This is a genomic window from Streptomyces sp. NPDC050738 (genome assembly GCF_040654175.1).
Classification (GTDB): domain Bacteria; phylum Actinomycetota; class Actinomycetes; order Streptomycetales; family Streptomycetaceae; genus Streptomyces.
In genome coordinates this window covers 809323-866993 of sequence record NZ_JBFAHN010000001.1, presented here as the reverse complement: position 1 = coordinate 866993, position 57671 = coordinate 809323, and the positions used below count along the sequence as shown (strand labels likewise).

48 protein-coding genes, 6 tRNA genes and 1 riboswitch (2 of these 55 only partly in view) are annotated in these 57671 nt (G+C 69.8%); of the genes, 20 read left to right on the top strand and 34 right to left on the bottom strand.

Annotated elements, in window-relative coordinates; translation table 11 throughout:
- The 4 genes from AB0H78_RS04285 to AB0H78_RS04270 all read left to right on the top strand — a co-directional run.
- On the top strand, positions 1-362 hold the 3' portion of the coding sequence (locus tag AB0H78_RS04285; protein WP_363232670.1) for an MFS transporter. 1081 nt of this gene lie to the left of the window's left edge; 362 of the gene's 1443 nt are visible here — the last part of the coding sequence; its start codon lies off the left edge, out of view; the stop codon is at positions 360-362.
- A 76-nt stretch (positions 363-438) separates the two neighbouring features.
- Positions 439-1635, top strand: a complete 1197-nt coding sequence (lhgO, locus tag AB0H78_RS04280) for an L-2-hydroxyglutarate oxidase (RefSeq protein WP_363232669.1) — start codon at positions 439-441, stop codon at positions 1633-1635.
- 85 nt (positions 1636-1720) lie between these two features.
- The gene (gene trmB / locus AB0H78_RS04275) at positions 1721-2497 is read left to right on the top strand and encodes a tRNA (guanosine(46)-N7)-methyltransferase TrmB (RefSeq protein ID WP_363232668.1); all 777 of its coding nucleotides are present in this window, start codon (positions 1721-1723) and stop codon (positions 2495-2497) included.
- 68 nt (positions 2498-2565) lie between these two features.
- A complete protein-coding gene (locus AB0H78_RS04270; RefSeq protein WP_363232667.1) occupies positions 2566-3894 on the top strand; it encodes a PrsW family intramembrane metalloprotease in 1329 nt (442 codons plus the stop codon).
- A 40-nt stretch (positions 3895-3934) separates the two neighbouring features.
- Here AB0H78_RS04270 and AB0H78_RS04265 read toward each other — a convergent pair whose 3' ends face one another.
- The 9 genes from AB0H78_RS04265 to AB0H78_RS04225 form a co-directional block, all read right to left on the bottom strand.
- Positions 3935-4879 carry an aldo/keto reductase gene (locus AB0H78_RS04265; protein ID WP_363232666.1) on the bottom strand — a complete coding sequence of 315 codons (945 nt, stop codon included), beginning with the start codon at positions 4877-4879 and terminating at the stop codon, positions 3935-3937.
- Between the two features lie 146 nt (positions 4880-5025).
- Positions 5026-6069 carry a M23 family metallopeptidase gene (locus AB0H78_RS04260; protein ID WP_363232665.1) on the bottom strand — a complete coding sequence of 348 codons (1044 nt, stop codon included), beginning with the start codon at positions 6067-6069 and terminating at the stop codon, positions 5026-5028.
- 11 nt (positions 6070-6080) lie between these two features.
- Positions 6081-6214, bottom strand: a riboswitch (cyclic di-AMP (ydaO/yuaA leader).
- A gap of 215 nt (positions 6215-6429) precedes the next feature.
- Positions 6430-7566 (bottom strand): PP2C family protein-serine/threonine phosphatase, encoded by a 1137-nt coding sequence (locus tag AB0H78_RS04255; protein WP_363232664.1) that lies wholly within the window; start codon positions 7564-7566, stop codon positions 6430-6432.
- Between the two features lie 80 nt (positions 7567-7646).
- On the bottom strand, positions 7647-8852 hold the full coding sequence (locus AB0H78_RS04250) for an MFS transporter (protein ID WP_363232663.1): 1206 nt from the start codon (positions 8850-8852) through the stop codon (positions 7647-7649).
- On the bottom strand, positions 8849-9865 hold the full coding sequence (locus AB0H78_RS04245) for a PLP-dependent cysteine synthase family protein (RefSeq protein ID WP_363232662.1): 1017 nt from the start codon (positions 9863-9865) through the stop codon (positions 8849-8851). The genes AB0H78_RS04250 and AB0H78_RS04245 overlap by 4 nt, the downstream gene beginning before the upstream one ends.
- A 70-nt stretch (positions 9866-9935) precedes the next feature.
- Positions 9936-10289 (bottom strand): hypothetical protein, encoded by a 354-nt coding sequence (locus AB0H78_RS04240; protein ID WP_363232661.1) that lies wholly within the window; start codon positions 10287-10289, stop codon positions 9936-9938.
- A gap of 30 nt (positions 10290-10319) precedes the next feature.
- Positions 10320-11072 carry a MerR family transcriptional regulator gene (locus AB0H78_RS04235; RefSeq protein WP_363232660.1) on the bottom strand — a complete coding sequence of 251 codons (753 nt, stop codon included), beginning with the start codon at positions 11070-11072 and terminating at the stop codon, positions 10320-10322.
- Positions 11073-11106: 34 nt separating this feature from the next.
- Entirely contained in the window at positions 11107-11484 is a 378-nt protein-coding gene (locus AB0H78_RS04230) for a hypothetical protein (RefSeq protein WP_363232659.1), read from the bottom strand.
- Between the two features lie 60 nt (positions 11485-11544).
- Positions 11545-11618, bottom strand: a tRNA-Met gene (locus AB0H78_RS04225).
- A gap of 203 nt (positions 11619-11821) precedes the next feature.
- On the opposite strand from AB0H78_RS04225, the gene AB0H78_RS04220 reads away from it, so the two are divergent.
- Positions 11822-13336, top strand: coding sequence for a hypothetical protein (locus AB0H78_RS04220; protein ID WP_363232658.1), 1515 nt, complete (start codon positions 11822-11824; stop codon positions 13334-13336).
- Positions 13337-13346: 10 nt separating this feature from the next.
- Here the strand turns inward: AB0H78_RS04220 and AB0H78_RS04215 are convergent, their stop codons facing one another.
- The gene (locus AB0H78_RS04215; protein WP_363232657.1) at positions 13347-14192 is read right to left on the bottom strand and encodes a helix-turn-helix transcriptional regulator; all 846 of its coding nucleotides are present in this window, start codon (positions 14190-14192) and stop codon (positions 13347-13349) included.
- 166 nt (positions 14193-14358) lie between these two features.
- Between AB0H78_RS04215 and AB0H78_RS04210 the strand changes: the two genes are divergently transcribed.
- The 3 genes from AB0H78_RS04210 (at position 14359) to AB0H78_RS04200 (ending at position 16309) form a co-directional block, all read left to right on the top strand.
- A complete protein-coding gene (locus AB0H78_RS04210; protein ID WP_363232656.1) occupies positions 14359-15453 on the top strand; it encodes an aldo/keto reductase in 1095 nt (364 codons plus the stop codon).
- Between the two features lie 40 nt (positions 15454-15493).
- The gene (locus AB0H78_RS04205) at positions 15494-15808 is read left to right on the top strand and encodes a putative quinol monooxygenase (protein WP_363232655.1); all 315 of its coding nucleotides are present in this window, start codon (positions 15494-15496) and stop codon (positions 15806-15808) included.
- 96 nt (positions 15809-15904) lie between these two features.
- Positions 15905-16309, top strand: coding sequence for an SLC13 family permease (locus tag AB0H78_RS04200; RefSeq protein ID WP_363232713.1), 405 nt, complete (start codon positions 15905-15907; stop codon positions 16307-16309).
- On the opposite strand, the gene AB0H78_RS04195 is transcribed toward AB0H78_RS04200, so the two are convergent.
- The 3 genes from AB0H78_RS04195 to AB0H78_RS04185 all read right to left on the bottom strand — a co-directional run bounded on the left by AB0H78_RS04195 (position 16310) and on the right by AB0H78_RS04185 (position 24031).
- A complete protein-coding gene (locus AB0H78_RS04195; protein WP_363232654.1) occupies positions 16310-21172 on the bottom strand; it encodes a DNA repair ATPase in 4863 nt (1620 codons plus the stop codon). It lies immediately after the preceding gene.
- Positions 21173-21246: 74 nt separating this feature from the next.
- Positions 21247-23352, bottom strand: a complete 2106-nt coding sequence (locus AB0H78_RS04190; RefSeq protein ID WP_363232653.1) for a flotillin family protein — start codon at positions 23350-23352, stop codon at positions 21247-21249.
- A gap of 64 nt (positions 23353-23416) precedes the next feature.
- Positions 23417-24031 carry a hypothetical protein gene (locus tag AB0H78_RS04185; protein ID WP_363232652.1) on the bottom strand — a complete coding sequence of 205 codons (615 nt, stop codon included), beginning with the start codon at positions 24029-24031 and terminating at the stop codon, positions 23417-23419.
- Positions 24032-24229: 198 nt separating this feature from the next.
- On the opposite strand from AB0H78_RS04185, the gene AB0H78_RS04180 reads away from it, so the two are divergent.
- Positions 24230-25291, top strand: a complete 1062-nt coding sequence (locus tag AB0H78_RS04180) for a helix-turn-helix domain-containing protein (protein WP_363232651.1) — start codon at positions 24230-24232, stop codon at positions 25289-25291.
- 102 nt (positions 25292-25393) lie between these two features.
- Here the strand turns inward: AB0H78_RS04180 and AB0H78_RS04175 are convergent.
- From AB0H78_RS04175 to AB0H78_RS04145, 7 genes are all read right to left on the bottom strand, one after another.
- Positions 25394-25466, bottom strand: a tRNA-Lys gene (locus AB0H78_RS04175).
- Between the two features lie 53 nt (positions 25467-25519).
- Entirely contained in the window at positions 25520-27055 is a 1536-nt protein-coding gene (locus tag AB0H78_RS04170; RefSeq protein WP_363232650.1) for an amino acid permease, read from the bottom strand.
- A gap of 49 nt (positions 27056-27104) precedes the next feature.
- Positions 27105-30050, bottom strand: coding sequence for an FG-GAP-like repeat-containing protein (locus AB0H78_RS04165; protein WP_363232649.1), 2946 nt, complete (start codon positions 30048-30050; stop codon positions 27105-27107).
- Positions 30051-30298: 248 nt separating this feature from the next.
- A complete protein-coding gene (locus AB0H78_RS04160) occupies positions 30299-32614 on the bottom strand; it encodes a DEAD/DEAH box helicase (RefSeq protein WP_363232648.1) in 2316 nt (771 codons plus the stop codon).
- A 731-nt stretch (positions 32615-33345) separates the two neighbouring features.
- Positions 33346-33711 (bottom strand): CrcB family protein, encoded by a 366-nt coding sequence (locus tag AB0H78_RS04155; protein WP_363232647.1) that lies wholly within the window; start codon positions 33709-33711, stop codon positions 33346-33348.
- Complete coding sequence (gene crcB, locus AB0H78_RS04150; RefSeq protein WP_363232646.1) at positions 33708-34193, bottom strand: fluoride efflux transporter CrcB; 486 nt, start codon at positions 34191-34193, stop codon at positions 33708-33710. Before crcB ends, AB0H78_RS04155 begins: the two co-directional genes overlap by 4 nt.
- The gene (locus tag AB0H78_RS04145; RefSeq protein WP_363232645.1) at positions 34190-34540 is read right to left on the bottom strand and encodes a metallopeptidase family protein; all 351 of its coding nucleotides are present in this window, start codon (positions 34538-34540) and stop codon (positions 34190-34192) included. Before AB0H78_RS04145 ends, crcB begins: the two co-directional genes overlap by 4 nt.
- 59 nt (positions 34541-34599) lie before the next feature.
- Here AB0H78_RS04145 and AB0H78_RS04140 point away from each other — a divergent pair, with 59 nt between their 5' ends.
- The 4 genes from AB0H78_RS04140 (at position 34600) to AB0H78_RS04125 (ending at position 36537) form a co-directional block, all read left to right on the top strand.
- Complete coding sequence (locus AB0H78_RS04140; RefSeq protein ID WP_363232644.1) at positions 34600-36084, top strand: metallophosphoesterase; 1485 nt, start codon at positions 34600-34602, stop codon at positions 36082-36084.
- Between the two features lie 170 nt (positions 36085-36254).
- Positions 36255-36327, top strand: a tRNA-Glu gene (locus AB0H78_RS04135).
- A 39-nt stretch (positions 36328-36366) separates the two neighbouring features.
- Positions 36367-36441, top strand: a tRNA-Asp gene (locus AB0H78_RS04130).
- Positions 36442-36463: 22 nt separating this feature from the next.
- A tRNA-Phe gene (locus AB0H78_RS04125) sits at positions 36464-36537 on the top strand.
- A gap of 71 nt (positions 36538-36608) precedes the next feature.
- Here the strand turns inward: AB0H78_RS04125 and AB0H78_RS04120 are convergent.
- The gene (locus AB0H78_RS04120; protein WP_363232643.1) at positions 36609-37730 is read right to left on the bottom strand and encodes an ABC transporter permease; all 1122 of its coding nucleotides are present in this window, start codon (positions 37728-37730) and stop codon (positions 36609-36611) included.
- 99 nt (positions 37731-37829) lie between these two features.
- Between AB0H78_RS04120 and hrpA the strand changes: the two genes are divergently transcribed.
- The 3 genes from hrpA (at position 37830) to AB0H78_RS04105 (ending at position 42259) form a co-directional block, all read left to right on the top strand.
- Positions 37830-41762: an ATP-dependent RNA helicase HrpA gene (gene hrpA / locus AB0H78_RS04115; RefSeq protein ID WP_363232642.1), complete on the top strand. Its 3933-nt coding sequence runs from the start codon at positions 37830-37832 to the stop codon at positions 41760-41762.
- 84 nt (positions 41763-41846) lie between these two features.
- Positions 41847-41921 (top strand) — tRNA-Asp (locus AB0H78_RS04110).
- A gap of 149 nt (positions 41922-42070) precedes the next feature.
- Complete coding sequence (locus AB0H78_RS04105; RefSeq protein WP_363232641.1) at positions 42071-42259, top strand: DUF6274 family protein; 189 nt, start codon at positions 42071-42073, stop codon at positions 42257-42259.
- A 412-nt stretch (positions 42260-42671) separates the two neighbouring features.
- Here AB0H78_RS04105 and bldC read toward each other — a convergent pair whose 3' ends face one another.
- Both bldC and AB0H78_RS04095 read right to left on the bottom strand, forming a co-directional pair.
- Positions 42672-42878, bottom strand: a complete 207-nt coding sequence (gene bldC, locus AB0H78_RS04100; protein WP_003949541.1) for a developmental transcriptional regulator BldC — start codon at positions 42876-42878, stop codon at positions 42672-42674.
- 479 nt (positions 42879-43357) lie between these two features.
- Positions 43358-44200 (bottom strand): hypothetical protein, encoded by an 843-nt coding sequence (locus AB0H78_RS04095; RefSeq protein ID WP_363232640.1) that lies wholly within the window; start codon positions 44198-44200, stop codon positions 43358-43360.
- Between the two features lie 154 nt (positions 44201-44354).
- Between AB0H78_RS04095 and AB0H78_RS04090 the strand changes: the two genes are divergently transcribed.
- Both AB0H78_RS04090 and AB0H78_RS04085 read left to right on the top strand, forming a co-directional pair.
- Entirely contained in the window at positions 44355-45446 is a 1092-nt protein-coding gene (locus tag AB0H78_RS04090) for a Glu/Leu/Phe/Val dehydrogenase dimerization domain-containing protein (protein ID WP_363232639.1), read from the top strand.
- A gap of 289 nt (positions 45447-45735) precedes the next feature.
- Entirely contained in the window at positions 45736-46002 is a 267-nt protein-coding gene (locus tag AB0H78_RS04085) for a DUF3073 domain-containing protein (RefSeq protein WP_363232638.1), read from the top strand.
- A 77-nt stretch (positions 46003-46079) separates the two neighbouring features.
- Here the strand turns inward: AB0H78_RS04085 and purM are convergent, their stop codons facing one another.
- The 7 genes from purM to AB0H78_RS04050 all read right to left on the bottom strand — a co-directional run bounded on the left by purM (position 46080) and on the right by AB0H78_RS04050 (position 52092).
- Positions 46080-47147 carry a phosphoribosylformylglycinamidine cyclo-ligase gene (purM, locus tag AB0H78_RS04080; protein WP_363232637.1) on the bottom strand — a complete coding sequence of 356 codons (1068 nt, stop codon included), beginning with the start codon at positions 47145-47147 and terminating at the stop codon, positions 46080-46082.
- Between the two features lie 33 nt (positions 47148-47180).
- Positions 47181-48707 carry an amidophosphoribosyltransferase gene (purF, locus tag AB0H78_RS04075; protein ID WP_363232636.1) on the bottom strand — a complete coding sequence of 509 codons (1527 nt, stop codon included), beginning with the start codon at positions 48705-48707 and terminating at the stop codon, positions 47181-47183.
- A gap of 112 nt (positions 48708-48819) precedes the next feature.
- A complete protein-coding gene (locus AB0H78_RS04070; protein WP_363232635.1) occupies positions 48820-49311 on the bottom strand; it encodes a hypothetical protein in 492 nt (163 codons plus the stop codon).
- Entirely contained in the window at positions 49308-49598 is a 291-nt protein-coding gene (locus AB0H78_RS04065) for a hypothetical protein (RefSeq protein WP_363232634.1), read from the bottom strand. The genes AB0H78_RS04070 and AB0H78_RS04065 overlap by 4 nt, the downstream gene beginning before the upstream one ends.
- 100 nt (positions 49599-49698) lie before the next feature.
- Positions 49699-50514: an META domain-containing protein gene (locus AB0H78_RS04060; protein WP_363232633.1), complete on the bottom strand. Its 816-nt coding sequence runs from the start codon at positions 50512-50514 to the stop codon at positions 49699-49701.
- Positions 50515-50555: 41 nt separating this feature from the next.
- The gene (locus tag AB0H78_RS04055) at positions 50556-51350 is read right to left on the bottom strand and encodes a sterol carrier family protein (RefSeq protein ID WP_363232632.1); all 795 of its coding nucleotides are present in this window, start codon (positions 51348-51350) and stop codon (positions 50556-50558) included.
- 10 nt (positions 51351-51360) lie between these two features.
- A complete protein-coding gene (locus AB0H78_RS04050) occupies positions 51361-52092 on the bottom strand; it encodes a helix-turn-helix domain-containing protein (RefSeq protein WP_363232631.1) in 732 nt (243 codons plus the stop codon).
- Between the two features lie 118 nt (positions 52093-52210).
- Here AB0H78_RS04050 and AB0H78_RS04045 point away from each other — a divergent pair, with 118 nt between their 5' ends.
- Positions 52211-53716, top strand: coding sequence for an MFS transporter (locus AB0H78_RS04045; protein ID WP_363232630.1), 1506 nt, complete (start codon positions 52211-52213; stop codon positions 53714-53716).
- Between the two features lie 14 nt (positions 53717-53730).
- Here the strand turns inward: AB0H78_RS04045 and AB0H78_RS04040 are convergent, their stop codons facing one another.
- The 4 genes from AB0H78_RS04040 to purS all read right to left on the bottom strand — a co-directional run bounded on the left by AB0H78_RS04040 (position 53731) and on the right by purS (position 57253).
- Complete coding sequence (locus AB0H78_RS04040; protein ID WP_363232629.1) at positions 53731-53934, bottom strand: DUF4177 domain-containing protein; 204 nt, start codon at positions 53932-53934, stop codon at positions 53731-53733.
- A gap of 132 nt (positions 53935-54066) precedes the next feature.
- Entirely contained in the window at positions 54067-56316 is a 2250-nt protein-coding gene (purL, locus tag AB0H78_RS04035; RefSeq protein WP_363232628.1) for a phosphoribosylformylglycinamidine synthase subunit PurL, read from the bottom strand.
- The gene (gene purQ, locus AB0H78_RS04030; protein WP_363232627.1) at positions 56316-56996 is read right to left on the bottom strand and encodes a phosphoribosylformylglycinamidine synthase subunit PurQ; all 681 of its coding nucleotides are present in this window, start codon (positions 56994-56996) and stop codon (positions 56316-56318) included. Before purQ ends, purL begins: the two co-directional genes overlap by 1 nt.
- Positions 56993-57253, bottom strand: coding sequence for a phosphoribosylformylglycinamidine synthase subunit PurS (gene purS / locus AB0H78_RS04025; protein ID WP_363232626.1), 261 nt, complete (start codon positions 57251-57253; stop codon positions 56993-56995). Before purS ends, purQ begins: the two co-directional genes overlap by 4 nt.
- A 301-nt stretch (positions 57254-57554) precedes the next feature.
- Here purS and AB0H78_RS04020 point away from each other — a divergent pair, with 301 nt between their 5' ends.
- Positions 57555-57671: the 5' end (the start) of an Lsr2 family protein gene (locus AB0H78_RS04020; RefSeq protein WP_363232625.1), read on the top strand. The gene runs 201 nt beyond the window's last position; the window shows 117 of its 318 coding nt (coding positions 1-117); it begins with the start codon at positions 57555-57557; its stop codon lies beyond the right edge, outside the window.

Here is a 57671-nt window from a genome sequence, read left to right as displayed (position 1 = left end):
GGCTGGGCTTCTACTCGTACGACCGCTTCGCCGCGGACGCGGCCGAGTGCTACGCCGACCTGAAGGCGCCGCGCCAGGTGCGCCGCTTCACCGAGCAGGCGCTGTCGAAGCCGACCGAGGAGTTCGTGCGCTCGCACGGGCTGCGCCTGGTGGTCAGCGCCGTGGCCGAACTGGAGTCGGGGAATCTGGACGCGGCGTGTGCGGCGGGGACGCGGGCGGTGGAGGTCGCCGGGCGGATCTCGTCGGCGCGCACCACGGAGTACGTACGGGATCTCCTGCACCGCCTGGAGCCGTACGGCGACGAGCCGAGGGTCGTGGAGCTCCGGGAGCGGGCCCGCCCGCTGCTGGTCGCACCGGCGTGACCTGCGCCGCTCCCGTTGCTGGTTTACGGGCATTGTCAGTGGGCCAGTGCACTATTCGGGTGGGAGGCGGTGCGGTGTGAGGTTCGACTGCGAGGTGCTGGTCGTCGGCGGCGGGATCGTCGGTCTGTCGACGGCCCATGCGCTGGCGCAGAGCGCGCCCGGGACGCGGGTGACGGTCCTGGAGAAGGAGGCGGGCCCGGCGCGGCATCAGACCGGGCGCAACAGCGGGGTGATCCACAGCGGGGTGTACTACCGGCCGGGGTCGCTGAAGGCGCGGTTCGCGGTGAGCGGTGCGGCCGAGATGGTCAAGTTCTGCGCGGAGCACGGCATCCCGCACGAGGTCTGCGGAAAGCTGATCGTGGCGACGGGGCGGGACGAGCTGCCGCGGCTGCACGCCCTGGTGCAGCGGGGGCGGGAGAACGGAATTCCGGTGCGGGAGCTGGGTCCCGCGCAGATCATGGAGTACGAACCCGAGGTGCGGGGGCTGGCCGCGATCCACGTCTCCACGACGGGCATCGTCGACTACGGGACGGTGGCGGCGAAGCTGGCCGAGATCTCCGGGGCGGAGATCCGCTACGGCGCGGAGGTCGTGCAGATCTCCCGGCGGGACGCGGTGGGGGTCGCGGTCCGTACGGCGGACGGCACGGTGCTGCGGGCGAAGGCCCTGGTCAACTGCGCGGGACTGCACTGCGACCGGGTGGCACGGCTGGCGGGCGACGACCCCCGGATGCGGATCGTGCCCTTCCGCGGGGAGTACTACGAACTGGCCAGGCCCGAGCTGGTGCGGGGGCTCGTGTACCCGGTGCCCGACCCTGCTTTTCCCTTCCTGGGCGTCCATCTGACGCGGGGCATCGACGGCTCGGTCCACGTCGGGCCGAACGCGGTGCCGGCGCTGGCGCGCGAGGGGTACGGCTGGGGGGACGTGAGCCCGGGCGACCTGGGCGGGACGCTGAGCTGGCCGGGGTCGTGGCGCATCGCGCGGCGGCACTGGCGGTACGGAGCGGGTGAGCTGCACCGTTCGCTGTCGCGGCACGCGTTCACGGAGGCGGTGGGGCGGCTGCTGCCGGCCGTGGAGACGTCCGATCTGCGGAGGGTTCCCGCGGGGGTACGGGCTCAGGCGGTGCTGCGGGACGGGACGCTGGTGGACGACTTTCTGCTGCGGGAGGCTCCGCGGACCGTGCATGTGCTGAACGCGCCTTCGCCTGCGGCGACCGCGTCGCTGCCCATTGGGCGGGAGGTGGCGCGGCGGGTGCTGGCGGCGTTGGCAGGCTGATCTCCTTCCCGGGGGCGCTGCCCCCGGACCCCTGCCCCTCCATCGCCGGAGGAGCTCGATTCCGCGCCGGTAGAATTGGCGCATTGTGTCTGAGCAGCCCGTGAATCCCGAGCACCCCGCCCCGTACATCCGGCCCAAGGGCGAGCCCCGTTTCCCCGGTGGTCCTGCCGCCGACCCGGCGGGATCGCACCATGAGCGGCGCATCCGCAGCTTCCAGCCCCGGCGCAGCCGTGTCACCACCGGTCAGGCCGAGGCGCTGGAGCGGTTGTGGCCGCGGTGGGGCCTGGACATCGACGGACTGCGGGTCCTCGATCTCGACGCGATGTTCGACGGGCTGCCGGTCGTCCTGGAGATCGGATTCGGGATGGGCGAGGCCACCGCGCAGATGGCCGCCGACGACCCGGCCACCGGCATCCTGGCGACCGACGTCCACACCCCGGGCCAGGGCAATCTCCTGCGTCTCGCGGAAGGAGACGGGCTGTCCAACATCCGGGTGGCCAACGGCGACGCGATCATCCTGCTCCGCGAGATGCTCAAGCCGGGCGCCCTGAGCGGGCTGCGCGTCTACTTCCCCGATCCGTGGCCCAAGGCCCGCCATCACAAGCGGCGCCTGATCCAGCCCGAGTTCCTCCACCTGGCGGCGGACCGGCTCGCCCCCGGTGCCGTACTGCACTGTGCGACCGACTGGGAGCCGTACGCCGAGCAGATGCTCGACGTCCTCACCGCGCACCCGGACTTCGAGAACACCCAGGAGGACGGCGGGTACGCACCGCGGCCGGAGTTCCGTCCGCTGACCCGCTTCGAGGGGCAGGGGCTCGACAAGGGCCATGTCGTGCACGATCTGCTGTTCCGCCGCAGGTAAGGGCAAGTCCCGGGCAAAATACGGACACGGCATCGCAGTTGTCAGTGTCCCTCGTTAGGGTCAATGGGGTGTACGAGTCGACCGCGCCCCAGCCACCGCATCCGGTGGTCCCGGTGTACGAGGAGCAGCCGCTCTTCGACGCCGTGCCGGAGCGCGCCCACTGGCGGTACGCACCGCGCCGTGACTTCTGGCGCAGCAAGGCGCTCCGCGCCACCGTCGTGATCACGCTGCTCGCGCTCTCCGGCCTGGTGATCCTCGCGCTCGTACGGCAGCAGACCGGCACCGAGGGCTTCCTGGTGGGCCTCGGCCTCGCCGTGCTGCCCGTGCCGCTGCTCGTCGCGGCCTTCCGCTGGCTGGACCGGGTCGATCCAGGCCCCTGGCGCAATCTCCTCTTCGCCTTCGCCTGGGGCGCCTGCGCGGCCGCGCTGGTCGCGATCATCGCGAACTCCTTCGCGACGCACTGGATAGCCACGGCCACGGCCGATCCCGCGCACGCGGACACCCTGGGCGCCACGGTGATCGCACCGATCGTCGAGGAGAGCGCCAAGGCGACGGCGATCATGCTGATCTTCCTCTTCCGCAGACAGCACTTCACCGGGATCGTCGACGGAGTGGTCTTCGCCGGCCTCACCGCGACCGGCTTCGCCTTCACCGAGAACATCCTCTATCTGGGCAGCGCCTTCGGCGAGGACCAGTCGATGGGCTTCTCGGGCATCGCCTCGCTCACCGCTTCGACGTTCTTCATGCGGATCGTGATGGCGCCCTTCGCGCACCCGCTCTTCACGGTGATGACCGGCATCGGCTTCGGCATCGCCTCGCTCGCCCCCCGCCACCGGCGGCTGCAGCGCTGGGCGGTCCCGGTGTGCGGACTGCTCCTGGCCATGGGCATGCACGCCCTGTGGAACGGCTCGACGAAGTTCGGTGCGTACGGCTTCTACATCGTCTACGGCGCCTTCATGGTCCCCGTGTTCGGCCTGCTGACGTGGCTGGTGATCTGGACCCGCCAGCGCGAGCTGCGCACGATATCCGCCGAGCTCCCGGCGTACGCGGCGGCCGGCTGGCTCGGCGCGGCCGAACCGCTGGCCCTCTCCTCGATGCGGGCCCGCACCATGGCCAGGGATTTCGCGGGGAGTACGTACGGCGGCAAGCTCGCCGCGCGTGCGGTCAGCGAGTACGAGGCCTTCGCGACGACGCTCGCCTTCCTGCGCCACCGGGCCCACCGGGGTGCGGTGGGCCCGGACTTCATGGCCCGGGAGCAGGAGCTTCTGCACCACCTGTGGCAGCGCAAGGAGATAGCCGGGCCTGCGCTGCTGTACGCGGCGCAGGCGACCGGCAGGGTGCGGGTGCCACCGCCGTACCTGCACTACGGCGGCTACAACCCGTACCGGCAGTACTGACCCTGACCCTGCCCCTGCCCCTGCCCCTGCCCCCTACCGGCTAGGCGGAAGCCGCGGTCAGCGCCGCCACCTCGTCCTCCGTCAGCTTCAGTTCGGCCACCGCGGTCAGCGCGGGCAGCTGCTCCACCGTGCGCGCGGAGGCGATCGGCGCGGCCACGGTCGGCTGCGCGGCGAGCCAGGCCAGCGCCACGGTCGCGACCTCGGCGTCGTGCGCGGCGGCCACCTTGTCGAGCGCGTCGAGCACCTTCAGGCCCCGCTCGCTCTGCAGGTGCTTGCCGGCGCCCTCGGCGCGGGCGCTCTCGACTGCCGTGCCCGGGCGGTACTTGCCGGTGAGGAAGCCCGAGGCGAGCGCGAAATACGGGACGGAGGCCAGCTGGTGGCGTGCCGCGGTGTCCTGGAGCTCGCCCTCGTAGGTGTCGCGGGAGACCAGGTTGTAGTGCGGCTGGAGCGCGACGTACCGCGCGAGCCCCTCCCGCTCCGAGAACGCGATCGACGCGTCGAGGCGCTCGGGAGAGATGTTGGATGCGGCGATGGCCCGCACCTTGCCCGCCTTCACCAGCTCGTCGAGCGCGGTGATGATCTCCTCGACCGGGACCGTGACGTCGTCGAAGTGCGTGTAGTAGAGGTCGATGTGGTCGGTGCCCAGCCGGCGCAGCGAGTCCTCCGCGACCTTCTTGATGTTGGCGGGCGAGAGTCCCTTGTCGACCGGGTGGCCGCCGACCTTGGTCGCGACGACCACCTCGGAGCGGTTGCCCCGGGCCGCGAGCCACTTGCCGATGACGGTCTCGGACTCGCCGCCCTTGTTCCCCGGCACCCACGCGGAGTAGGAGTCCGCGGTGTCGATGAAGTTGCCGCCCGCGGCCGTGTAGGCGTCGAGCACGGCGAAGGACTGCGCCTCGTCGGCGGTCCAGCCGAAGACGTTTCCACCGAGGGCGAGCGGGAAGACGGCGAGGTCTGAGGAGCCGAGCGTACGGAGAGAAGTCATGGGTTGATCAACACCCTGTCCGGTGGTGCCTATTCCAAGCCGGTCCTGTTCCGGGTATTCCGGGCATTCCGGGTACGCCAAAACCGGCAGCCCTGGCGTCGGGGGGGTTGCCGCCAGGACTGCCGGTGTCTTGGGGAGGTGCGGGATCAGGGGTTGATGCCGCGTGCCTGGAGCCAGGCCATCGGGTCGATCGCGTCGCCGCCGCTCGGGTGCACCTCGAGGTGCAGGTGCGGGCCGGTGACGTTGCCGGTCGCACCGACCCGTCCGATGACGTCGCCCGTGGTGACCTTCTGCCCGGCGCTGACGTTCAGCGAGGACTGGTGGCAGAACCACAGCTCCGTACCGTCGTCGAGCGTGAGCACCGTGCGGTAGCCGTAACTGCCGGACCAGCCCGCCGACTTGACCGTGCCGCTGTGTACGGCCTTGATCGGGGTGCCCGTGGGGGCCGCGAAGTCGAGACCCGTGTGGTAGCCGGAGGACCACATCGAGCCCGCATCGCCGAAGTGCGAGGTGAGGGTGTACGAGGAGACCGGCAGCGAGTAACTGGCGGCCAGCTTGGCGAGACGCTCGGCCTCCGCCTTCTTCGCCGCCTCTTCCGCGGCCTTCTTCTTGGCGGCGGCCTCCTTCTTGGCGGCCGCGTCCTGCTTCGCCTTCGCCTCGGCGGCGGCCTTGTCCGCGGCTGCCTTCTGGGCCAGTGCCTTGGCCTCGGCGTCCGCGCCGGCCTGCTGCTGCTCGGCCTGCTGCAGGATCCGGGCGCGCAGCGTCTCGCCGGCGTCCGTGGTGCCCTGGCCCGAGGCGGCCGTGGTGAGGCCCGAGGTGGAGAGGGGTGCCGCGTTCGTCTCCGTGTCGGAGGAGTCCGGGGCGATGTCCGCCTTGATGGCTTCCGGCAGGTGGTCGGTGACCGAGGCCGGGAGGTCGGGCAGGGATATGGAGACCGGGGCTTTGCCCTCGGCGGTGGCTATGCCGCCCGCGCCGACCGCGGCGATGACGCCGACACCCAACACCGTGGAGCTGCGGGCGAGTCCGCCGCGCTGCTTGGCGACACGGTGTCTGCCGCGTACCGGACGGACGGAGTCCTCGGTGGGGTTCCACTCGTCCCAGGTCTCACCGCCACCGTCACCCCCGAAACCGAACGAGTCATTGTCATTCGGGACATAAAGAGCCTGGGGGGCAGGGTTGTTGGACGCCACGGAGGCGTACTCCTTTCCTTCCTTCTCGCCTACCGGGTTAGCTGACGGGTTCGGAGCAGGAAGGTCTCCTACGGGCCAGGTTCAGCCCGATTCACCCCAATTGGTGGTTCCCCGGTTCCCTTGCGGAATTCGGCGCACGCGCACGGTGCCGTCTCTTGCGACGACTGGGACGACCGCGCTGCGTTATCGAACGTTAATAGACGCGGGGGTCTGATTCCAAGCCGTTCCGACTGATCGTTAACGCCTTTGGCCTGGACTTAACGGGACACAGTCCAGCAAAACAGGTCGACTTGACGACCCCACCCGAAACCTCTGTTTTCTGACAGTGCATCAAATGTTATGCGCAGGGGCGTCCTTCGATTACGTACCGTGTCGAACGATGTCCACGGTCCGCCGCCGCTCTGGCTGGCCCTCCCCCGGCCGCCCCACCGCGAGCAGCGCCATGTCGTCCGTCGACCCGCCTCCGGTGTACCGCCGTACGTCACCGGTCAGCGCGTCCAGCAGCGCGTCGGGACCGGGGAAGATCCGCCCGCGCAGCCGCTCGGCCGGGTCGTAGAAGACCCCGGCCGCATCCCGCGCCTCCGAGAGCCCGTCCGTATAGAAGAGCAGCGTCGACCCGGCCGGAAAGGGCGAGGTGTCCGCGCGGTCCGGCCAGCTGCCCAACTCGGCCATCCCCAGCGGCAGCGCGGGCATGGACGGCGCCAGCGCGTCCAGCGCCCCGTCGGCGTGCAGCAGCAGCGGCTCGGGATGCCCGCGGTTGACCAGCCGTACGACACCGAGCCCCCGGGGGACCTCCGCGAGCACCGCGGTGGTGAACCCCTCGAAGGCATCGAGCCCGTCGCGCCGCGTCCCCTCGCGCGCCAGCGCCCGCTCCAGACGCTGGGCCACCCCCGCCAGAGTGGACTCCTGCTCGGCCGCCTCGCGAAAGGCGCCGATCACCACGGCCACCGCCTCGACGGCGTCGAGGCCCTTCCCGCGTACGTCACCGACCACGAGCCGCACCCCGTACGGCGTGTCCTGTACGGCGAAGAGATCGCCCCCGATGAAGGCGTCGGCCTGCGCGGCCTCGTACCGCGCCGCGATGTGCAGCCCGCCGATCCGGTCGGCGGGCACCGGCAGCACGGCGCGCTGGGCGGTCTCGGCGATGACGCGGGCGGAGGCCAGCTCGGCATTGCTGCGGAGGATGACCCGGTTGATGAAGAGGGCGAGCACGACCACGGTGAGGACGGTGAACAGCTCGGTGAGCGAGACGACCGTCAGCGTGTCCCGGTGGTAGATCCGCAGCCCGGTGACCGCCACGACCGAGGCGACGGCGATACGGAGCGTGGCGCCCGCGGAGAAGAACGGCGCGGCCATGAGGGGCGCGGCGGAGAAGAGCGGGGATGCGGTGTAGTTCGCCGGGGTCGCCATGTCGAAGCAGATCCCGGCGGCGATCAGCAGCGCGGGCAGCACCCGCACGAAGCGGGATGCGTGTACGCCGTCAGCCTGCTGCCCCACCGTGACTCTCCTGCCCGGTCCGTACCCGGCCGCGGACGGTACCGCGCCCCACCCAGGCTGCTGGCAGCCGCGCCGTCCTGCTATTCGGCCTCCGCCATCCGGGGGACCCTGGGGGCCGGGGCGAGACGCCCCCCGCGCCCCAGCAACCCCACGGACACCGCACACCCCGCGCCCACCGCCATGAACACCCACCACACGGCCTGTCCGTACGCACCGAGCAGCCAGCCCGTCGCGAGGTTCCCGAGCGTGATGCCGATCCCGCAGACGGTGTTGTAGAGCCCGTAGTGCGTGGCGACCCGGCGGCCCCCCGAGAGCGCGACGATGGTGTCCATCTCGTACGGGTAGAGCACCGCGGTCCCCGCCGAGAGCACCGCCGCGCACAGCAGCAGCCCCGCAGGACCGGTGAAGCCCAGCGCCGGCGGGACAAAGGCACCGCCCATCAGCGCGAGCCCGGCCACCAGGCAGCGCTCGCGGGTCCAGTGCGCCCGGCACCAGGCGGTGATCCTCAACTGGCCGCAGAGCGCGACCAGTCCGGAGACGACGAACAGCGCGCTGGTCTCCCACCGGCCGCCGGCGGCGAGCGGCAGCGCGAGATACACCTGGAACTGCAGGACGTAGGACCCGGTCATCGCGGCGGCGAAGAGCCAGAAGGTCCGGTTGCCGAGGACCGTACGGAAGTGCCCGCGCCCGGTCTCCGCCCCCACGGCGGCCCCCCGCTCCGGCAGCCGCCCCAGCTGCAGCACGGTCAGCCCCGCGAAGAGCACCGCGGCCACCACGCACACCAGGCGGAACGACACCCCCAGCAGGGCCACCCCCACCAGCGGCCCCAGCAGGATCCCCGCCTGATAGAAGGCGTTGAAGAGCGCGAAGGCCTCGACCCGCCGCTCCTCGCCCGCCTCCGCGGCGAGATAGGCCCGGACCGCCGGATTGAACAGCGCCCCCGCGAGGCCCGTCGCCAGCGAGGCCGCGATGAGCATCGGCAGCGACTCGACGAAGGCCAGCGCCCCGAAGCCCACGGTCCGCAGCGCGCACCCGGCCACGATCAGCGGCTTGAACCCGAAGCGGTCGGCGAGCGCACCGCCCACCAGGAACATCCCCTGCTGCGACAGATTCCGTACGCCCATGACCAGCCCGACCGCCCACGCGGCAAGACCGAGCCCGCCCGCCAGATGCTCGGCAAGATAGGGCATGAGCATGTAGAAGCCGAGGTTGATGGTGAGCTGGTTGACCAGCAGCAGCCGCACCGCCGCGTCGAAGGTCAGCGCCTGGCGCCACACCCCGATCACCGCACACGCACCAGGGCGCGCCGGGTCCAGCCGGACACCTCTCCTCCGTACGGGAAATCCTCCGGATCCTCCGGCACCGCGCCCTCCAACAGGCCGTGCCGGGCGCAGAATTCATCGCTGAAGACGGTGTCGAAGTACCGCTGGGGTCCGTCCGGGAAGACCGCCACGATCCGCGTGCCCGGGGGCCGGGTCCGCGCCAGCCACCCGGCCACCAGCGCGACCGCCCCCACGCTCCACCCGCCGGTGGCGAACTGCCGTGCCGCGAGCCGCCGCGCGCACCGTACGGCCTCGGCGGGACCCACCCAGTGCACCTCGTCGAAGGCCGCGTGATCCACATTGCCGGGGTGGATGGACGACCCGAGCCCGCGCATCAGCCGCTCGGCGGCCGGCAGCCCGAAGATGGTCGACCCCACGCTGTCCACGCCGACCAGTTCCAGGCCCGCCATCCCGTGGTCCGCACGCAGCGCCCGCGCGATCCCGGCCGAGTGCCCGCCCGTACCGACCGCGCACACCAGCACGTCGATGGGCCCCAGCTGCCCGGCGAGCTCGGCGGCCAGCCCTCCGTACGCGGCCGGATTATCGGGGTTGTGGTACTGATCCGGGCACCAGGCCCCCTCCGTCGCCGCCACCAGCCCGGCGACACGCTCGCGCCGCGCCTGCTGCCAACCGCCGTGCTCGGCAGGCGAATCGACCACCTCGATCCGTACGCCGTGCGCGGCGAGCATCCGCTGGACGATCGGTTCGAGTCCGGGGTCGGTGACGACGTGCACGGGATGTCCGTACACGACCCCGGCCAGCGCGAGCCCGAGCCCGAGCGTCCCCGAGGTCGACTCGACGACGAGCGCGCCGTCCCTCAACTCACCGCGCAGCCGTGCCTGTTGGACCATGTACAGAGCGGCCCGGTCCTTGATCCCGCCGAAGTTGAACCCTTCGAGCTTGGCCCAGAATCCGCCACCACCCCCCGCGGACTCGTCGATCCACAGGACAGGGGTGTTCCCCACAGCGCTGATCACGTTCTCGTACGTACCTTCCGGGTCCGGGTGCGACAGGGCAGAGACGGCTTTCCGCACAGCAGAAAGCGCCTCAGCTCCGGCCCACCCCGAGCGCGATCAGCAGCCGCCGCGCCCCCGGAGGCCCGGCCCGCTGTTCCCGTACACACCCCGCGGCGCGCCGCACCCCAGGCGACTCCAACACCCCGCAGCAGACCGGGAGTTCACTCCCCCACACCTGCGCACCGCCCGCAGGCCGGGCCGCCAGATGCTCGTCACTCCCGCCCGCCTCGCCCGTGCAGTGATGGCCGGCCGCGACCGCGCTCACGCGCACCGGCCCATGCGTCCCGCCGTCGTGGCAGCAGACGCCGATCAGCAGCGAACAGAGCGCGAGCAGCAGCACGACAGCGGCTGCCCGCCGCGCCGCCACCGCCCGTGTGTCACTCATAGCGCACACGACATTACGCCATGCAGTCGCTCACTCCGCGAGATTGGCTTCCGCGTACACCTTCAGCGCATCCCGTACGAACACGGCCCCGCCCTCGCCGTGCCGGTCGTAGTGGACGGCGAAGCGCGGATCGGCGACGTACATCTCACCGAGCCCCAGCACATATCCCCTGCTCACGGCGGTGGTGGTCGAAAGCCACGCCACATGGCGCCGCGCGATGTCCTGCACCGCGCCGCTGCCGGGCCCGAGCCCCTCGGCCAGGGCGCGCCCGTAGTCGCGCGCGATGTCGTCGTGCTCCCGCTGGAAGCCCTTCTTCTGCTCCTCGCTCAGCGACGTCCACCACCGGTCGCCGCTGTCGTACGCGTCCCTGCCCCACCGCCGTACGACTTCCTCCTCGTACCGCGTGTGGTCGAACCCGTCGAAAACTTCCTCACCCATCAGGCCTTCTCCGTCCTCGATCTTCCGGAGAGTGGTCCGCACCGACGCCAACTGCCTCCCGATCCGCGCCACTTCCTGCTCCAGCAGGGCGAGGTGGGTGCGCAGCGCGGCGGCGGTGTCCCGCTGCCCTTCCAGTACGTCGCGGATCGCGGGCAGCGAGAGCCCGAGCTCCCGCAGCAGCAGGATCCGCTGCAGCCGTACGAGCTCGTCGCTCCCGTAGTAGCGGTAGCCGTTCGCGCCGATGCGCCGCGGCTCCAGCAGCCCCACGTCCCCGTAGTGCCTCAGGGTGCGGCTGGTGGTCCCGGCCAGCCGGGCCACCTCCTGGACGGACCACTCTCTCTCCATGCCCGGAACGCTAGATCTTGACGTTGCGTGAAGGTCAAGCCCACGCCGCGGCATCGACGGCCAGCACGGCGACAGCCATGGAGAGGAACAGCAGATACGCCCCCAGCGCCCGCCCCCGGTCCCCCGCGGCCAGCTGCCGCGAGAGCACCCACCCGAAGACGACGACCTCGGCACCCGCTCCGGCAACACCGAACCCCGGCGCCCAGAGCCCTGCGACGATCGCGACGGCGGCGAGCGTGTGCACCGCACCGAGCAGCGAGACGACCCACAGCCGCCGCCCCTCCAGCAGGCCGAGCCGCGTCAGTTCCTCAAGCCGCTCGAGCCCGACCCGGGCACGTGGCACGGCGACGACGGCCGACGGAACGACCTCCAGCAACAGCAGCACCGCGAGCCCCACCCGCACACCGAACATCAACTGCCCCCTCAACGACGAAGGCCCGGCACATGATGTGCCGGGCCTTCGTCCTACAAGTAGCGGGGACAGGATTTGAACCTGCGACCTCTGGGTTATGAGCCCAGCGAGCTACCGAGCTGCTCCACCCCGCGTCGGTGAACCCCACCTTACGCCACCCGGGGAGGGGTCTCCTACCAAGGGACGGGACGCGCGGCGCGGCAGCCGTATCCGCCGCGACCACCCGTTTGCAGCGATTTCACCACCCCGATGGGCAGTTGGTGAGCATTCCCGCGATTTGCCCATTGGATCTGCATACGCCTAAGTTTCCGCCATCCTGCAACGGTGCGCGGAGCAGGTGACGCGCGATCCCGGAGAGGCCTCCGCCCATATGCCCGTAAAGATCCACCAGTTGACGACGCCCCTGCGCACGGCCTGGCGGCACGGCACGCTCTGGCCGTGGTGTCTGGCAGCCACGGCCGCGGTCTGCGGATACGCCGTCTCCACCGTCTTCCACCCCGGGTACTTCAGCTCCGACAGCAATTACCAGCTGTGGCAGGCGCTGGGCGACCAGCCGGTGAGCGACTGGCATCCGGCCGTCCTCACCCTGGTGTGGCGGGGTCTCCTGCGGACCACCGGGGACCTCTCGGCCATGGCGGACCTGCAGATCGCCGTGTTCTGGGGGTCGCTGTGGCTGCTCGCCCGGCTGGTCTGGAAGAAGACCGCGAGCCGCCCGCTGTCCCTGGCGATGCTGTCCGTGGGCCTCGCGCCCCACATCATGAACTTCACCGGGGTGGTGTGGAAGGACGTGCACCTGGCGTACGCCCTGCTCGCGGCCTGCGCGATCGCGTTCACCGCACGCGAGCTCCCGGAGGGCCGGACGAAGACCCGCTGGGCCCTCTTCGCGCTCGGCGTGCTGTTCATCGTGTACGCGGGGATGGTCCGCAAGAACGGCTTCCCCGCCGTGGTCCCCGTCTTCGCCCTGCTGGTCCTCGCCCTGTGGCCGGCCCCGGGCCGCCGCCGCTGGCTGGCCGCCACCGGTGTCCTCGCCGCCGTCACCGTCGCCGGCAGCCTCGGCGTGAACGCGATCGCCCACCCGCTGCAGACGCGGGTGTACGCGGTGATCCCGGTGGACGACCTCGTCCATGTGCTCACCCCGGCCCAGGTGGGCGACGCGGCCGAACAGGCGGGCGGGAGCGCCGACTTCCGCGACCGCATGGTCACCGCGGCCATCCGCTGCCAGAAGCGGAACATCCCCTCGGACGCGTACCTCCAGTGCTACCCCTACCACCGGCCGTTCGACGTGATGGAGCTGAGCCGCAACGCCGACGTACTGGTCCGGATGTGGAGCCGGCAGATGCCCCGGCACTGGCAGGGCTACGCCGAATACCGCACCCGGGTCTTCACCAAGCTGCTCTTCCAGGACAACCAGGCCTTCCGGAACGGCAGCAGCGTCAACCGCAGCGCCCAGCTGCACCCGATGGCGGCGAAGGAGCCGCCCAACAAGGCGCTGCGGTCCGCCCTGCGCAACTACGTGACCGGCTTCGTACGCGACCTGCCGATGCTCTTCCAGGGCTGGTTCTGGCTGGCCGTCGCCCTGGTGCTCGTGCTGCGCCGCCGCTGGCCAGGACCCTACAGCCGCGAGCTCCGCCTCCTGGGCGCCAGCTCCCTGGTCTACGTACTCGCCTACCTGCCCACGGCGCCCGAGTCCAACTACCGCTACGTGTACTGGCCCGCGCTCTCCGGAACCGTCGCCCTCGTCCTCATCGCGTCCGCCTACGCGGCACGCCGCCGCACCGCGGCCAAGACCACCGTCCCCGCCCCCGGCCGTGCCACGGCCCCCGAGCCCGCCCCGGCCGGCGTCCCCGCCTGACCGGCCCCGCTCACACCTCGCTCCGCTCCCAGGCCGCCAGCAGCCGCAGCGCGGTCTGGGACGGCGATCCCTCCTCCACCGTGTGCGCGACCAGGGCCTGGTCCGGGTCGTCGGGGAGCCGCAGCGTCTCGAAGCCGAGATCGAGTTCGCCGACCACCGGGTGGCGGTAGACGTAGCGGCCGTGGGTCTTGTCCTTGATCCGGTGCTCGTCCCACAGCGCCTTGAACTCCGGGCTGGATGCGGTGAGTTCGCCGATCAGCTCCGCCGTCCGCGGGTCGTCGGGGTGGCGGCCCGCGTCGAGGCGGAGATAGGCGGCCACGTCGCTCGCCTTGGCGGGCCAGTCCGCGTACAGGCTGCGCATGCCCTCGTCCAGGAAGACCAGCCTGGCCAGGTTCCGCTGCCGGGGCGCCAGCGCGCCGAAGTCCGTGATCAGGGCGGCGGCGAGCTGGTTCCAGGCCAGCACGTCGGTGTTGCGGCCGACGACGTACGCGGGGACGTCCGCGGCGGAGTCGAGCAGCCGGCGCAGTCCTGGCCTGACCTGCTGCGCGTCCTCGGGACCATCGGTGCCGGGCCACGGGCGGGCGAGCCGGTAGAGGTGGTCGCGCTCCACCGGGTCCAGGCGCAGGGCGCGGGCGACCGCGTCCAGTACGGCTTCGGAGAAGTGCAGGGTGCGCCCCTGTTCCAGGCGTACGTAATGATCCACGCTGACCCCCGCCAGGAGCGCCAGCTCCTCGCGGCGCAGCCCGGGTACGCGGCGCTGCCCCCCGTACGCCGGAAGCCCCAGCTCCTCGGGCCGGAGCCGGGCCCGGCGGGATCGGAGGAACTCACCCAGTTCTGCGCGTCGGTCCAGTGCCATGCGGCGAGTATCCCCGCCGCGCACCGTCCGGCGGCGGCCGGTGCCTGGTCATGCCGTGCCCAGGCACGGGCTGCCACTGGGTGGGCCGCCGCCCGGCGACCAGAGTGTGGTGCACCGGAACGAGCCCGCTCCGGTCAACAGCCCGCATCCAGGGAGCACTTCACCCATGAGCACCACCGACACAACGAGCACCGTCAGCACAACGAGCGCCACCACCCCGCTGCCCACCCTCCCCCTCGGCACCACCGGCATGGACATCACCCGCGTCGGCTTCGGCTCCTGGGCCGTCGCCGGTTCCGGCTGGAGCTTCGGCTGGGGAGCCACCGACGACGCGGAGTCGATCGCGGCGATCCGGCACGCGGTCGAGTCGGGCGTCAACTGGATCGACACGGCCGCCGTGTACGGCCTCGGCCACTCCGAAGAGCTGGTCGGCAAAGCCGTCGCCCAACTGCCCGAGTCCGACCGCCCGTACCTCTTCACCAAGGCGGGCCTGGTGACGGACCCCGCGCATCCGCAGGCCGCACCCCGCCGCATCATGAAGCCGGCCAGCGTACGCCGCGAACTCGACGACTCGCTGCGCCGCCTCGGCGTGGAGCGCATCGACCTCTACCAGGTGCACTACCCCGACACCGGCGAATCCCTGGAGTACGCGGGCGGCGGCTTCGGCACTGTCTCCCCCGACGCCACCCCGCTGGATGAGTACTGGCAGGTCATGGCCGACCTGAAGGCCGAGGGGAAGGTGCGCGCGATCGGCCTGTCCAACCACTCCGCCGAGCAGCTGGCGGCCGCCGAGAAGATCGCCCATGTCGACGCCGTCCAGCCACCGTTCTCCGCGATCAACCGCTCCGCCGCATCCGAGATCGCCTGGGCGCACGCCAACAACAGCGGAGTGATCGGCTACTCACCGCTCCAGTCCGGCCTGCTCACGGGCGCCTTCTCGGCCGGCCGTGCCGCCAACCTGCCGGCCGACGACTGGCGCGGCGCGCACGCCGACTTCACCACCGGCCTCACCGCCAACCTCGCCCTGGCCGACGCCCTGCGCCCCGTCGCCGCCCGGCACGGCGCCACCGTCGCGGAGACCGCCATCGCCTGGGCCCTCGCCTGGCCGGGCATCACCGGCGCCATCGTCGGCGCCCGTACGGCTGCCCAGGTCGACGGCTGGATCGGCGCGGCATCGCTGCGGCTGACCCCGGCCGACCTGGCCGAGATCAGCACCGCGATCACCGCAACGGGCGCGGGCACCGGCCCGGCCCGCCCGTGACCGCCCGCACGTGACCGCCCACAGAGCGAAGGAGACCCCCATGTCCCACGACACCACGCCCCTCACCGTCGTCGCCGAGTTCCTCGCCGCACCCGGCCAGGAGGGCCGGCTCCGCACGGCCCTGGAAGGAATGATCGAGCCCTCCCTGGAGGAACCCGGCTGCCTCGCCTACCGCCCGTACACCGATCCCAACAACCCGGCCCGGATGGCGATCGTGGAGGAGTGGACAGGCCCGCAGGCCCTCGACGCCCACTTCGCGACGGCGCACTTCCACCATGTGAGGCAGGTCCTCGACCTGGTGCTCGACGAGCCGATGACCATCAGAAAGCTGGTGGCCGCTGCCCCGGCTTCCTGACGTGCAGGACGTGGCCGTCCAGGGGCAGCGGCGTCCGGTCCACCAGCGTGAGACCGGCGTCGGCGAACAGCCGGGCGGAGTGGGCGGCCGTTCCTCATCGCCGTCTCCACCGTCGAGACCGGCGACGTACTCGCGGACGCGGTCGGCGACAAGGAACTGGGCGGCTCGATGCTGCTCCTCGGCACGTCCGGTGTGCTCTCGGGGGTCGTCGTCAACATCCCTTACGTCGCCACCATGGCCCCCATCACCAGCGACCTCGTCCACTCCATGAGCGGCAACGCCGATCACGTCATGTGGTGGGCACCTGCCCTGGGCGCCGATCTGGGCGGCAACGCGACGGCCATCGGAGCCAGCGCCAACGTCGTCGTACTCGGCATCGCAAAGCGCAACCGACAGCCCATCTCCTTCTGGCAGTTCACCACATACGGCCTCGTCGTCACGGCCGTCACCCTCGCCATCTCGGCGGTCTCCATCTGGCTCCGCTACTTCGCCCTGGCCTGATCACGGGGCAGGCGCAGGGCCGGCGGCAGGATGACGGGGATCGCCCGCCCGCACGATGGCGGTCTCCACGGCGGCAATGCGGTCCGCGAGCAGGCCGAGCGCGGACACCGCCCGGGTCACGGGGTCGCCCGCAGGACCGCCGAGCGCCTCGCTGCGTACGTAGGAGGCTCGGATCTCCGCCCAGCGGGCGGCCTGTTCGGCCGTCAGCGTGGAGCGCAGCTCGGCCAGTTTGAGGAGGTTGGACTCGGCGCCGGTGGTCAGGGTCTGGGCTTCGCCGGTGTAGTGGTCGTCGATGACGGCGGCGAGTTCGGCGTCGTTCATGACGGGGTCGATCCGTGCGGCGATCTTGTTCATGTTCCGGTACGAACCCTGGAGCAGGAACGGCGGCTCGGTGCGTGTGCCGGACGCCTGGGCGGCAGAGGCCATGTAGGCGGCATTGACCGCGAGGACGGTCGTGCGGGCGCTGAGCAGATGACGCAACACCGCCTGGATCCGGCCGAGTTCGGCGGCACCGTACGGATGCACGAGACGGTCGGCGCGCGCCGTGGGGTCGCCCTCCGCGAGCCGTACGAGCAGGTCGAGGTCGGACCGGTCGCCTCCGGCGAGCGGGGCGAGGACCGGGTTGGAAGTGAGCGCGTTCTCGACGAAGCTCAGCGCGAACACATGGTCCTTGCCCGTCGTCACGTCGCCGAGGTTCCAGACGTCGGCGCGGTTGGCCAGCATGTCGGGAATCCGGAAGCGCTGCCCCGACTCGGTGTAGGGGTTGCCCGCCATGCAGACGGCGAAGCGCTTGCCGCGCAAGTCGTACGTGCGGGCCCGGCCGTCCCAGACGCCTTCCATACGGCGCGTGGAGTCGCACAGCGAGATGAACTTCTGCAGCAGCTCCGGTGAGGTGTGCTGGATGTCGTCCAGATAGAGGAGGGTGTTGCTGCCCATCTCCAGAGCGAAGTTGATCTTCTCGATCTCCTGTCGGGCCGTGGCGTCGGGAGCCTCGGCCGGGTCCAGCGAGGTGACCGCATGTCCGAGCGCCGGGCCGTTGACCTTGACCAGGACCAGGCCCAGCCGGTCGGCGACGTACTCCATGAGGGTCGTCTTGCCGTATCCGGGCGGCGAGATGAGCAGCAGCAGGCCGTTGTTGTCGGTCCGCCCGCTCTCGCCGGTCGTGCCGATCTGCCGGGCGAGATTGTCACCGATGAGGGGCAGGTACACCTCGTCGAGGAGGCGGTTACGGACGAACGAGGACATGACCTTGGGCAGGTGGTCGTCCAGGCGCAGCCGGCCGCGCTCGGCGGCGACCAGGGCCGTGCGCTGCCGCTGGTAGTCGCGGAATCCGGCGGCGGACCGGTCGGTGAAGCGCCCGACCCTGGTGAGGAGTTCATCGATACGGAAGGTGAGGGTGCGCCCCCGTGCGATACGGGGGTGGGTGCCGAGGAGTCCCTCGACCGTCGCGGAAAGGGGCGCGTCGGAGTCGTACCGGACGAGGTCAGGGCAGAGCTCGACGGCCACTGCCTCCGCAAGGTCCCCCGCGTCGAGGGACTCGCCCGCCGCCGTGGCGTACGAGGACAGCCAGGCCTCGGCGAGCTGGCGCCGGTCGGCCGGGGAGTCCAGCGCGGCAAGGTCGTCGTCGTACGCCGAAGTCCCCTCCGCTCGGCGGAACTTGTCCAGGAAGTCGCGGGTGACGGCGCGGGTGACGAACCCGTCGGGCCCGCACGCCAGCTCCTCGAAGAGGTACTCGGCGGCCTGCACGGAGCCTTCCATGGCGCGGGCCAGCTCGGCCTGCAGGTCGGCGATGGCCGGGGCGAGGCCGAAGGCGGCGCGGGCGCGGGCCAGTGAGGCGGCGCGGCGGGTCCATGTGGCGCGGTCCGCCGCGGTGGTCCGGTGGGCCCAGAAGAGCTGGGCCTCGGCGCGTGCCGCGGGCGGGTGGCGCAGCAGGCCCGCGCCTTCGTGCAGGCGCAGCAGGGCGGTCAGGACGGCGGTGGCATCGTGGTCGTGGACGCCGCGTTCATAGCCCTCGTCGTACGCGGCCTCGGCGGACCGGCGTATGAGCACGGGCAGGTCGGCGCCTGCCAGGGCGGCCGGCCCCTGCTCGGTGAGCAGCCGCACGGCGAGGTACTCGGCGCGGTAGACGTCGGCGTTCTCGGAGGGCAGCGACTGGTCCCAGTAGGGGCGGGTGGCGGCGAAGCCGGGGTCGGTGACGGCGCAGCGGTAGTCGGTGCCGGTGAGCGCGAAGGCCAGTCCTTCGCCGTACGGAACCAGGCTCAGCTCCAGCGGCTGGGCGTTGACCGCGAACCCGTGCCGGCCGAGCCGCACGGTCCGGCCCCCGTCGGTGTACAGCTCCCTGCGGTCCCGCAGGATCCGCCCGGCCTCCTGGCGGGCGGCCTTGATCCGGCCCTCCAGCTCCTCGGCCCTTACCTGCTCGCCGAGTTCGCGCAGTTCGCCGGCGGTGCGGCGGACCTTGGCGACCATCGGGTCGGAGGCGAAGTAGGTGTTGACCGCGTCGGTGTCGGCGAGGGTCGCGAGCCGGCGGACGACTGTCTCCAGGACCCGCAGGGCGGAGTCGGCCAGCCGCTCGGCACGGCGGGCGCGAGCGTCCTGCAGGGTCTGCTTGCGGGCCGAGAACGCGTCGTACACCTCGGTGCGCCTGGCGCCCAGCTCGGCGAGCCAGGTGTCCGAGTCCGCGAACCTGGACTCCAGGTCCTCCAGGCGCAGCAGAAGCCCGGCGAGCTGTGCGTCGCAGACCGCCGGGGTGTCGGCGGCGGCGAGTGCCCCGGTGACCGACTGCCCCAACAGGCCCATTTCGGCGCTGAATTCGGCCTGGCTCTCCTGGGTGAGGAGGTCGCGGCGGCGGGCGTCGAGGGTGGCACGGGCCCGGTTGACGGACCCCAGGACGTCCGCGATCCGCTCCAGGATGGACGTCCGTACGGTGGCGTCGCCGACGTCGAGACCCGCCACCACCTCGATGACGGTACGCAGCCCCTCGGTCTGCTCGTCGAGGCGCGCGGCGACCGGGGCGGCCTCGGCGACCGTGGCGGTCCCTTCCGCCTGCGCGGCCAGCCCCTCGATCTCCTGGTGGTACGCGGCGAACGCGTCCTCGCGCGCGAGGAAGGCGACGGCCCGCTGGGCGAAGGCGGCGATGTCGGCCGTGACCTCCGCGGCCAGCTCGTCGATGCGTACGGTGTCCGCGTACCGCATCTCCTTGAGCGTGATCAAGTGCCCCTGCGCCTGCCGCAGTTCGCTGAGCCGCTCCACCCAGCCGGGGGCGCTGCGGGGCGCCTCCCCGCGGATGCGGCGTACGAGCGAGGCGATCCGCGCGGCGGCCTCGCCCAGCGCCCCGTGGGCCTGCCGGGTCAGGGTCTGTACGGTCTCGAACTCGGCCAGCACCTGCTCCGCGGTGGCGCGGACCTCGCCCAACGGGCCCAGCAGGTCGCCCACTTGGGGATCGCTCAGCCAGTGGTAGCGGTCCGCGGCCCGGACGCAGGCCGCGAGGAGCGTCTCGTACACCCCGGCCGTCGGCTCAGGGGTCTCGGTGACCGTACGCGCGAGGGACAGGCAGTCGGAGATGCCGCGTACCAGGTCGGCGTTGCCGATGCGGAACAGGACGCCGGTGCCTGCGGGCCGGGCGGCGGCGTAGACGTCGGACACATAGGGGGAGAGCCAGCGCTGGATCGGGTGGACGCGGGCCGGCTCGTCGGAATCGGCGCGCAGCACAAGGAGCGTGCCGTCGTCGAAGAGCGCGTACCCGTGGCAGGAGAGCGGGGTGGCGACCTCCTTGCGGATGACGTTGTACGGGAGCAGGAGGCTGCGGCCCTCGGCGCGGGCGTGGAACGCGTACAGCACGTCCTCACCGTTGGGCGAGCGCAGCACGCGCTCGAACTCCAGGTCCTCGGTGGAGAGGTCGAAGGTCTTCGCGGCACCGGAGGTGAGGTGGTAGCCACCGGGGAAGACGACGCCCTGGTCCTCGGGCAGGCGGAGGCACGCCTGCCCGAGGCCGTCGAGGCGTACGACGGACTTGGTGGCGCGGTTGAAGACGAGGTGGCGTCGCGTCTCTTCCTTGTACGGGCGTACGCGCAGCAGGATCAGCAACCCCACCCGTGCGTACTCGATCTCCGCGTCGGCGAGCGACTGCAGCGGCTCGTCGACCGGCTCGGAGTAGATCCCCTCGCCCGTCTCGGTGTTGTCCTCGATCTTGACGGTGAGGGTGCCGCCGACCGTCTCGACGAACAACTCGCCGCCGATGGAGACATGCGGGTGGCGGCCCAGGATGTGGTCCTCGCGGGTGGCGGCGGTCCACTCGACGTCGTGGGAGGGCGGGAAGACGTGGTCGCGCTCGCCCCGGGCGTCCAGGAAGGTCGCGTTGCCGTCCGTGTCCAGGGCCCAGCGCAGCACGCGGATGTCTTCGCTGGTCTCGCCGGTCCGGAAGACGGCGAGCAGCTTTCCGTCGACATGGCGGAGCTGGAGGAGGCGGGCCTGGCGATAGTAGCGGTGCAGTTCGGCGAATTCGCGGACGAAGGCAGGGTCGTCGAGCAGGCCGGGCACGGCGTCCTGGGGAAGACGCTCCAGGTCGCGGTCGTGCAGGGCGAAGACATCGCCCACCGACGTCTCGGGCTTGAGACCGAGGAAGACGTTGTGGCCGAACAGCAGCTTGTCGCCGACCGCCACGATGTCCCGGGGCACACAGCTGTGCTCGGTGCGGACGCGCTCGGTGCCGGCGAGGGACAGCTCGGTGGAGCCGAACTCCTCGGTGCGGCGGGTGTTGAGCGCCTCGGCTCGGCGGCCGAGCTCGGCGGCCTGGGCCGTCAGGCGGTCCCGCAGCACCTCGTAGGTGCCCGCGTCCATGGCGGACGAGGTGGACGTGCTGGTCATGGCGGGGCTCCCTGCGGATGCGTACGGGATGCGTGGCCCGCCGTATTACGAGCGGTGGGCCACGCATCGGAGGATCAGACCTTGGCCGAACCGTTGACGGAACCGCCTGCGGAGCCGGTCAGCGCCGAGATCTGCACGTCACCGAGTCCCAACTGATCTGCCTTTTCGAGCAGTTCACCCAGCGGTCCGGTCCGATCCGGGCCCCCGGACTGCATCAGCTTCATGAGCAGCGCCGACACCGTCAGGTTCTGTACGTCGCCGGTCGACACCGAGCCGAGCATCCGGGTCAGGTCCTCCGGGAAGCTGGCGCTCCCGTCCAGCCAGGGCTTCGCGAGCGCCTGGGCGGTCTCGGAGTGCTGCATGAAGCCGTCGACTCCCTTGCCCAGAGCGATGGAGGAGACGAGCCGGTCGAAGAAGACGGTGTCCCCGCCGACGATGTTGATGTCGGCGTGCTCCAGGCCCGTGGCGAGCACCGTGGCCTGCGCCTCGGCGACCTGCCGCTGCACGTCGAGACCCGCCAGCCGGATCTCCTTCTCCGCCGCGAGACGCAGCCGGTACTCCTCGTGCCCACGCGAGGCGTTGTCGAGCGCGGCCATCGCTGCGGCCTTCTCGGTCAGGCCCGCCGCTTCCGCCTTCAGCTTCTCCCCGATCATCGCCGCGTCGGCGGTGGCCTGGGCGGCCGTCCCCTCGGCGACCGCGAGCGCCTTCAGCCTGGCCCCCTCGGCCTCCGCCTTCAGCCGGGCCCCTGCGGCCTCGGCCTCGGCACGGCCGGCCTTCTCGATGACGTCGGCCTCCTTGTCGCGTACCTGCACCTCGGCAAGTCCGGGCGCGGCGGCCTCGGCCTGGATGCCTTCGGCAAGACGCAGCTTCGCGCGTGCGTCGAGGTCGGCGGTCTTCAACCGGGCGTCCGCCAGCGTGAGTTGCTCGGCGGCGCGGTGGGTGGCCGCGGCCTCGGCGGCCTCGGCCGCCTTGATGTCCTTGACCAGCTTCTCCTGCGCCTCCGCCTCGGCCGCGATGATCACGGCCTGCCGCGTACGTTCGGCCTCCTCGACCATGCGGAGCTTCTTGATGGACTCCTCCTGCTCGGCGACCGTACGGTCCACCGCGATGCGCTCCCTGATCACCTCGGCGACCTCGCGGCGCTCGGCCTCGACCTCCTTGTCCTTGGAGATCGACGACAGGGCGGTCTCCCGCTCCCGCCCGATGACTTCGAGCATGCGGTCCTTCTCGATCCGCTCGTTCTCGACGGCGATGACGCGCTCGCGGTTCTTCTGCGCGACGGCGATCTCGCGGCCCTGGTTCTCGCGCTGGACGCCGAGCAGTTCCTCGGTGTGCAGGAACGCGCTCTGGGCGCCGAGGCGTTCCTCCTCCTGCACCTTGGACGTCGCGGCCTCCTCGCGCGCCCGCAGCGTCTCGACCTCCCGGCGCTGCTTGATCTCCGCCTCGGCCTGCCGGCGCTCCAGCTCCAGGATGGTCTCCCGGGCATCCACGTTCTGCCGGGTGATCTCCTTCTGCTCCGTCCGCTGGAACTCGTTGGTCTTGACGTGCTCGACAGCGGTCAGCTCGGTGATCTTCCGGATGCCCTGGGCGTCCAGGATGTTCGCGGCGTCCAGCTGCGTCATCGGGGTCTGTTCCAGGAAGTCGATGGCCGCGTCGTCGAGGTGGTAGCCGTTCAGATCCGTGCCGATGACGCGGATGATCTGGTCCCGGAACTCCTCGCGCTTGGTGTAGAGGTCGACGAAGTCGAGCTGCTTGCCGACGGTCTTGAGCGCCTCGGAGAACTTCGCGGCGAAGAAGTCCTGAATGGCGACCCGGTCGCTGGCCCGCTGGGTGCCGATCGCCTGGGCGACCTTGACGACGTCCTCGACGGTCTTGTTGACCCGTACGAAGAAGCTGATGTGGATGTCGGCGCGGATGTTGTCCTGGCAGATCAGGCCCTCGCGGCCGGTGCGCCGGATCTCGATCGTCTTGACCGAGATATCCATGTACTCGGCCTTGTGCAGTATGGGCAGGACGACCGCACCGGTGAAGGTGACATCGACCTTCTTCGTCTTGGAGATGATCAGCGCCCGGCCCTGCTCCACCTTTCGGAACAGCTTGCTGACGACCAGGATCAACGTGATGGCGATGAGCAGGACAACGGCGACGAATACGCCGATGCCCAGGGAAATGGCATCCATGGTGAAGTCCTAGAGGTGAAGGTGCGTCGATGGCCGACGGGTCGAGAGGGAAGGACGCCGAGGCTCAGGCGGAGGTCGTCCGAGGGTCGAGCGCCGAGTCGAAGGGCCCGACCCAGAAGAACTCGCCGTCCTCGTCATAGGCGTAGAGCAGAGCCGTGCTCCCGGAACGGAACACATCCCGCCCGTGCTGCCGGACCTGGACCAGTGCGGTCGAACCGTCCGTCGCGGCGACTTCGGCCTGACCGAAGTCGGCGGAGACCGAGCCCGTACGGATCGTGCAGGTCAGTCCGATGAAGTCGAGCCGGGACGGCGGCGGCAGATCGGGGAAGAGGCCCCGCAGCCGACGTACGAGAATCCGGGTGAAGGACCAGGCGAGCAGCAGCGCGGCGACCAGCACTCCCAGGTCCAGAGCGGCGCGGCCGGCGCCGGCCGCCCCGGAGCGGCGCACCAGAACCGAACCGGTGAAGCTCACGAACCACGCGGTACCGGCCAACAGCGAGACGGGAACGGTCACGGGCACCCCACCCGCCCCCAGAGCGCCGCTGTGCGCATGCCCGCCGAAGCTGTCGTGCTCGGCGACTCCGCACAGGACCAGCAGCCAGAAGGCCACGACCACGACCAGCGCGGCGCTGAAGAGAGCCGCGGGAAATCCGAGGGCCGCAGCGAGGAACTCACTCACCGGCTCACCCCCCTTCGTCGTGGGGTCCCGGTGCCAGGAACGTTTCCGCCTCCTGGCACCGGGACCGTCCCCCGTGTCCCCCTGGCACATCCTGGCAAGGACGGATACCCGTTCGCATTGCCGGAATCCGGCAGTCTTTATGCGTTCTTGATGCCGGATACTCTCGGACGACGACCGTCCGACCCTTCAGGAGAACCAGTGGCCGCAGACGGGGACATACCCGAGGAGTACCTCGACGGTTACGACCGCATCCTCACCGACGTCTGCGCGACCGGACGCCGGCTCACCCGCGGCGAACTGGAGTCGCGCCGGGCACTCGGCGAGCGGGCCGCCGAAGCCGGCTACGGACTGCGTGCCCTGGTCCGCCAGCACCTGACCATGACCAGGACCGCCTGCGCCGATCTGCCGCGCACCTCCTTCGGTCAACTCCTCGCAGCGGTCGACCAGGTGGTCGACGCCCTGGCCGAGGGCCACGAGCGGGCACAGTTTCTCGCCGTGCGCCAAGAGGAGGCTGCCCGACGGGAGTTCATCGACGATCTTCTCTACGGCCGCAGAGACCCCGGCAACCTCGCCGAGCGCGCCGAACGTTTCGGTCTGCTGCTCTCCCACACGCACGCCGTCGCCGTGGCCGAGGGCACGGAGGCGTACGACGACGCGCACGCCGTGACGCAGGGCGTGGAGCGGGCACTCTTCGGCCGCTTCGGCAACCGCCGGATCCTGTACGCCACCAAGGACGGCAGGCTCGTCTGCATCGCCCCGGCCGACCAGGACGACGTGCTCCTGCACTTCGCCAAGCAGGCGTACGAGCTGACCGGCAGCCGGATCGCCATCGGCCGCCCCCAGCCCGGCGCGGGCGGTGTCGCCCACTCGTACGAAGAGGCACTCAACGCCCTCGACCTGGCCGAGCGCGTGAACCTCGAAGGGCCGGTCCTGCGCGCCGCCGACCTGCTGGTCTTCCCCGTGCTCACCCGCGACCGCCAGGCCATGGCCGACCTCGTCCTCAGCGCCCTCGGCCCGCTGCGACAGGCCAGAGGCGGCCCCCAGCCACTCCTCGACACCATGACCGCCTACTTCGACTCCGGCTGCATCGCCGCCGAGGCGGCCCGCCGTCTGAACCTGAGCGTGCGCGCCTTCACCTACCGCCTGGAACGCATCCGCCAGCTCACCGGCGCCAACCCCGCCGACCCGGTACACCGCTACACCCTGCAGACCGCGGTCATCGGAGCCCGGCTGCTGGACTGGCCCGCCACAGAACTCTGAACCCCGGTTCCGTGCCCGAAAACGAGTCAGCGCCCGAGCCGACCGAAGTCGACCCAGGCGCTGCGTAGCAGGTCAGAGTGGGTGTAACCCGCCCACTTCCCGTAGACCGTGTGGGACTCGAACCCACAACCAATGGATTAAAAGTCCACTGCTCTGCCAATTGAGCTAACGGTCCGCGACTGTGCTCCCCCGAGCATAGCCGGACCGGAGCGCAGGGCCGATCAGGTATCAGGGGTCCAGGGGCTCCGGGGCTCCCTGATGGGACGCGACGCGCGCCTTTGTCCGTACATGATCAGGATTCAGGAACCAGCGGCGGGCCGACGCGAACCACCACGCCGCGGCGAAGCCGAGCACCGCGAGGACCGCCACCGGGGCGTAATTGAAGGTCTTCCAGGTCACCGGCGAGACCTGCGGCAGCATGAACAGCACCGTGATCACCGCGACCCAGACCACCGCGACGATCCCGACCGGCCGGGACCAGCGCCCCAGGTGCCAGGGCCCGCGCTGGAAGTCGTCGCCGCGCAGGAGGCGGAGCAGGGTCGGGATGACGTAGGCGATGTAGAGGCCGATGACGGCGATCGAGGTCACGGCGGCGTACGCGGTGACGTTGATCAGATACGGCAGCCCCAGCACCAGCGCGCCCAGCGCCGCCAGCCAGACGGCCGCGACGGGGGTACGCGTACGGGGGCTCACCGTGTGCCAGATGTGCGAGTACGGCAGGGCGCCGTCGCGCGAAAAGGCGTAGATCATACGGGAGTTGGCGGTGACGGAGGCCATCCCGCAGAACAGCTGGGCGCCGATCACCACCAGCAGGAGCAGCTTGCCGCCGGTGGCGCCGACCGCGTCCAGGAGGATCTGGGCGGGCGGGGCGCCGGTCGGGGATCCGAGCTCCTTGTCGTAGGACTGGATGGCGTACGTGAAGCCGAGGAGCAGGACGAAGCCCGCGATCCAGGACGTCCAGATCGACTGGACGATGCCGCGCGGCCCGGCCGTGGAGGCGTCGTGGGTCTCCTCGGTCATATGGGCGGAGGCGTCGTAGCCGGTGAAGGTGTACTGCGCCATGAGGAGCCCGATGAGGACGACGTAGAAGCCGCTGCCGAAGCCGGTGTTGTTCACGAAGTGCGTGAAGACGAACGACGTCGACTGGTGGTGGTCGGGGGTGAAGGTGAGCGCGGCGACGATCACGACGACACCGACGACGTGCCACCAGACGCTGACGCTGTTGAGGACCGCGACGATGCGCACCCCGAAGGTGTTGAGCAGCCCGTGCAGGATCAGGATCGCGGCGAAGAGCAGGATCGTGCGGCCCGGGGTGACCTTGAAGTCGAACTGGAGATTCAGATACGCGCCGAGGAAGGACGCCGCCCCGAAGTCGATGCCCGCGGTCACGGCGACCTGCCCGAGGACGTTGAACCACCCAGTGAACCAGGCCCAGGCGGCGGCGCTCCGCGGCGGGGCGAGGCGGTGGGCCCAGAAGTAGAGGCCGGCGGAGGTCGGGTAGGCGGAACAGATCTCGGCCATGGCGAGCCCGACGAAGAGCGTCATGAGGCCGACTCCGACCCAGCCCCAGGTGATGAGGGCGGGCCCGCCGGTGTTCATGCCGAACAGGTACATCGTCAGGCAGCCGGAGAGCACCGAGATGATGGTGAAGGAGACCGCGTAGTTGGAGAAGGCGGACATGCGGCGGGCGAGGACCTGGGTGTAGCCGAGTTCGGCGAGTCTTGCCTCGTCCGAGGGGCCCACGCGGGGATCGGGTGTTGTCATGCCCCCAGCGATTCCCTCGCTGGGGGCATGACATGCGCCAACTGGTGGCCTAAAACAGGGACTTGTAGCCCTTGTAGGCGCTGGAGATCAGGGTGCGTCCGCCGAAGGATCCCTTGCCGTTGCCGTCGTTGCGGAAGAGGTTCCCCGCGGTGTCGCGCTCGACGAGATCCGCCTTGCCGTCACCGGTCACGTCACCGACGCCGACGATGGCGTTGTAGGAGGTGCCCCAACTGGAGAAGACCTTCACCCGCGCGGCGAACTTCCCGTTGCCCAGGCCGTTGTAGCGCCACAGGCCGCCGGCCTTGTCGTGGCCGATCAGGTCCACCTTGCCGTCACCGGTGATGTCACCGACGCCCGCGATCTGCCCGTACACCTTCCAGTTGGTGAAGATCCGCACCCTTGCCGCGAACTTCCCGTCGGAACGACCGGCGTAGAAGTAGATGTCCCCGGTCGACGTCTGCCGAGCGATCAGATCCGCAAGCCCGTCACCATTCGCGTCCCCGGGCGACGTCAGCACGTCGTACTGCTGCCAGCCCGAAGCCCCGACCTTCACATACGGCGTCGAAGGCGTCACCGCCTTTCCGCAACCGGGCTTGTACGAACGCAACTCCCCCGAGGTGAATCGCACCAGCACGTCATTGCACCGGTCGCCGTTGAAGTCCCCGAAGGGCACCGCATACGCCGACGTCGGCCACCCGGTACCGGAGAGACCACCGGACAACTTCCCCGCACCATTGAACAGTTGATACGTCAGCCCGCCCGAACCATTCATGGTCAGCAGATCACCGACACCGTCCCCATTGGCATCCCGCCGCACCGCCGCGCCACCCCGCAGCGCCAACGACCCCGACTTCACCAGGGAGGCGCCCTGACCGTCGGCCGGCCTCGCCGTCAACGTCCAGGTGTACGTGCCGTTGGGCACGGGGTGGCCGGCCGAGGGAATGCCGTCCCACGAGGCCGTGATCAGCCCGCGTGCCTCGCCTCCGGTGAGCGTGGACACCGTAGTCCCCGTTGCCTTGTTGGCCAGTGTCAGCGTCCAGGAGTCCGCGGGCTTCGAAATCCACCAGCGCGGCGACCAGCCGGGGTAATTGTCCACGTTCAGCGTGGTCGGTACCGTCGCGTCGATCTGCGCGAGCGGAGCGGCCGCGACCCCGGTCGGCACGACACTCAGGCTCTGGTCCTCGCCCTCGTACGCGACCAGTGCACTGTACGGATCGGCCGCCCAGCCGACCCCCGGAACCGACGAGGCGGCCGTACCGCCCAGCAGACGCTCGACGGGTCCCGCAGCACCGGTCAGATCCGTGATGGACACCTTGCGGTCGCCGTCCAGGCGGGCCACGAACCCGTCGCCGATCCGTCCGGGGGTGTAGCCCGCACCGATGGCTGCGGCCTTGCCCGTGCTCAGGTCCACGGTCCCGGCCGAGTCCGGCTTCGTACCGCATTCCCAATAGAGGTGGCGGGCCGAAGCCTGGAGTGTGGAGACGGTGCAGGAGGAACCTGTGGCCAGGGTGCGGGTCACGGCGCCCGTGACCAGACTGGTCGCCGTCAGTCCGCCCCCGGTACCCGCCTGCCAGAGCGTGTTGCCCCAGAGCGCGGTGGCGCCCGCCGGGCCGGTGCGCACGACGTCGAGCGTGTCGAGGTCCCGCACTTCGGTGCGGGATGCGGTCGCGGTCCCGGTCGCGTAGGTGACGTAGTGGCTGGACACCGAGTCGATGGTCAGCCAGGTGGTGCCGAGGTCGCGCTGGAGGCCCGGCGCCTTGTGCGCGGTGTCGACGACGTGGAGCCGGGGACCGGAGCTTTCGAGGGTCGCATAGACCACTCGTCCGTCGACGGTGGAGTGGATCTCGGGGCAGCCCTGCGACGTCCGGCAGGCGGCTTGGTAGGTGACATCCAGGCCGAGGGAGCCGGCCGTCTCGACGGTGGGCGGACCGGACAGAGCCAACTTCCGGTCGTAGAAGGCGATCTGCGTGCCGTGCGGATCGGCTTCGTAGCTGTCGATCCTGCCTGCTGTGAGCGAGAACCGTTCGCTGTGCGAAGGCAACCAGGGGATGGGGTAGGGCTCGGTCCGTACGGGAGCACCATCCGCACCCGCGGTGAAGCGGTGCACGGCGTAGTCGCCGGAGGGCCCCGTACCCACGGCGATCAGGCTGCCGTCCGGTCCTGCCATCGCACGGTCCGCCGGTACGGCGTGCAGGGCGACGCTCGTCGCGCCGCTCGGCTCGATCGCGGCCAGTACTCCGCCTCCCACGTTCATCATGAGAACCCGGTCACCGACCAGGAACGACCGGGTGCCATAGGCCGTGGTGTTGGGCAGAGTGCGCGGAGCGGCCTGCAGATCCGCTCGGGGGAGGATGTTGACGGCACGCGCGACGACGTCGTACCAGGAGATGTAGTCCTTGGTGACCTGGAGGTTCTGCGCCCCCTGGGGGAGCGGCAGTTCGGTGAGCGCGGCAGTGTCGAGGTCGATGAGTCCGAAGTGCCAGACCGACGCGACCTGGTATCTCACGGCCACGCTCGTGCTGTCGCCGGTGCCGGCCGCCGCCGCGTCGACGGAGGTACAGGGCGCATCGCTGGGCACCCCGGTCACCTTGCGGTCGGTGAGGGCCGTCCCATCGAGCCGGAAAAGGTGGCACTCGCTCTTCCCTTCGGCCGAAAGGCCGGTGGCCAGCGCAGTGTCCCCGCGCATCACCCGGAGAGTGAACCCCTTCGGTAGCCGCATGGTCCGCTCGCCGCCGCTCACCGCGTCGACCAGCTGGATCTCCCCCGTATCGCCGCCCGGGTAAGCGATCACATCCGACGAGGTGTTGATGACGGACGAGTAGCCGACAGGCACAGCCCGCTCAGTCGTCACGCCGGTCGCGTAGTCGGTCCACACATGGCCTTGGCCGTTGACCTCCCAGTGCAGAAAACCGGTCTTCCCCGCAATCTCCGGATAGCCGATACTCACCGTACGCGTGGCCGGCTTGAGCACTGTCGGGGATGGCGTCGTGGACATGGGCGCATCCGCCGCAGCCGGACTGTCCAACGGGCCTGTCACCCCTGCGACCACTACCGCAAGAGCGACAGCAACGACACCACATCTGAGCTTGTGACGACGCATCAGAACCCCCACCAGGCCTCCCCAGACCCTTATGCCGCACCCCTGTGCGAGCAGCTCGCAGATTAGCAGCGGCGCACAGCGGAAGAGCCCCGCCCGATGCGGTGCATCGGGCGAGGCTCTTCCGGTCAATCAGTCAGCTGCGCTCAGCCGTTGCGCTTCCAGCGCGGCTTGTCGTCACGACGACCGAACGTGCCGGTGTTCGTGCCGGTCGTACGGCCCGCGGGACGGTCGCCGCTGCCGCCGGAGCGGAAGCCGCCACCCGTGGCCGGACGGTCGTCACGACGGTCGCGGTTGAACGGACGGTCGCTGCCTCGGTGACCCGCGGGACGGTCGCCGCCACGGTCGTCGCGGTTGAAGCCGCCGGAGGGACGGTCGTCGCGACGGCCGTATCCACCACTGGCACCACCCGAGGACGGACGGTCGTTGTCGCGGCGGAAGCCACCACCGGACGACGGACGGTCGTCACGACGCTGGAAACCACCCGAGGGGCGGTCGTTGTCGCGGCGGAAGCCGCCACCGGAGGACGGGCGGTCGTTGTCGCGGCGGAAGCCACCACCCGACGGACGCTCATCGCGACGGTCACGGTTGAAGCCACCGGAGGACGGGCGGTCGTTGTCGCGACGGAAGCCGCCACCCGACGACGGACGGTCGTTGTCACGACGGAAGCCGCCACCCGACGGACGGTCGTCACGACGCTGGAAACCACCACGGTCACCACCGCGGTCGTTGCCACCGCGGTAGCCCCCACGGTCGTTGTCGCGGCGGTCGCCACCACGGTCGTCGCGACGGCCGTAGTTGCCCCGCTCGTCACGGCGCTCTTCGCGTACGGGAGCAGCCTGCTCCGGTACGGCGACCGCTGCGGCGACCTCGGCCACTGCAGCCTCCGTCACCTCGGCGACTGCCGCCTCCGGGTCCTCGCCACGCTCGCGCGCGGCACGGGCGACCAGGCGGTCGGCCTCCGAGCGCAGCTCGGTGGCGCGGCGGGTGGCGCGCTCCAGGTCCTTGGTGAGCTGGGCGACCTCGCGCTCGGCCTGCTTGGCCGAGTTGTCGGACGCGTCGGCCTGGACCTCGGTGAGCGAACGGGCGCCGGTGATCTCGGCGACCTCCGGCTCGAACGCGCCGGCGCTCTGGATGATGTGGCGCGAGGCGTCGACGCCCGCGTCCTCCATCAGCCGGAAGATCTGGCGGCGCTGGTGCGGCAGCGACAGGGAGACGACGACACCGGACTTGCCGGCACGGGCGGTACGGCCCGAGCGGTGCAGGTAGTCCTTGTGGTCACCGGCCGGGTCCACGTTCAGGACCAGGTCGATGCCGTCGACGTGGATACCGCGGGCGGCGACGTCGGTGGCGACGAGCGTGTTGACGAAGCCCTTCTTGAAGTCCTCGAGGACACGCGTACGAGCACCCTGCGTCATGCCGCCGTGCAGCGCGTCGGCCTTCACACCGGAGTCGATGAGCTGCTCGGCGATACGGTCGGCGCCCAGCTGCGTACGGACGAAGATGATCGTGCGGCCCTTGCGGGCGGCGATCGCGGCCGTGACCGGCGCCTTGTCCTTCGGCTTCACGACGAGGACGTGGTGCGTCATGGTCGAGACGTTGCCCTGCGCGCTGTCGACCTCGTGCGTGACGGGGTTGGACAGGTAACGCTTGACCAGCGTGGAGATCTCGTTCTCCATGGTGGCGGAGAAGAGCATGCGCTGGCCGCCGCCGGGGATCTGGTCGAGCAGCTCGGTGACCTCGGGCAGGAAGCCCAGGTCCGACATCTGGTCGGCCTCGTCGAGTACGGCGATCTGAACGTTGGCCAGCGACGCGGCACCCCGGTTGAGGAGGTCACGCAGACGGCCCGGCGTGGCGACGAGGACGTCGACACCGCGCTCCAGGGCGTAGATCTGGTTGCTCATGGACGTACCGCCGCAGACGACCTTCATCTTCAGGCCGAGCACGTCGCCGTACGGCTGAAGCGCGTCCGCGACCTGCATCGCGAGCTCACGCGTCGGCGTGAGGATGATCGCGCGGGGCTTCTTCTTCTCGGTGGTGCCGCCGGCCAGCGAGGCCAGGGTCGGCAGACCGAAGGAGAGGGTCTTGCCGGAGCCGGTACGGCCACGGCCCAGGATGTCCTTGCCGGCCAGGGCGTCCGGGATGGTCGCGGCCTGGATCGGGAAGGGCGCGGTGACACCGTTCTGGGCGAGCTTGCGGACGATGCCCTCGGGCAGACCGAGGTCTCCGAAGGTGATGCCGGGCTCGTCGGCCTCGGCGGGCTCGGAAGCCTCGTCCTCGGCGACGATCTCGTCGGCGACGGTCTCGTCGGCCACGATCTCTTCGGCGACGACAGTCTCGACGGCCACGATCTCCTCGACGGCGTCGACGATCTCTGCGGCCTCTACGACGGCCTGCGCCTCGGCGACGACAATCTCGTCGTTCTCGGGCATGACGGTGTGGTCAGAACTGGAATTGGACATGCGAAATGCGAAACCTCTCGGAGTCTCGGCACGCGCCCATAACTCCGTGAATCGCAATTTCGACCGCCTCAATGCGGTCCAGCCACGGCAAGGGAGAGTACGCGCCACACGACGCTCTTCTTTTTCGGCGCCGGGCAATGGGATCAAACGATCTATAACCATACGCACCCTCCCCCCCTCATGGCAAACCGGACCCGCCTAACCGGCTCCCACCTGCGGCGATACCGGCGAGGCTGACGGTCCGGGAGGCGGACTGCTCGGCTCCGGGGTCGGGCTCGCGCTCGGTTCCTCGGTGGGCGGCTGCGAGGGCTCCGAAGGGGTCTCCGACGGAGCTCCGGACGGCGTCCGGGAGGGCGTCGGGTTCTTCGGATGGTGCGGCGAGGGCCCGGTGGACGCCGGCGCACTCCCCTGCGGGGACGCCAAGGGCGAAGGCGACCCGCTCGCGCCGTCCTGGCCCTTCTTCCCCGGTACGCGCCCATGACCGCCCGGCACCGAACCCCCGTCCGGCTCGGCGGCACCTCCCTGCGGCGAGGCGGAAGCCGACGAGGCGGGTTTGCCCGGATGGTCGCTCACGCTCATACAGCCGGCCGAGGCCAGCGCCGCCAGCGAGGCGACCACCAGTCGGGCAGGGACAGGCAACTGGCGCACAGGGCACCACCTCCGGGGACACGGGGGAGCGGATTCACCCTCCCAACTCCCTTTCCCCCGCCGGGGACACGCCCTGCGGCGTCCTACGACGCGACCAGCGAAGCCGCGAGCTCGGCCCCGAGGAACACCGACCCGAGCCCGACCAGCAGGGATGCCCCCACATTGGCCACCGCCAGGAACGTCCAGCCGCGCTCGGCCAGCCGCAGCGTCTCGTAGCTGAACGTCGAGTACGTGGTGAGCGCCCCGCAGAGCCCCGTCCCGAGCAGCGCGTAAGGCCCCGAGGAGACCGCGGCCCCGGCGAGCGCCCCGAGCACGAAGCTCCCGGCGGCGTTCACCGTGAACGTCCCCCAAGGAAAAACGGAGTCCTGCCGCGTCTGCACCGCCCGGTCCGTCAGATACCGCAGCGGCGCCCCGACCATCGCGCCGAAGACCACCAGCACCCAGTTCACCGCGCCACCCCCCGCACCCCGGCCACCCGCCGGGTCACCGAGGCGGCCAGCCAGACCGCACCCACGGCACCGGCGAGCGTCCCGGCCGCGTACGCCATCGCCGTCCCCGCCTCCTGCCGCGCGAGCAGCCGTGACACCTCCAGGGCGTACGTGGAGAACGTCGTGAACCCCCCGAGCACCCCCACCCCCAGAAACGGCCGCACCAGCGGATGCGTCGCGCGCCCGCTCTCGCTCACCAGCACCATCAGCACCCCGATGAGCGCGCACCCGACGACATTGACCCCCAGCGTCGTCCAGGGGAACGCCCCTGCGGCGACCGGCCACGCCAGCGACAGCCCGTACCGCGCACAGGCCCCGATCGCACCGCCCACCGAAATCGCCGCGAGCACCGCCCACTTGGCGCCGCCCGCGGTCTCCGCGCGCTGAGCGGCGACATGGAGATCGACGTCCGGATCGACAGCCTCGGCCTCCGCCTCGCTCACCCGTACCCCAGTGCGTGCAGCCGCTCGTCGTCGATCCCGAAGTGATGGGCGATCTCGTGCACGACAGTGATCTCGGTCTCCGCGACGACGTCCTCCCGGTTCTCGCACATCCGCAGCGTCGGCCCCCGGTAGATGGTGATGCGGTCGGGCAGCACACCCGCGTACCACTCCCCGCGATCCGTCAGCGGAGTCCCCTCGTAGAGGCCGAGCAGCTCCGGATCGTCGCTGGCCGGCTCGTCCTCCACGAAGACCGCGACGTTGTCCATCAACCGCGTCAGCTCAGCGGGAATGCGGTCGAGCGCCTCGCCGACCAGTTCCTCGAACTCCTCACGCGTCATCTCCAGCACGCGCCCATTGTCGGCCACGACCCCGCATGACCGCCTCACCGGCTGGGCATACGGGCCCAATGCGTGCCGCCGACGTACTCCGGCAAGTGACCGCCCGCCTCCACCACGCCAGGCCCGAACCCACCTCGGCCCTCACCCACCCCCCACACCCCTGGTCACGGGCGTTCGGCATGGTCGCAGTCGTGGTCCTCGGCGCCTGGATCGGTCTCCTGGTGGTCGGCAACGTCCGCACCCCGGTCGGCCCCATGGACACCACCATGACCCTGCGCCCCTCCCTCACCGGCGGCACCAAAATCAACGTCTCCCCCCTGGGCGCCCTGGAGCTCGACTCCCACACGGCCCCCATCCGCCTCGACGTGGACGTCGACCGCCTCGACCCGGTCCGCTCCGAGGTCCTGGTGCAGCACCCCGAACTCTTCTCCGGCCTCCAGTCCGAGATCGCCTCCGACGTCGAGCACGGCACCCTCGACCTCGCGCTGCGCTCCTGCGCCGCCGTGGTCATCGGCGCCACCACCCTCGGCCTCGCGGTCTACCGCCGCCCCCGCCCCGCCCTGGCCGCCGGCGCCCTGGCCCTCGCGCTCCTGACGGCCTCGGGCGTCTCCGCGTACGCGACCTGGAACCCCAAGTCGGTCCTGGAGCCGAAGTTCTCCGGGCTTCTCGCCTCGGCCCCCCAGGTGATCGGCAACGCCCGCTCGATCGTCACCGAGTTCGACGTCTACCAGCAGGAACTGGCCCGCCTGGTCACCAACGTCACGCGCCTGTACGACGCCACGTCCACCCTCCCCGCCTACCGGCCCGACCCCGCCACGATCCGGGTCCTGCACGTCTCGGACATCCACCTCAACCCGGCCGCGTGGCAGATCATCGCCTCCCTCGTCGACCAGTACGACATCGACGTGATCATCGATTCCGGCGACACGATGGACCACGGCAGCGCGGCCGAGAACCGCTTCCTGGACCCGATCCCGACCCTGGGCGCCCCCTACGTCTGGGTTCGCGGCAACCACGACTCCGCCGAGACCCAGCGCTACCTCTCCCGCCTCAAGAACACCCACGTCCTGGACAACGGCAAGGCGGTCACCATCGACGGGCTGCGCATCGCGGGCACCGGCGACCCCCAGTTCACCCCGGACCGCTCGACCGTCCCCGGCGGCGCGACCGCCGAACAGCTGGCCGGCCTCAACCTGGCCGCCGACCTGCGCGCCCAGCGGCTGGCCGGCACCCCTGTCGACATCGCGGTCGCACACGAGCCCGCCGCGGCCCGCGAAACGGACGGCACGGTCCCCCTCGTCCTCGCCGGCCACGTCCACCACCGCGAGACCGACGTGCTCAAGCTCGGCACCCGCCTCAAGGTGGAAGGCTCCACGGGCGGCGGCGGCCTGCGCGCCGTACAGAACAAGCACCCCGAGAAGATCCTCGCCTCGGTCCTCTACCTGGACCGCACGACCAAGCGCCTGCAGGCCTGGGACGAGATCACCCTGGGCGGCCTGGGCCTGACAACAGCCGAGGTCAGCCGCCACCTCCCGGACGACAACCAGCCGTGAGCTCCCGGCATCTATTCGGTTTGGACCTGCCCCGGCGCCCGTGTAAAGTCTTGCCGTGCCCCAGGGCGCAGGTCAGAGCCTGACCATCCCGTAAACCCTCACAGGTCGCGGGAGAAGCAGAACCTTTCGAGGGGAAGCGCGCTCGGAAGCAAGGCACTAGTGGCCAGTTAGCCCCCATCGTCTAGTGGCCCAGGACGCCGCCCTTTCAAGGCGGTAGCACGGGTTCGAATCCCGTTGGGGGTACGCAAAACCGTGTGAGACACTAGTCGCGCACAACAGCATGGTCCTGTGGAGCAGTTTGGAGTGCTCGCCACCCTGTCAAGGTGGAGGCCGCGGGTTCAAATCCCGTCAGGACCGCTGCGGATCGCAAGACCCGCGTGGCTGGGTAGCTCAGTTGGTACGAGCGATCGCCTGAAAAGCGATAGGTCGCCGGTTCGATCCCGGCCCCAGCCACAGAGACAGAAGGCCCCGACCACCGGTCGGGGCCTTCTGCGTGTTCCGTACGTACGACATGCGGGCCCCTCTCACGCCGCCGGCTCTCCTGCCGCCGCCGCGTGCGCCGCCGCCGACTGGCGTTCCCGTCCGCCCGGGTGGCGGTGGCGCCAGGTCCAGAAGACCGCACAGGAGACCAGCGCCCAGCCCGCCAGCACCAGGAACGGGAAGAAGTGCTGGTGGCCGCCGAAGTAGACGGCCGTGTGCTGGGCGTTGACCGAAGCGCCCGGCGGGAGCCACTGGCCGATACGGCCCAGTGCCGAGGGCAGGAGCGGCCAGGAGACCGCGCCGCCCGACGACGGGTTGCCGAGGAGCACCATCAGGCCCCAGGTCGGGATCATCGCCCAGCGGCCCAGCAGGGTGTTGAACATCGTGAAGACCATGCCCGACGTGAACATGGTGAGCGACAGGATCATCCAGGACTCCACGAACGGCAGATCCACCGCGCCCAGCAGCCAGTCCACGACAGCCGCGACGACGAACCCGCCGAGCAGGGCGTACGCGATCGTGAAGGCGATGCGTTCCGCCGGATTGAGGCCACGGGCGTGGACGGAGAGCTGGATCGCGCCGACGAAGCCGATGATCACCGCGGCGAGCGAGATGTAGAAGATCGCGAGGCCCCGCGGGTCGCCCTTCTGCAGCGGCCGTACGTCCTTGACCTGAATGGGGGTCCCGGTCGCCTTGGCCACCTGCGCCGCCGACTGGGTCAGCACCTGCGCGACGCTCTGACCGGAGGCGCTGGAGACATCGAGCCGGACGCGGTCCGCGCCCACGTCGACGACCGCGAAGACCTTCTGCTGTGCCACGCCTTCCCTGGCCTGCGCGGCCGTCCCGTACACCTTGAGCTTGAGCGAGGCGTCGAGGGCCTTCTCCATCCCGCCGATGAACTCCTTGCCGCGCGGGGAGTCGTACGCACCGACGACGGCGGTCGGGATCCGGTGCGGGGTCGGATTCGCCATGAAGTACGTGTACGAACCGGCGAAGAGCCCCGCCGCCGCGGCCAGGATGAACACCAGCACGGTCGCGGGCAGGAACGGGGACTTCTTGAAGGCGTCCCAGTGCTCACCGCTGGTCGGCTTCCTGGCATGCGCGCCGTGGTGCGGTTCCGAAGGGGGCTGGGACTCGGGCGGCGGCTCGGGCGTCTCGTCGGGCATGAAAACACGCTAAATCAGTCTCAGCGGACATACACATGCAAAACGAACCGCCAAATCCGTTCGCCACGCGTCATCGCCGGGTGAGATCCTGGATCAGGTATGTCTACTTCCTTCGCTGATCTCCAGGCCACGCTCGACGAGGCGTCGCTGCGCGATGCGCACCGGCTCGGCCGACGCCTCGAGGGCGCCCGCCGTATCCACAAACCCGAGGCGCGCCAGGCCGTCCTGGACGAAATCGCCGCCGAGGCGGAGAAGTCCGCCGTACGGATGCGGGCGCGGCGGACCCGCATGCCCGCGATCACGTATCCCGAGCAGCTCCCGGTGAGCCAGAAGAAGGACGAGATCGCCGACGCGATACGGGACCACCAGGTCGTGATCGTCGCGGGCGAGACCGGCTCCGGCAAAACGACGCAGATCCCGAAGATCTGTCTGGAGCTGGGGCGCGGGGTCCGCGGGATGATCGGGCACACCCAGCCCCGCCGGATCGCCGCCCGTACGGTCGCCGAGCGCATCGCGGACGAGATGAAGACGCCGCTCGGCGAGGCGGTCGGCTGGAAGGTCCGGTTCACCGACCAGGTCAACCAGGACTCCACCTTCGTCAAGCTGATGACGGACGGCATCCTGCTCGCCGAGATCCAGACGGACCGCGAGCTGCGCGCGTACGACACGATCATCATCGACGAGGCCCACGAGCGGTCCCTGAACATCGACTTCCTGCTCGGCTATCTGGCTCAACTGCTCCCCAAGCGCCCGGACTTGAAGGTCGTCATCACCTCGGCGACCATTGACCCGCAGCGCTTCTCGCGGCACTTCGGGGACGCCCCGATCGTCGAGGTCAGCGGGCGTACGTATCCGGTGGAAGTCCGCTACCGCCCCCTCCTCGAAGAGGACGCGGACGACAGCGACCGCGACCAGATCACCGCGATCTGCGACGCCGTCGTCGAGCTCCAGCACGAGGGCCCCGGCGACATCCTGGTCTTCCTCTCCGGCGAGCGCGAGATCCGCGACACCGCGGACGCGCTGGAGAAGAAGAAGCTGCGGATGACCGAGGTCCTCCCCCTCTACGCCCGTCTCTCGCACGCCGAGCAGCACCGCGTCTTCCAGCAGCACACGGGCCGACGCGTGGTCCTGGCGACGAACGTCGCCGAGACCTCCCTCACCGTCCCGGGCATCAAGTACGTCATCGACCCGGGCACCGCCCGTATCTCCCGCTACAGCCACCGCACCAAGGTCCAGCGCCTGCCCATCGAGGCGGTCTCGCAGGCGAGCGCCAACCAGCGCAAGGGCCGCTGCGGCCGTACGTCCGACGGCATCTGCATCCGCCTGTACTCCGAGGACGACTTCCTCACCCGCCCGGAGTTCACGGACGCCGAGATCCTCCGTACCAACCTGGCCTCCGTCATCCTCCAGATGACCGCTGCAGGCCTCGGCGAGATCGAGAAGTTCCCCTTCATCGACCCGCCGGACCACCGCAACATCCGCGATGGCGTCCAACTGCTGCAAGAACTGGGCGCGCTGGACCCGAACGAAAAAGACCCCAAGAACCGCCTCACCCAGCAGGGCCGCAAGCTCGCCCAGCTCCCCGTCGACCCGCGCCTGGCCCGCATGGTCCTGGAGGCGGACCGCAACGGCTGCGTACGCGAGGTCATGGTCATCGCCGCCGCGCTCTCCATCCAGGACCCGCGCGAGCGCCCCTCGGAGAAGCAGCAGCAGGCCGACCAGAACCACGCCCGCTTCAAGGACGAGACGTCCGACTTCCTCGCCTTCCTCAACCTCTGGCGCTACGTCCGCGAGCAGCAGAAGGAGCGCGGCTCCTCCAGCTTCCGCCGGATGTGCAAGCAGGAGTACCTCAACTTCCTGCGCATCCGCGAGTGGCAGGACATCTACGCGCAGCTCCGCTCGGTCGCCAGGACCATGGGCATCCACATCAACGAGGACGATGCACCCGAGCAGTCGGTCCACACCTCGCTCCTCGCCGGTCTGCTCTCGCACATCGGCCTGAAGGACGCCGAGAAGAACGACTACCTGGGCGCCCGGAACGCCAAGTTCGCGATCTTCCCCGGCTCGGCGCTCTTCAAGAAGCAGCCGAAGCTCGTGATGTCGGCGGAGCTGGTGGAGACCTCCCGGCTCTGGGCGCGCGTCAACGCGAAGATCGAGCCCGAGTGGGTCGAGCCGCTCGCCCAGCATCTGGTGAAGCGCACGTACAGCGAGCCGCACTGGGAGAAGGACCAGGCGGCCGTGATGGCGTACGAGAAGGTGACGCTGTACGGCGTCCCGATCGTCGCCCAGCGCAAAATCAACTACGGCCGGATCGACCAAGAGGTCTCGCGCGAACTTTTCATTCGCAACGCCCTGGTCGAGGGCGACTGGCGTACGCACCACAAGTTCTTCTCCGACAACCGCAAACTCCTCACCGAGGTCGAGGAGTTGGAGCACCGCGCACGGCGCCGCGACATCCTCGTCGACGACGAGACGCTCTTCGACTTCTACGACCAGCGGATCCCCGAGCACGTCGTCTCGGGGGCGCACTTCGACTCGTGGTGGAAGAAGAAGCAGCGTGACGAGCCGGAAGCCCTCGACTTCGAGCGCTCGATGCTCATCAACGAGAAGGCCGGCGCGGTCACCAAGGACGACTACCCGGACTCCTGGCGCCAGGGAAAGCTGAAGTTCCGCGTCACGTACCAGTTCGAGCCGGGCGCGGACGCCGACGGCGTCACCGTCCACATCCCGCTGCAGGTCCTCAACCAGGTCACCTCCGAGGGCTTCGACTGGCAGATCCCCGGCCTGCGCGAGGAAGTGGTCGTCGAGCTGATCCGCTCCCTCCCCAAGCCGATCCGCCGTCACTACGTCCCGGCCCCGAACTACGCGACCGCCTTCCTGGACCGGGCCGTGCCCCTCCAGGAGCCGCTGCCGCTCACGCTCGCCCGCGAGCTCCAGCGGATGGTCGGAGTCCCGGTCACGGACGAGGACTTCGACCTCACCCGGATCCCCGACCACCTCAAGATCACCTTCCGGATCACCGACGAACGCCGCCGCAAGCTCGCCGAGGACAAGGACCTGGAGGCGCTCAAGGTCCAACTGCGCCCCAAGGCCCGCCAGGCGCTCTCCCAGGCGGCCGCGGCCACCGCGGAGGCCGGCGGCGGCGAGTCCATCGAGCGCACGGGCCTCACGGCCTGGACGCTCGGCACGCTCCCGCGCCTCTTCGAGACGCGCAGGGCGGGCCAGCCGGTCAAGGCGTACCCGGCGCTGGTGGACGCGGGCGAGACCGTCTCCGTACGGCTCTACGACACCGAGGCCGAGCAGCAGCAGGCGATGTGGCGCGGCACCCGCAAGCTGATCATGCTCAACATCCCGGTGAACCCGGCCAAGTTCGCCTCGGACCGCCTCACGAACCAGGCCAAGCTCGCCCTCTCCCGCAACCCCCACGGCTCCGTACAGGCCCTCTTCGAGGACTGCGCGACCGCTGCCGCGGACAAGCTGATCGCCGACCACCGCGGCCCGGCCTGGGACGAGGAGTCCTTCCGCAAGCTGTATGACAAGGTCCGTACGGATCTGGTCGAGCTGACCATCCGCACGGTCGACCAGGTCCAGCAGATCCTGGCCGCCTGGCAGGCCTGTGAGCGCCGCCTGAAGTCGACGAACAGCCTGACGCTGGTCGCCAATGTCCAGGACGTACGCACCCAGTTGGCGGCCCTCGTGAAGCCGGGCTTCATCACCGCCACCGGCCTGCGCCGCCTCCCCGACCTGATGCGCTACCTGGTGGCCGCCGACCGGCGCATGCAGCAGATGCCGACGGCCGTGCAGCGGGACACCACGCGTATGGAGAAGGTCCACGAGATGCAGGACGAGTACGCCTGGCTCCTGGAGCAGATGCCGCAGGGCAGGCCGGTCCCGCGGGAGGTCCTGGACATCCGCTGGATGCTCGAGGAACTGCGGGTCAGCTACTTCGCGCATGCGCTCGGAACGGCCTATCCGGTCTCCGACAAGCGCATCGTGAAGGCCATCGACCAGGCGGTGGCGGGGGCCCGCTGACCCCTTCCGTATCGAGTTCGACCGGGGCCCCTGACCTGCTGTACAGTCTGTCTCGCAGCCAAGCGAACATACGGCGGCAAGCAAGGTCCTGTGGAGCAGTTTGGAGTGCTCGCCACCCTGTCAAGGTGGAGGCCGCGGGTTCAAATCCCGTCAGGACCGCAAGATCGGAAGGGCCCGCATCTCATCGGATGCGGGCCCTTCTGCTGTCCAAAGGCCCGGATCCCCTGGATCCGGGCTTTCTTGCGTCTTGACCCCGCCCGGTGCCCGGCGGTACCCCGGACATCAGGGATGCAGCGGGAGGGGGACCTATGACGGCGTCCGCACACCGGCACGAGACACGCGCGCTCCTCCGTGCCCATCTGGCGGCCTCCGTGGGGCGTCGACACCTCACCAGGCACTGCCCGGTCTGCCATCGCCTCCTGCGCCTCGCCATGGAGCCGCCCGCAGCCGGCGCCGCACCCAGGGCCGCGCGGGACCAAAGTCCCCCGGCGAAGTGACCAACGCCTGCCCACAGCCCGGTTTTTGGGTGGCAGGCTCGGTTTTGGCAAGAGTCGTGCCGTGTGACGGGTGTCACGGGATGAGTTTTGGGAACCGGTGAACTTACCCCCTCCCTACAACAGGCCAATTTAATATGTGCAATTGCACTCCCGTGTGGAGCTGACCGCAGAGTCAGGAGCGGCCGTACCGAGGCCCGGCACCCAGGGACCCCACAGCAGTCCCAAAGAGTCCCCACAGCGGTCCCCAACAGGGCACAAAAAAGATCGCGCTGGACCCGGCGGAGTCCAGCGCGATCAATGACGTTCTACGACGCGGCCCGTTGGGGCAGGCGAGCGTCAGGTGGAGCTATAGATGGACGATCCGGGCTGGGGGACCCGAATATGTCCGTTTTCAGTCCCTGTTAAGGGATGTTCAGGCCTCGCTGCGCTGCTGCGGAATACCCGCGAGCAGGGCGCGTACCTCTGCTTCGCGGTACCGGCGGTGTCCACCCAGCGTGCGGATGGACGTGAGCTTGCCCGCCTTGGCCCAGCGGGTGACCGTCTTCGGGTCCACGCGGAACATCGTGGCAACCTCAGCCGGGGTCAGCAGCGGCTCGGCATCAGGGGTGCGAGCGGTCATGAGCGGCCTCCTCGGGAAAACCGAACCTTCTCGGTTCATTCCTCTAAATTCTGCACCTTGACCCGCGTTGCCCGAAATGGCAGACACGGGCCGAGTCGGTTATAGGACGAACGGCTTGTCCTCGGCACTACAACTACACCATCCGTCCAGCCGCGTCGGCCAAACCGATGGAATTGCCCTCTGAGGTGTTCAACAGCGGCGGAACGCCGATGGACCATGCCATAGCGGACAGTCACGCCACAGTGACGATCAGTCACACGGTGATCAGGAGTCATCAGAACCCCCAAAGAGTGCAATGCCGAGCTTTCCCCCCAAAGTCGGGCGGAAGGAGCCCTCCCCGGGCTCCTTGTCCTATTTTGGCACGAGGGTGGGGGATGGGCGCAAGGCCCTGGTTAGTGCGGTCCGTCACGCTTGAGGCAAAGGCCCGGTTCAGGACCTAGGTCCCCCGTGTACCGGGTTCGACCGAAGTCGGTACGGCCTCAGTTGGAAAGTTGACGCTCCCGGACCGCCCGCCACCGGTCCCCCAGCCGTGCGTACGCCGCATCCGCACCCTCACTGTCCCCCTCGCGCAGCGCGGCGACCGCCGCCGCGACATCCGCGGCCGACCGGTCCTCGGCGAGCTCCGCCTCGGGCAGGACATGCACCAGGCCGCCGTAGTCCAGCTCGACCAGGGACCGGGGGTGGAATTCCTCCAGCCACCGCCCGACGTCCACCAGGCCCTCGGTGAGCGGCCCTTCCTCAAAGTGTTCTCTCAGCGTCTTCAGGGCGCGGGCGAGACGCCGCCGCGCCTGCACCATCGGCGTCCGGTAGCGCAGCACAGGGGCGGCCTCCCCCTCCGACTTGGCGTACTCCCGCTCCTCGTCCTCGAAGAGCGCGAACCACCGCACCGGCACGTGCCAGACCGTCGTACGGATCCAGGGCCGCGCGTCCGGGTTCCGCTCCAGCCACCGCTCGTAGTCCGCGGCCGCCTGCCGGCGCACCACCGGCGGCAGTACGACATCGAGCACGGGCTGCGGATACTGCCCGTCCAGCTCCCCCAGAGCCAGCCAGCTCCGCAGCCGGGTCCGCCACGGGCAGACGCACACCACCCCGTCGACCAGTGCCACGAAAGCGTCCGCGCTCTCGTGCACGGGGACGGCGACCGGCGGCGTGGGCAGCAAGTCGGCCAGGGCGGACCGCAGTTCGTCCTGGGCGGTCGGCAGGTCGGCCCGCCGGGCGTAGCGCGCCCAGTGGGCGCGTTCGGGCTCGGGGAAGGCCGAGAGCGGCTCGTACACCCGCAGATAGGACGTGTAGGGAACGATCACCGAGGACACCACCGCCATGGACCGAATCGTCCCACGCTGCCGCGACCCGAGGGAGTGATCCTCGGCACCTCCTCGGATCTACGCGTGCGTAGGCCCTAATCTGCTCCCAACTGGGCCTGCCCCACCCATAGGTGGGTCCTCCACCGCCGCTTCGTACTTGGGAGTCACCACAGTGACCGATGTTTCCGACGGCGTCCTGCACACCCTCTTCCACTCGGATCAGGGAGGGCACGAGCAGGTCGTGCTCTGCCAGGACCGCGCCTCCGGCCTCAAGGCCGTCATCGCCATCCACTCCACCGCCCTGGGCCCGGCCCTCGGCGGCACGCGCTTCTACCCGTACGCGTCCGAGGAAGAGGCCGTCGCCGACGCCCTGAACCTCGCGCGCGGCATGTCGTACAAGAACGCCATGGCCGGTCTCGACCACGGCGGCGGCAAGGCCGTGATCATCGGCGACCCCGAGCTGATCAAGAGCGAAGAACTGCTGCTCGCCTACGGCCGGTTCGTCGCCTCCCTCGGCGGCCGCTACGTGACGGCCTGCGATGTCGGTACGTACGTCGCCGACATGGACGTCGTCGCCCGCGAATGCCGCTGGACCACCGGCCGCTCCCCCGAGAACGGCGGCGCGGGCGACTCCTCGGTCCTCACCGCCTTCGGCGTCTTCCAGGGCATGCGCGCCTCCGCCCAGCACCTCTGGGGCGACCCGACCCTGCGCGGCCGGAAGGTCGGCGTCGCGGGTGTCGGCAAGGTCGGGCACCACCTGGTGGAGCACCTGCTGCAGGACGGTGCCGAGGTCGTGATCACGGACGTACGGGAAGAGTCGGTACGCCGCATCACCGACCTGCACCCCGAGGTCGCCGTGGCCGTCGACACGGAGGCGCTGATCCGCCCCGGGGCCTGGGGCGATCTCGACATCTACGCCCCCTGCGCGCTCGGCGGCGCCCTGAACGACGAGACGGTCCCCGTCCTCACCGCGAAGGTGGTGTGCGGCGCGGCCAACAACCAGCTCGCCCATCCCGGCGTGGAGAAGGACCTCGCCGACCGGGCGATCCTCTACGCACCCGACTACGTGGTGAACGCGGGCGGCGTGATCCAGGTCGCCGACGAACTCCACGGTTTCGACTTCGACCGGTGCAAGGCCAAGGCCGCGAAGATCTTCGACACCACGCTGGCAATATTCGCTCGCGCAAAGGAGGACGGCATTCCGCCGGCCGCCGCAGCCGACCGGATCGCCGAGCAGCGCATGGCGGAGGCGCGCCGGAGCTGACCGTGGTCAGACAGTGACCCGCCGCAGGGGAGGCGCAGGGAGACATGACTCACCCCCCTCGGCGGGTCGGTCGCCCAGAAGAGGTTAAAATCGCAGCTGACCAGCGAGGACAGGGCTTCTCGCGGGTTCTGCGAAGTGGTGCTTCCTGCGGGCGGCGTACCGTATGGCCGCGGAAGCAGGTACCGTTAAAGCCCTACGGACCGGTCTCTCTACGGAGAGCCCGTTCCGAATCATGAACGGGTGTCAAGACTCTGGGGCCATCGAGCCCCGTCACCGAGGGGGTCGAGCCATGGGGCGCGGCCGGGCAAAGGCCAAGCAGACGAAGGTCGCCCGCCAGCTGAAGTACAGCAGCGGCGGAACTGACCTGTCGCGTCTGGCCAATGAGCTGGGCGCATCTCCTACGAGTCAACCACCGAACGCAGAGCCGTTCGAGGACGACGAAGAGGAAGATGACCCGTACGCACAGTACGCGGATCGCTACAACGACGACGATGAGGACGAGGACGACCAGTCCGCTTCTTCTTCATCGCAGCAACAGCAGCGCCGCGGCGCTTGACGTACGTACACCTCAATATCAGGCACACTCACTTGACCCGGCCGGGGCCTCGCGCCCCGGGCCGGGTCTAGTGCTGCCTACTTGTCGTAGTCTCCGGTGAGGGTCGCGCCCGTGGCGTTGTCCCCGCGGTCCTCGATCTCGCCCGCGACCCAGGCCTCGACGCCCCGGTCGGCGAGGGTGGCCAGCGCCACGTCGACCGACTCCTCAGGGACGACGGCCATCATGCCGACGCCCATGTTGAGGGTCTTCTCCAGCTCCAGGCGCTCGACCTTGCCGGCCTTGCCGACGAGCTCGAACACCGCGCCCGGCGTCCAGGTGGAGCGGTCGACCGTGGCGTGCAGGTGGTCGGGGATGACCCGGGCCAGGTTGTTGGCCAGACCGCCGCCGGTGATGTGGCTGAAGCCGTGGATCTCGGCGGTGCGGGTCATCGCCAGGCAGTCCAGCGAGTAGATCTTCGTGGGCTCCAGGAGCTCCTCGCCGAGCGTGCGGCCGAACTCCTCGATCTCCCGGTCCAGCGCCCAGCCGGCCCGGTCGAAGACGACGTGGCGGACCAGCGAGTACCCGTTGGAGTGAAGACCGGAGGACGCCATGGCGATCACCGCGTCACCCTTACGGATACGGTCCGGGCCGAGCAGCTGGTCGAACTCGACCACGCCGGTTCCGGCGCCGGCGACGTCGAAGTCGTCCTCGCCCAGCAGACCCGGGTGCTCGGCGGTCTCGCCGCCGACCAGCGCGCAGCCGGCCAGTACACAGCCCTCGGCGATGCCCTTCACGATCGCGGCGACGCGGTCGGGGAAGACCTTGCCGACGCAGATGTAGTCGGTCATGAAGAGGGGCTCGGCGCCGCAGACGACGAGGTCGTCGACGACCATGCCGACGAGGTCGTGGCCGATCGTGTCGTACACGCCCATCTTGCGGGCGAGGTCGACCTTCGTGCCGACGCCGTCGGTCGCGGAGGCGAGGAGCGGGCGCTCGTAGCGCTTGAGGGCGCTCGCGTCGAAGAGGCCGGCGAATCCGCCGAGGCCGCCGAGGACCTCGGGGCGCTGCGTCTTCTTCACCCACTCCTTCATGAGTTCTACGGCGCGGTCGCCGGCTTCGATGTCGACGCCCGCGGCTGCGTAGCTGGCACCAGTGGTCTCAGACATGGGGGTGAGAACTTTCGTGTCGTACTACAGGGCTTACGGGCGACGGAGTGCGTCGGCGGCTGCGGTGGACGCGGGGCCGGCCGCCAGCTCGGTCTCCAGGAGCTGCTTGCCGAGCAGTTCCGGGTCCGGCAGGTCCATCGGGTACTCGCCGTCGAAGCAGGCGCGGCAGAGGTTGTCCTTGGGGATCGTGGTCGACTCGATCATCGCGTCCGTCGTGATGTACGAGAGCGAGTCGGCGCCCAGGGACTTGCCGATCTCCTCGACCGTCATGCCATTGGCGATCAGCTCGGCGCGGGTGGCGAAGTCGATGCCGAAGAAGCACGGCCACTTCACCGGCGGGGACGAGATCCGGATGTGGATCTCGGCGGCGCCGGCCTCGCGGAGCATCCGGACCAGGGCGCGCTGGGTGTTGCCGCGGACGATCGAGTCGTCGACGACCACCAGGCGCTTGCCGCGGATGACTTCCTTGAGCGGGTTGAGCTTCAGACGGATACCGAGCTGGCGGATCGTCTGGGAGGGCTGGATGAAGGTCCGGCCGACGTAGGCGTTCTTGACCAGGCCCGAGCCGTACGGAATTCCGCTGGCTTCGGCGTACCCGATCGCGGCAGGGGTGCCGGACTCGGGAGTAGCTATCACCAGGTCGGCCTCGACAGGGGCCTCGGCGGCGAGCTTGCGGCCCATCTCCACACGCGAGAGATAGACATTCCGGCCCGCGATGTCGGTGTCGGGGCGCGCCAGATAGACGTACTCGAAGACGCATCCCTTGGGCTTCGCTTCCGCGAATCGGGAGGTGCGCAGACCGTTCTCGTCGATGGCGACCATCTCGCCCGGCTCGATCTCGCGGACGAAGCTGGCGCCGCAGATGTCGAGGGCGGCGGACTCCGAGGCGACGACCCAGCCGCGCTCCAGGCGGCCGAGGACCAGCGGGCGGATGCCCTGCAGGTCGCGGGCCGCGTAGAGCGTGTGCTCGTCCATGAAGACGAGGGAGAAGGCGCCCTGGACGAGCGGGAGGACCTTGGCCGCGGCTTCTTCCACGGTCAGGGGCTTGCCGTCGTCATCGGTCTGGCCGGCCAGCAGGGCCGTGACCAGGTCGGTGTCGTTGGTGGCCGCCACCTGGGTGGCGCGGCCGTTCTCCTTCGGCAGCTTTCCGACCATCTCGGCGAGCTGGGCCGTATTGACCAGGTTGCCGTTGTGGCCGAGCGCGATCGAGCCGTGCGCGGTGGCACGGAACGTGGGCTGCGCGTTCTCCCACACCGAGGCACCGGTGGTGGAGTAGCGGGCATGACCGACCGCGATATGGCCCTGGAGGGAGCCGAGGGAGGTTTCGTCGAAGACCTGGGAGACCAGTCCCATGTCCTTGAAGACGAGAATCTGGGACCCATTGCTCACTGCGATGCCCGCGGACTCCTGTCCACGGTGCTGCAGTGCATACAGTCCGAAATAGGTGAGCTTGGCGACCTCTTCGCCCGGAGCCCAGACACCGAAGACGCCGCAAGCGTCCTGGGGGCCTTTCTCTCCGGGGAGCAGGTCGTGGTTGAGTCGTCCATCACCACGAGGCACGGCACCGAGTGTAGGCGAGATCGACCACTGGTCCGAATTGGGGATACGGACCAGCGACCGAGGTGCCCGGTATATGGCGTTCTGGCGGGCGTGATGCGGCGATGACTCTGTGTTACTTCACGCCGAGCAGCCCGCCCAGAATCGCCACGAGGTCGAGCTGCGTGTTGGCGTTGACATTGACGCCCGCACCCGCCTTCAGGCCCAGGGCCACGGTGACGTCGGCGTCGTTGGCGAGCGAGATGTCGCTCTTCACGTCGAGGAGCGGACCCCCGCCGACGAAGAGGTGGACGCCGAGATCGGCATTGAGCGAGGCCGCCACCGATGCGTCGAGCGTCACAGCGGCATCGAGCGTGACCGAGTTCGATGCGGCATCGACGGTCTTCGCGTTGACGGCCGGGCGCACGAACGCGCCGAGCGCGACATCGGTGGAACCCTTGGCGTTCTGGACCGTGCCTGCGATGACGCCCGTGGTCAGGTCGGCCGAGAGGTTCTTGAGGAGGACGGCGGCCTTCGTCTTCACGTTGACCAGACCCAGGCAGCTGTCGGAGAGCTGCAGCTTGCCCGCGAGCTTGGCGTCCAGGGCGGTGACGTCGCCGGACGTCACGCCCAGGCTGAGCGAGGTGACGTTGCTGACGACGTCCTCGCCCTGGCGTCCTTGGGGACGGAGCAGTCGGCGGCCAGCTGGGTGAGGACGACGCCCTTGGCCTTGAGCTCGGCCAGGAGCTGGGCCGAGAGGTTCAGCTTGATGAAGCCGCCGTCGACGGGGACCGGGACGGGCTTGCCCGCCGGCGGCGGGGCCGCCGGCTGGGCGTGGGCCAGGGTGGGGACGGCGGCGGCACCGAGTGCCAGGGCGCCGGTGAGCAGGACTGCGGGTATGCGGGTGCGGGGCATGCGGTGCGCTCGGTGAGGGCCGGGGGTGGGGGGATGCCCGTAGGCACGTCCAGCCAAAGCCACGGAATGTGATGGCGCGACTTCACCGCGTGCGTACGGGTTACGCGCCGGACGGGGTCGCCTTCAGGCCGCGGCCGTCGGGGCCGGTCAAGGTCAGGCCCGCGCTGTCGACGGCGTAATTCACCTGCCCTCGGAGGACTTTCATGAGCTGTCGCTCCAACTCCATGGCCGGAGTCCGGCACATCATGCGGGTCGTGGACATCCGGCCGAAGGTGAGGGTGGCGGCTGCCTTCCTTGCCGTACCTGACAGGCGGTTGCAGCCGAGGGCGCCGCGTACGGAGCCGTCGTCCGCGACGGTGAAGTACGCCTTGCCCTCGGTGCCCCTGGGGAGGCTGCTCGCGGTGTCACCGCTGGTCAGAGTGGTGACCGTCCACTTGGTACCGGTGAGCGGGGCGGGCGGTTCGACGGGTTTCGAGGTGAGGGTGACGGTGTCGCCCCCGGCGGTGGTCAGGGTGAGTTCGCCGTCCTTGCGGTGGACGGTGAGCTTGCCGTCGAAGGTCTTCGCGAGGGCGGTCTCGAAGGCCGTGACGTCCGGCGCACAGCCCATGGCGGTCGCCTCGCCGTTCCCGAGGGTGAGCGTGTCCCCCTTGAGCGTGGCATCTGCGCGGAAGTGATTGCAGCCGTAAGTGCCGGTCGCGTGGCCCTTGTTGTCGAGCTGTACGTACGTACCGGCCGGGGCGCGCAGCGTCTGACCGTCTGTGGTCAGCGTGTCCACATTCCAGTGCACGCCTGTGATGCCGCCGTCGCCCGACCCGGCGCCCGCACCCTTCTCCGTGCTCTTCTGCGTGTTCTCCGTGCCGCAGGCGGCCAGGGTGAGGACGGCCAGGGCGGCGACGGTCGTACGGTGCTTCAGCATGGCGCTTGGACGGGGCGGGCGGGGCTTCCGGTTCCACCGGGTCAGCTCATGACGGGCAACAGGGCGGCGAGATCGGCCCGTTCACCGCTGGCCGAGACCTTGGCCTCGTCGAGCGCCGCGGACCAGGCGGTGCGTCCCGTGGCGAGCCTGATCCAGGTGAGCGGGTCGGTCTCGACGACGTTGGGCGGGGTTCCGCGGGTGTGGCGGGGGCCCTCGATGCACTGGACGACGGCGTAGGGCGGGATGCGCACCTCGGTCGCGCCGCCGGGGTGCCTGGCGGCGAGCGCGTCCGCGAGGAGGCGGGTGCAGGCGGCGAGCGCCTGGCGGTCGTACGGGATGCCGAGTCCGGGCAGCGCGTCGTTCAAGTCGTCGGTGTGGACGATGAGTTCGATCGTGCGGGTGGCGAGGTAGTCGGTGAGCTTCATGGCCCCGGTGCGGGTGGCGATGACGCGGTCGCCGGGGTGGTCGGCGAGCGCCTGCCCGATGCGGGCCGCGGCGTCCGCGTACAGCTCGGCGAGGTCGTTCTCCGCGGCGAGCCGCGTGACGTTCTCGTCGACGGCCTGCGCATAGGGGGCTGTGCTCAACGGCCAGTCCTGCGGGGTCAGTTCGGCCTTCGCCGGCTCAGGCGCGTCGAGGCCGCGCGCGACCGCCGTCACCGCCATGGTGAGGTGCGCGGCGAGCTCGCGCACCGTCCAGTCGCCGAGGCGGGTGGGCGCGGCGAGCTGCTCGGGGGTGAGGGAGGCGACCGCTGTGCGTACGGCGGCGAACTGGGCCAGGACGGCGGCGCGGGTCTTCGCCGGGTCGTAGCTGCGGGGACGCTTCTTGGCCGTGGGCATGGGAGCCAGCCTAAGAGGCCGCGGCCTCCTTCTCCCCCTTCGCCTCCTTCGCCTCCTTCTCTCCCTTCGCCTCCTTGACGGCATAGCCCGCGAGGCCGTGTTCGACCAGGGCGAAGGCGCGGCCGGCGACTTGGACGGCGTTGGCGGCCACCTCGTCCAGGGGGCGGCCTTCCAGGAGGAGCCTGCGGTTCTCCTCGGAGATCGCATCCCCCACCGCCCCCAGCTGGGCTGCCACGAGCCTGGCGGTGACCGGATCGCCGGTCTCCTCGGCGAGGGCCGCGGCAAGCAGGGCCGTACTGCGACGGCGGAAGACGAGTGCGCGCGAGAGCAGGACCGGGGTCTCCTCGATCAGGCTCCGCAGCTTCAGCACGATCGGTTCGTCGCTCATGCCCACCGAGGCGTCGAGAGCGGCGACCCGCTCCAGGAAGTCGCGGTGCAGGGCGGCCAACGGCGTCTCGCCCGGGGCCCGTTCGCACACGGCTTTCGCCGCGTCTCCGATGTGCTCCTCCATCGGGGACAGGAGGATGTCGTCCTTGGTGCCGAAGTAGTTGAAGACGGTCATCTTCGAGACATCGGCGGCCGCCGCGATCTCGGCGACCGACACCTGGTCGTACCCCCGCTCCAGGAACAGCTCGACCGCCACACGGATCAGCTTCCGCCTGGTGAGGATCTTCTTCCGCTCACGAAGCGGCAGCTTCGCGAGCGTTTCCTCGAACTCTTCCCTGGTCCCGGACTGCCTCATGGATTCACTGTACCAGGATCAATTTTTATCCCGGATGAAAATTTGACCCGGTATATTTTCTTCTGCCATGGTGGGAGCACGCCATCGGGGAATCATCGACAGCCAGGGGGAACCACCCATGTCCGCAGCCCAGTTGAAGATCGCGATGGGGCTATGTCTCGCCACGATCCTGCTCGCGGTCCTCGACATGAACATCGTCTCGGCTGCCACCGTGCCCATCTCCCAGGACCTCGATCCGGCCCATGGCATCGAGAAGATCCCCTGGCTGATCAGCGCCTTCGCTCTCGCCTCGGCCGCCGCGCTCCCGCTCTACGGAAAGCTCTGCGACACCCTCGGCGCCAAGAAGGTCTTCATCGGCGCGATCGCCACCTTCCTGTTCGGCTCGGCGCTCTGCGGGGCCGCCCAGTCCATGGACCAGCTGATCGCCGCGCGCGCCCTCCAGGGCATCGGAGGCGGTGGACTGATGAGCATCACGATGGTCGTGATCGCCCAGCTCAAGGGCCCCGGCGAGAAGAGCGGCCCCAAGAGCGGAGGGGGTATCGGCGGCATCGTCGCGGGCGCCGGAATGGCAATCGGCCCGTCGATCGGCGGCTTCCTCTCCGAACACGCCAACTGGCGCTGGATCTTCTACGTCAACCTGCCGATCGGCATCGCGGTCCTGATAGCCGCCGTCCTCGTGCTCAAGCTCCCGGCCGGCCCGGTGCGCCACCGCATCGACTTCGCCGGCGCGGGCCTGGCCGCCGCCTTCGCGGTCTGTCTGCTGCTGGTCACCGAGTGGGGCGGCAAGACGTACGCCTGGTCGTCCCCGCAGATCCTTGCCCTCACCGTGGGATGCTTCGGCACGCTCGCGCTCTTCCTGCGCCGACAGGCCACGGCAGCCGAGCCGATCCTGCCGCTGACCTTGTTCAAGGTGCCCGAACTCCGTTACGGCTTCGCCATCCAGGGGCTGGTCGGCGCCTCGATGATGGGCGCGATCGTCTACGTCATGATCTATCTGCAGACCGTGCGCTCCGTCGCCTCGACCTCCGCCGGCCTGTATCTGATCCCGCTCGCGATCGGCATGAGCCTGGTCGGCATCCTCGCCGGACGGCTCTCCGACCGGGGCGTCACGACACGGTCCACCGTCATCTGCGGCACCCTCATCGCCACCGCCACCTTCGCTCTGCTCGCCACCACAGGGACGGACACCTCGCTCTGGGCGATCCGCGGCGAGCTCTTCCTCATGGGAGCGGGCTTCGGTCTGCTGATCGGCCAGCTGATCCAGTACGTCCAAGGGGCGGCACCGGCACACCAGTTGGGTGTGGCCACGACGGCGATCCGGTTCTTCCAGACGCTGGGGAACGCGATCGGCGCCGCCGTATTCGGCACGGTGCTCGCCCGGCTGTACGAGGCGCACGGCCCCGGCTCCTCGGCCGGCGCCATCGCGACGCTGACCGGCGCGGCACACACCCGGGCGCTGGGAGCGCTGACCGACTCGATAGGCGTCGTCTTCTGGTGCGCGTCAGGCCTGATGGCCGTAGCGGCGGTGCTGGCGCTGCGGCTGCCTCGTACCGCCGCAGAACAAGCGGGGGCCGACGGCGCCGGGCTCCCCGCTCAGCCGGCCACATCCCGCGTGGCCGCCTGAGCGGGTGGGAGCGGTCAGGCCTGGCGCGGGCGCTCGAAGGTGAGCAGAAGGCCCTCGACCGCGCCGGGACCTATACGGCCCTTGACGTCGGCGGCCGTGATCGCCTTGAGCGCCCACCCGTCCCCGGCCTGCTTGTTGAGCGTCTTCTCCAGCTTGTCGCCGTCGAGCGCGTCGCCGATCAGCGATTCGCGGAAAGAGACAACTTTGTACTCGAACATGCCCGAGCCCCTCACGTGTGCGTACGGATGTCGAATGCGCGCACCAGCCAACCACAGGGGGATGTGAGAAGGACCGGTGGCCGGGGAGCAATCCCCGGCCACCGGCCCTTCATCGTTGTCGCGTCGGGCTGTTCAGCCGAGCAGCGCCGGGATCGTCGCCTCGTGAGCTTCCTTGAGCTCGCTCAGCGGGATGCTGAACTCGCCCTGGATCTCGATCTCTTCACCGTCGACGACACCGATGCGGGTGACCGGGAGGCCCCGGGCGCCGCACATGTCGTTGAAGCGGAGCTCCTCGGAGCGCGGGATCGATACGATCGCGCGGCCCGCGGACTCGGAGAAGAGGAAGGTGAAGGCGTCCAGACCGTCGGGGACGACCACACGCGCCCCGTGACCGCCGCGCAGGCACGACTCCGTGAGGGCCTGGATCAGGCCGCCGTCGGAGAGGTCGTGCGCCGCGTCCACCATGCCGTCGCGCGAGGCGGAGATCAGGATGTCGCCGAGCAGCTTCTCGCGCCCCAGGTCCACCTTGGGCGGCATACCGCCGAGGTGGCCGTGGACGACCTCGGACCAGGCCGAGCCGCCGAGCTCCTCGCGGGTGTCGCCGAGGAGGTAGAGCAGCTGCCCCTCTTCCTTGAACGCCATCGGGGTGCGGCGGTTGACGTCGTCGATCACGCCGAGCACCGCGACCACGGGGGTCGGGTGGATGGCGACGTCGCCCGTCTGGTTGTAGAGCGAGACATTGCCGCCGGTGACCGGGGTGCCCAGCTCCAGGCAGCCGTCCGCGAGACCACGGGTGGCCTCGGCGAACTGCCACATGACGTCCGGGTCCTCGGGGGAACCGAAGTTGAGGCAGTCGGAGATCGCGAGGGGCTTGGCGCCGGTGGTGGCGACATTGCGGTACGCCTCCGCCAGGGCCAGCTGCGCACCCGTGTACGGGTCGAGCTTGGCGTAGCGGCCGTTGCCGTCGGTGGCCATCGTCACGCCGAGGTTGGAGTCCTCGTCGATCCGGACCATGCCGGCGTCCTCGGGCATCGCGAGCACCGTGTTGCCCTGCACGAAACGGTCGTACTGGTCGGTGATCCACGCCTTGGAGGCCTGGTTCGGGGACGAGACCAGCGCCAGGACCTGGGCTCGCAGCTCGGCCGAATTCGCCGGGCGCGCAAGCTTGTTGGCGTCGTCCGCCTGGAGTGCGTCCTGCCAGGACGGACGGGCGTAGGGCCTGTTGTACGTCGGGCCCTCGTGGGCCACGGACCGCGGCGGTACGTCCACGATCTGTTCGCCGTGCCAGAAGATCTCCAGCTGCGAGCCCTCGGTGACCTCACCGATGACCGTCGCGATGACGTCCCACTTCTCGCAGATCTCCAGGAAGCGGTCGACGTGCTGCGGCTCGACGATCGCGCACATGCGTTCCTGCGACTCGCTCATGAGGATTTCCTCGGGCGAGAGCGTCGCGTCGCGCAGGTGCACGGTGTCGAGCTCCACGCGCATTCCGCCGGAGCCGGCGCTCGCCAGCTCGGAGGTGGCGCAGGAGAGACCGGCGCCGCCGAGGTCCTGGATGCCCGCGACGAGCTTCTCGCCGAAGATCTCCAGGGTGCACTCGATGAGGAGCTTCTCCTGGAAGGGGTCGCCGACCTGCACCGCGGGGCGCTTGGTGGGCTTGCTGTCGTCGAAGGTCTCGGACGCGAGGACCGAGACGCCGCCGATGCCGTCGCCGCCGGTCCTGGCCCCGTACAGGATGACCTTGTTGCCGGTGCCTGACGCCTTCGCGAGGTGGATGTCCTCGTGCTTCATCACGCCGATGCAGCCGGCGTTGACGAGCGGGTTGCCCTGGTAGCAGGCGTCGAAGACGACCTCGCCGCCGATGTTCGGCAGACCGAGGCAGTTTCCGTACCCGCCGATGCCCGAGACGATGCCGGGCAACACGCGCTTGGTGTCGGGGTGGTCGGCCGCACCGAAGCGCAGCGGGTCGACGACCGCGATCGGGCGGGCGCCCATGGCGAGGATGTCGCGGACGATGCCGCCGACGCCGGTGGCCGCGCCCTGGTAGGGCTCGATGTACGAGGGGTGGTTGTGCGACTCGACCTTGAAGGTGACCGCATACCCCTGGCCGACGTCGACGACGCCGGCGTTCTCGCCGATGCCCACCAGCATGGCGTCGTTCTCGGGGACCTTCTCGCCGAACTGCTTCAGGTGGACCTTGCTGCTCTTGTACGAGCAGTGCTCGGACCACATGACCGAGTACATGGCGAGCTCGGCGCCGGTCGGGCGGCGGCCGAGGATCTCCCGGATGCGCGCGTACTCGTCCTCCTTGAGGCCGAGTTCCTTCCAGGGCTGCTCGACGTCGGGGGTCTGCTCTGCGTGCTTGACGGTGTCGAGAGTCATCAGGCGTTGACCAGCTTCTTCAGGATCGAGGTGAAGAATCCGAGGCCGTCGGTACGGCCCGTACCGATCAGCGGCTCCACGGCGTGCTCGGGGTGCGGCATCAGGCCGACGACGTTCCCGGCGGCGTTGGTGATGCCGGCGATGTCACGGAGCGAACCGTTCGGATTGCCGTCCAGGTAGCGGAAGGCGACGCGGCCCTCGGCCTCCAGCTCGTCGAGCGTGTGCTCGTCGGCGACGTACCGGCCGTCCATGTTCTTCAGCGGTACGGAGATCTCCTGGCCCGCGGTGTAATCCGCCGTCCAGGCCGTCTCCGCGTTCTCCACCTTGAGCTTCTGGTCGCGGCAGATGAAGTGCAGGTGGTTGTTGCGCAGCATCGCACCGGGCAGCAGGTGCGCCTCGGTCAGGATCTGGAAACCGTTGCAGATACCGAGGACGGGCATGCCCGCCTTCGCCTGCTCGATGATCGTCTCCATGACCGGGGAGAAGCGGGAGATGGCCCCGGCGCGCAGATAGTCGCCGTACGAGAACCCGCCGGCGAGGACCACCGCGTCGACCTGGTGCAGGTCCTTGTCGCGGTGCCAGAGGGAGACCGGCTCGGCCCCGGCGATCCGGACCGCGCGCAGGCTGTCCTGATCGTCGAGGGTGCCGGGAAAGGTGACGACTCCGATGCGAGCGGTCACTTCACGGCCTCCTGGGGCTCCACCTTCACGGTGAAGTCCTCGATGACGGTGTTGGCGAGGAACGTCTCGGCCAGCTCGTTGATACGAGCGAGGGCGGCGTCGTCGACGGGCCCTTCGACCTCGAGCTCGAAACGCTTTCCCTGACGTACGTCGGCGATCCCCTTGAAGCCGAGACGGGGCAGTGCGCGCTGCACCGCCTGTCCCTGCGGGTCGAGGATTTCCGGCTTGAGCATGACGTCGACTACGACGCGTGCCACGGGCACTCCCGGTGTGATGTGGTGCGAAGGCGGTCCCTTCACACTACCCGCCAAAAAAATCTACGCGGGTAGATATAGATGACGTACGATCACGCTGAGATATCGGCGACGACAACTCCGGGGAAAAATTCTCGAAAAAAACGGCCGCTGCGATTGCGCAAAGACACGCGCATGTAATTGGCTGGGCTTCACAATGCGGCGCCTTCCGCTGTACAAAGGAAATGGCGCAGCTCAAAATCAGCCGTGAGGCCGCCATCCCCGCACGTCAGCGCGGTGAAGGCGTAGGAAAGGACCGATATCCGTGGCGCAGCGAGTAGTAGTCACTCTCTCCGACGACATCAACGGCGGAACGGCGACGGAAACGGTCATCTTCGGCCTCGACGGGAAGCTGTACGAGATCGACCTGAATACGGCCAAT

What these genes read in the sequence shown, in the direction of transcription:
- AB0H78_RS04265 (WP_363232666.1), bottom strand. Translation starts at nt 4,879, where the DNA reads ATGACTTCTCTCCGTACGCTCGGCTCCTCAGACCTCGCCGTCTTCCCG.
- AB0H78_RS04240 (WP_363232661.1), bottom strand. Translation starts at nt 10,289, where the DNA reads ATGAGTGACACACGGGCGGTGGCGGCGCGGCGGGCAGCCGCTGTCGTG.
- AB0H78_RS04235 (WP_363232660.1), bottom strand. Translation starts at nt 11,072, where the DNA reads ATGGAGAGAGAGTGGTCCGTCCAGGAGGTGGCCCGGCTGGCCGGGACC.
- AB0H78_RS04230 (WP_363232659.1), bottom strand. Translation starts at nt 11,484, where the DNA reads ATGTTCGGTGTGCGGGTGGGGCTCGCGGTGCTGCTGTTGCTGGAGGTC.
- AB0H78_RS04215 (WP_363232657.1), bottom strand. Translation starts at nt 14,192, where the DNA reads ATGGCACTGGACCGACGCGCAGAACTGGGTGAGTTCCTCCGATCCCGC.
- AB0H78_RS04210 (WP_363232656.1), top strand. Translation starts at nt 14,359, where the DNA reads ATGAGCACCACCGACACAACGAGCACCGTCAGCACAACGAGCGCCACC.
- AB0H78_RS04205 (WP_363232655.1), top strand. Translation starts at nt 15,494, where the DNA reads ATGTCCCACGACACCACGCCCCTCACCGTCGTCGCCGAGTTCCTCGCC.
- AB0H78_RS04195 (WP_363232654.1), bottom strand. Translation starts at nt 21,172, where the DNA reads ATGACCAGCACGTCCACCTCGTCCGCCATGGACGCGGGCACCTACGAG.
- AB0H78_RS04190 (WP_363232653.1), bottom strand. Translation starts at nt 23,352, where the DNA reads ATGGATGCCATTTCCCTGGGCATCGGCGTATTCGTCGCCGTTGTCCTG.
- AB0H78_RS04170 (WP_363232650.1), bottom strand. Translation starts at nt 27,055, where the DNA reads ATGACAACACCCGATCCCCGCGTGGGCCCCTCGGACGAGGCAAGACTC.
- AB0H78_RS04165 (WP_363232649.1), bottom strand. Translation starts at nt 30,050, where the DNA reads ATGTCCACGACGCCATCCCCGACAGTGCTCAAGCCGGCCACGCGTACG.
- AB0H78_RS04160 (WP_363232648.1), bottom strand. Translation starts at nt 32,614, where the DNA reads ATGTCCAATTCCAGTTCTGACCACACCGTCATGCCCGAGAACGACGAG.
- AB0H78_RS04140 (WP_363232644.1), top strand. Translation starts at nt 34,600, where the DNA reads ATGCGTGCCGCCGACGTACTCCGGCAAGTGACCGCCCGCCTCCACCAC.
- AB0H78_RS04120 (WP_363232643.1), bottom strand. Translation starts at nt 37,730, where the DNA reads ATGCCCGACGAGACGCCCGAGCCGCCGCCCGAGTCCCAGCCCCCTTCG.
- hrpA (WP_363232642.1), top strand. Translation starts at nt 37,830, where the DNA reads ATGTCTACTTCCTTCGCTGATCTCCAGGCCACGCTCGACGAGGCGTCG.
- AB0H78_RS04105 (WP_363232641.1), top strand. Translation starts at nt 42,071, where the DNA reads ATGACGGCGTCCGCACACCGGCACGAGACACGCGCGCTCCTCCGTGCC.
- bldC (WP_003949541.1), bottom strand. Translation starts at nt 42,878, where the DNA reads ATGACCGCTCGCACCCCTGATGCCGAGCCGCTGCTGACCCCGGCTGAG.
- AB0H78_RS04095 (WP_363232640.1), bottom strand. Translation starts at nt 44,200, where the DNA reads ATGGCGGTGGTGTCCTCGGTGATCGTTCCCTACACGTCCTATCTGCGG.
- AB0H78_RS04085 (WP_363232638.1), top strand. Translation starts at nt 45,736, where the DNA reads ATGGGGCGCGGCCGGGCAAAGGCCAAGCAGACGAAGGTCGCCCGCCAG.
- purM (WP_363232637.1), bottom strand. Translation starts at nt 47,147, where the DNA reads ATGTCTGAGACCACTGGTGCCAGCTACGCAGCCGCGGGCGTCGACATC.
- AB0H78_RS04065 (WP_363232634.1), bottom strand. Translation starts at nt 49,598, where the DNA reads ATGCCCCGCACCCGCATACCCGCAGTCCTGCTCACCGGCGCCCTGGCA.
- AB0H78_RS04060 (WP_363232633.1), bottom strand. Translation starts at nt 50,514, where the DNA reads ATGCTGAAGCACCGTACGACCGTCGCCGCCCTGGCCGTCCTCACCCTG.
- AB0H78_RS04055 (WP_363232632.1), bottom strand. Translation starts at nt 51,350, where the DNA reads ATGCCCACGGCCAAGAAGCGTCCCCGCAGCTACGACCCGGCGAAGACC.
- AB0H78_RS04050 (WP_363232631.1), bottom strand. Translation starts at nt 52,092, where the DNA reads ATGAGGCAGTCCGGGACCAGGGAAGAGTTCGAGGAAACGCTCGCGAAG.
- AB0H78_RS04045 (WP_363232630.1), top strand. Translation starts at nt 52,211, where the DNA reads ATGTCCGCAGCCCAGTTGAAGATCGCGATGGGGCTATGTCTCGCCACG.
- AB0H78_RS04040 (WP_363232629.1), bottom strand. Translation starts at nt 53,934, where the DNA reads ATGTTCGAGTACAAAGTTGTCTCTTTCCGCGAATCGCTGATCGGCGAC.
- purL (WP_363232628.1), bottom strand. Translation starts at nt 56,316, where the DNA reads ATGACTCTCGACACCGTCAAGCACGCAGAGCAGACCCCCGACGTCGAG.